The following is a 57,671-nucleotide window of genomic DNA, read 5'->3' as shown; positions in this document are numbered from 1 at the left end:
GAACTATATTGACCAATTGAAGCAGCTAGACATGAGTGACGAATCATTCTTAGAAGCCTATGGAGAGAATGATTTCGGTTCTTTGAAAATATGGAAAAAATCCTTTATTGAACGTTTTTTCAGCTTGGATAATCGTGATGAGCTTGAAGAGGAACCAGCGATACAGCTATTTCCTGAAAGGCAATAGCAAATTGAAGAGGAGGATTCGATATGGATATAAAAGCGCTTTTTGAAAAGCCGAAGAACGATTTTCCTTATGAAAAATCATTTGTGTTTGCAGGTATTCATTTTCATATTCTATCAATGGAAGTGCTGGCGATTGAAGATATTGAACATTATATCCCAAAAGAATTGGATCGCCGTGAGGGGGATATCCCATCACAGATTGAGATACGGTTTATCATTGATCCGGAGCTTGAACAGTCTGTTCGCAGTGCTTGCTTTCAAAAGGGTGAAACCATTACAGCAAAAAGGAAATTTACTTACAAACGATTAAAATTAGATGATCAAGTATTATTTGCCTCACATGAAGGTGACGAGCCGCACAGTGTGGCGGTCAATAAAGGTCGTTATGCTGTGATTGGAAAAAACAATAATGAATCTGCGATACGCTGTCCACTGCGAATCGTTCGAGAAATTGCCCTTAGAACACTAGAAAATCAAGGTGGTTGTTTTACGCACGCAGCAGCTGTCTCTTTTGAAGATGGCCAAAAAGGAGCGCTCATTATCGGCGATAAAGGTGCCGGGAAGTCAACCACTATGTGGCAGTTTTTGCATCATGGAGGAGCAGATTTTATCACAAACGATCGTTCCATTTCAGTGCTTGAAGATCAGGAACTTACTGTGTATGGATGGCCGATGTGCTTGGCGCTTGGAGTAGGAACTGTCCAAGCCACAACAAATATACAGGAACTGAAAAACAAAAAATTCAGCCGGTCTCAAGATAAAAGAATATGGGATGAAACCATATCAACAGAGGAAGAGGCAAAAGAAAAATGGGCGAGCGGCTGTAAGTTTGAAATTACACCAAAAGAAGCTGCTGAAATGACAGGAACAACGATTAGAAGCTCTACGAAAGTAGATATGGTGATTTTCCCCTCACTCAAAATAGGTTCTGGTGAGATTAGGCTTGTGCCGGTAAAAAAAGATGATCAAAGAGCAAAAGACATTATGGCTGCAAATATAAGAGAACCAGAAGATCCCGACTATTTAAAAGGCTGGCTCGGACTTCGGCAGGTGTCAGATACCTTTCTGGAACAAAAGGCATCTGAGCTTATCCATCACTTGTTTAACATGCCATGCTTTTATTTAGAGGGTGATCCGCGTCACCTGCAAGATGCAATTCCAGATCTGTTAAACAAAAAAGTCAGTTCGATTTAAAGAGACGATTGTCTAAACATTCGTTTGAGCCGGTCTTCACGTTTTTTCATTTGCTCGTGATCTGCTGGCAGCAAAATTTGAAAGAGCATTTCGGCAATTGGCCGTGCGAGCCTTTCGTCAGAGTTCATTAGAATGCAAACACCTAATTTTGTCTTTGGAATGAATCCAATATAGGAGGTGAATCCTTTTATTTCTCCGCTATGTTCAGCTAAGGTGCATCCGTTAAAAGGTCTCAAAAACCATGAAAGACCGGCACCTCTGCTGAAATCTTCTTCAACCATAACGGGGCTTTGCATTTCTTTTAACGAATGCTGTTGAAGCAGGCTGTTTGCACCGTATTGAGCTTGAATGAATTGAATCAGATCTTCTGCTGTGGAGATTAGTCCGCTTGAACCGTCCTCCCAAGATGGTGTTTCAGCACTTGGATAGGATACGCCGGACAGACCTGAGGAAGAAGCTGTATACCCTTTGGCTGTGAATGCTGTTTCAATAAATCCAGTTTGCTTCAAATCGAGCGGTTTTAGTATATGGGTGTGCACTAATTCTCTATATGGCTGATCACTCACCTTTTCTAGCACTTTACTTAATATAGAGTAGCCAAGACTGGAATAATTGATGATAGACCAAGGCGGTGTGAATATAGTGAGTATTTCAATACACTGAGCTAGAGTCATATCTCGTAAATGAACGGCTTTGTCGAGTGCTTTGGGCAGGCCTGAGATATGAGAGGCAATCATTCGGAAAGTGAGTGGAATTGGTTCAGACAAGTGACTTTTTATGAAAGAAAGTAGTGGTTCGTAAGTATGAATGGGTGTATCGAGTTGAATAGATCCTTCCTCTCGCAATTTCATCATAACCATTGCAGTAAAAGGCTTAGTCACAGAACCAATTCGAAAGGTTGTGTCTTTTGTAACAGGGGTGCCGCTTTCAATATCAGCGAGGCCCTCATGCCACGACCAAATGTGCTCATCTTCATGAGAAATACAAATGGAACAGCCAGGAATTTGGTGTTGTTCTAATAATTTCCTTATATCGGTGGTTGTATCTTGCAAACGCTGCACGATCGATTCATTGATCAAAATAGACACCTCTTTCATACAGAATATATATATATTACCAAATGTTTCATGTTGTTTTAAGATGAACGATCAATATTTTTATATTTTAAAAGAGAGCGGGCGATAGATAATGAAAACAATTCAAAAAACCATTCTTGATATTTTAAAAGGTGATGGACAAGATATAGAACAAATTCCATATGAGCTTGTGGAACGTAAAGGTGTAGGACATCCAGATACGATGTGTGACGCCATAGCAGAAAGAGCTTCTCAATACTATTCTCAATATTGCATGGAGCATTTCGGCAGAGTGGCACACCACTGGTTTGACAAAGTCATGCTTCTTGGCGGAGATGCTGATGTCACGTATGGGAAAGGGACAATGGTCAAACCGTATCAAGTTGTGTTTGCTGGAAAAGGGGCATACGCCTACGGCGATGAGCCCATTCCTCTTAAACAGATTCTTTTCGATGCGGCAAAGGATGTGTTATCAGAGGTGACAACAGGATTTGATCCTGAAGAACATCTTGTCATTGACTGCCGAATCGTTGATCATCAGGGGGCAGGACGCAAAAATTCACGATATCGTCCGATGGTTGAAACGGACATGATTGAAATCGGTGATCCAAAGCTTGTGTCAAACGACTGTAACTTACTGCATGCACATGCCCCGTTAAGCCGTCTTGAGAAGCTGGTTCTTTATACAGAGCGTTATGTGAATGGTCCAGAATTTAAAAAGATCAATCCAGATACCGGCTGGGATGTAAAAATATTTGGAAGCAGACGTCATGAAGATTTTAAACTCATTGTGAACATGCCATTTCTAGCTAAAGATATTCATAGTCTTGAGGAGTATTTTGCCCGCAAAAAAGAATGCCAAGATCAAATCGCTCGCTATATTCATGAAACGTTAGGCCTCACGCCTGATCTCATGCTGAACGCAACAGATCGCAATGGCCGTCCGTACTTAACGGCGCTAGGTTCCGTAGCAGATACCGGCGATGTAGGAGTTGTTGGAAGAGGAAATAGATTAAATGGACTGATCACCCCAATGCGGTCTATGAGTATTGAAGCGCCGGCTGGGAAAAATCCGCTTGATCATACAGGAAAATTATATGGAGTGCTCGCACAACGGCTGGCAGATCAAATTTTTGAGACGATTCAAAAGCCAACAGAAGTGCATATCTTTACTTCAAAAGAGGCACCGCTCCATAATCCTGATGAAATTTCCGTTCGTATTCAGCAGTGGGATGGAAATGAAGTGGATAGAAAAAGAATTGAAGACCTCGTCATGAATGCGGTTCATTCAATGGGCGATGTGACAACAGATTTAATTTTTAAAGGCGTGACAATGTGGTAAAAAGGATGAAAAAAAGAGTCATTGAAGCCGTACATGCATGTATTCATACAAAAGAACCTATGGCAGTGACCATTCATCCCTATGAAATTGAAAAACAACAACAATTGAACCAACACCATCTTCTGTTGATGCTAAAGCCTGAATTAACAAGCATCAATAAAGGTGTACAGCTTGATCTCATACTAGATGAACTTCTCCACCGATTAGATGATCGTGATGTAGAAATAGGAGCCGTGCGCGTTATATCATCCTTATATTTGAAAGAAAAGAAAATCATTGAAAATCAATATGGGATGCTAAATAAAATTTCTAAAAATGGTCTGAGTGAAGTGTCAGATGCAGCAAAAAAGATGCTGGCTTTGAAATATCCAGAGTTTAAAAAGAAGGAACATTTCATATATGGAGGCCATCAATTTTTACAAAAGTACACAGAACTCACGCCGTATGGTTTAGAGCTGTTAACCCGAAACGTTAAGGTAGACAAGCTGGGTGCGGGCACATACGCCATAGAGGCCGAGGTGGATGGAGAAAAAATGCTTCTGCTCAATTCATTCCACCCTTGTCAAATAGAGTGGTTCACTGAACCTGCAAAGTCTATTATCGTCATTGAATGTTTTTCAAAGCAGCCAATGAGGATGTTGAGAGAAGATTTCATCGGTGCAACGGACCCTAAAGAGGCTAAAGCGGGTTCTTTTAAACACATGCTGCTGTCGGAGCAAAAACGGTTTGGTTTATCTAACGTGTGTACTCGGTTTAATGGCATTCACCTGTCACCGGGTCCTGTAGAAGCGATGGCGGGAATGATTCACTATTTTAGTACACCTGATACAAGACTGACTCCCGCGCATACACTTTTTGGCCAGCTGTTAAAGGAAAATGGCTTTTCGGCGGAAGCATTAGATCTATTATGTAAAGATGTGTCCATTCATTCAAGCGAAACGCCCGTATTTGAATTAACAGAAAACCTAAATTGGGATGAAGCACTTGATCTGCTAGTAAAAGTGAGAGACGACATTCAAAAGCATCAACGTGTTCTGTAACGGAGGGAACAACTTGAAAAATAAAGAAGCTAGCCAGCGAATTTGGATTGTCGGTCCGCCTGGATCTGGAAAAACAACCCTTGCACATCAATTGAAGCAGGAGTTAACGTTACCTCACTATGAACTCGATGCCCTATTCTGGCAAGCGAACTGGAAAAAAACAGATAAGCCGGTGTTTATCGATAACGTTCATGAAATTGTCAAACAAAAGAAATGGGTCGTCGATGGTCAATATTCATCTGTTCACCACATATTGGCTGAATATGCTGATACGATCATTTGGCTTGATGTCAAACGAAGACAGACATTCCCCCGTCTCATGAAAAGGACATTCAAACGGCTCATCACAAGGGAGAAACTTTGGAATGGAAATAAGGAGCGAATGGGGAACGCGCTCCAATTTTTCTCATATGCCTTTCAAGTCTATCCAGAGGTGATTCATCAAAACGAAAAGCTTTTTCACAAATTAAAAGAAGAATCACATGTGAAATGCTTGCGCATAGACAAACGGGACGATGCAGACCAGGTGCTAATGAAAATCAAAAACCTTGAGAAAAAGGGGTGAGGACATGACGACATTAGATGATGCTAATAATGTCCTGAAATATTGGTTTTCGGAACAGCCGATTCGTTTAACACCTTTAAACGGAAGAAGCCCTAATGAAGGATGGCTTGTCGAAACGATCAAAAACCGTTTTGTCTTAAAAAAATGTGCGAGAAATCATGATGCAAAGTGGCTTCAATATTTAGAGGAATTAACAGATGCTCTGCTTGATCATGGCTTCCCGATTCAACCTATGATGGAGGCAGAAGACCGTCGTAAGACCATTTTATTCAAAGAACACTTTTGGCAGCTGCGGCCCTATTTTGAAGGAAGACCATATGAAATGGGCAATCGTTCAGATGAACAAGAAGCCATCCGGGTATTAAAACAGCTCCATTCATTGAAGAACTTACCGAAAGGACCTGTGAATCCAAACTGCGAATTGAAGAACTGGATTACTTCTCCGGACGAAACGCTCGGCAAGACGGCTTACGCCCTAAAAAAGGTTGTTTCTTCTAAAAAGGCTGCTGCTTTACTCAAAGTATATGAACGGGAACTAATGAATATCATTACGCTGCTAAACCTTAGTATATATGAAGCATTACCTCATGCTGTTACACATGGTGACTTTCATTCTGGCAACCTGTTAATTCGTAACAAAAGGCTTGCCATGGTTCTTGACTTTGATACAGCTGGCTATAGACCGCGAGTATATGATGCAGCTATATCTGCTTTTTTGTTAACGAGAATCAAGAGAGGAACGTTTCAACTAGATATTGTGAAAACGATTCAATTTTTAAAGGCATATGCAGATGACTTATCCGAATATGAATGGCGTTCTATATCTGCTTTTATCAGACTTTTATATCTTCCAACAGGGCGGTATTTAACACTGCTGCATACCTATACACCTCACTTACTAAACTGGTATATTGATTGGTCTTTCGAAGCACTAGAATCTGCATCGAACCAGCTGAAGGAAGATTGGTATCTCCAAAAGGAGATGAGAATATGAAGGTCGCTGTTGTCACTGGTGGAAATAGGGGCATAGGTAAAGAAGTATGCAGACAGCTTGCGCAGTGTGGAATGCTTGTTATTTTAACTGCACGGCAGCTTGAAAGTGCCAAAAAAGCTGCGTCTGAAATGACTGAGCATGTTGTGCCAATTCAGCTGGATGTAACAAATGAAGAATCGGTTGAACGTTTCTCGGCATTTATGAAAGATTCGTTCGGGAGAGTGGATGTGCTCATTAATAATGCCGGGGTCTTTCATGACAACATAAAGGATCACACATTTCCATCTTTTCTAGATCTTCCTGTATCGACACTCCAAGAAACGATGAATGTGAATGTGTATGGTGCAGTCAGAATGACCAAGGCCGTTTTTCCTTACATGAAAGAGGCTGAATATGGACGGATTGTCAATGTATCTAGCGGTATGGGAAGGCTCTCTGCGATCTACGCCTCAGACGATGTGAGGCGTGACGGAAAAAGCGGTCCTTACTACCGGATGTCAAAAGCGGCGCTGCATGTTCTCACAAAAGTCACAGCTTTAGAGGGGGCACCCTATTCTATCCTTGCGAATGCAGTGTGTCCCGGCTGGGTACAAACGGACATGGGGACATCAGAGGCTGTTAAAACCATACAGGAAGGTGCATCAGGAATCGTGTGGGCGGCACAGCTGCCCCGAGATGGACCAACAGGAGAATTGTTGAGAGACGGGCAAAGACTTCAGTGGTAAGAGGAGGCAGCTACATGCGAGGTATGAAAGGAAAGACGGTTATTGTGACAGGCGGGGCTCAGGGGATTGGATATGCGGTTGCAGAACGAGCCGCACAAGAAGGTGCACAAGTCGCCATTGCTGATCACCATGTACATTACGGAATTGCAGCAGAAAAACAGCTCAAAGCAAATGGATATGATGTTTTGTTTATAGAGGCTGATATTGCAGATGAAGCATCCATTGTTTCAATGATCAAAAAAACAGCCAATCATTTTGGGAAAATTGACATGCTGGTGAATTGTGCAGCCGTTTTTATCATGCGGGGGCTTGAAGCAACCGTTGAAGAATGGCGGCGCATCATGGATTTGAATATTATGGGACAAGCTCTTTGTGTCAAACACACTGCGCCTTACATGGAGAAAATAGGAAAAGGATCGATTGTAAATATTGCCTCTATTTCAGGCCACATTGCCCAGCCAAAATATTTAACATATAACGCGACAAAAGCAGCTGTTGTCAATATGACGCGGTGCATGGCAATGGATTTGGCGGATGCGGGTATTCGTGTAAACGCAGTGAATCCAGGCACGGTATGGAACAAAAATAACGAGCGGTTCCATTTAGAAGAGCTTGGATTGACAAGAGAGCAAGCAAATCAGCATCCTGATATTGGCGGGATGCACATGTTGAAACGAACCGCTGATCCAGAAGAGATCGCATCTGCTGTCATCTTCCTTCTTTCAGATGAAGCGAGTTTTATTACAGGAGAAAATTTGATGGTTGACGGCGGCTATACTGCCATGTAGAGGAGTAAAAATTGCATGAAATTTGATCTGCACACACATCATCAACGCTGTGGTCATGCGGAAGGGAACATCAGAGAATATATCGATGAGGCTGTCAAATTAGGTCTGGATTTTATTGGAATATCAGATCACTCCCCGTTCTTTGGTGAAGAGGCTGACCACTTTAAACCATGGGTAGCGATGGCTAAAAGTGAATTTCAATCATATATAGAGGAAGTCCTGCAGTTGAAAAAGGAATATGACGGAAAAATTCATGTGCTGTTAGGTGTCGAATCTGACTATTTTCCAGAACACGAGGCCCTATACCGAGACGTGTATCGACATTATCCATTTGATTATATCATTGGCTCGGTTCATGTCAGTAATGGATATGACCTATTTAACCGGAAACGATGGGAACGAATCACAGAGCAGCAAGCCATCATTGAAAAAGAAACGTATTATCAGTTGATTAAAATGTCTGCTGAGAGTCAAATGTTCGACGTTTTAGGCCATATTGACGCCTTAAAAGGTTTTTATCCAGAGATTGCTCATCTCAAAACAGAAGCTGTCGATGATGCACTGCAAGCAATTGCGGAGAGTGGTTCCGTCATTGAAGTGAATACATCTGGCAAAACAAAAGACTGCGGCGGCTGGTATCCATCAATGGATCTATTAGAGCGAGCCAAATTTTATGGTGTGGATGTCACGTTTGGCTCAGATGCACATCAGCCAGCCCGAGTAGCAGATGATTGGCTGAAAGTAAAACAGACGCTGAAGGAATTGGGTTACAAGGAATGGTATATTTTTCAATCTCGTCAAAAGCGAAAATTGGCTCTATAAATTCTAAAAAAAGGGGTTATGAAAATGACAAAAGTTCGCGTAGCAATTGCAGGAGTAGGATCATGCGCTTCAAGTATCGTTCAATTTGTAGAATTGGCAAAGGAAAAGATGGATACGCTCTCCGGTGTTATGCATGATGTCATTGGAGGTTATCACTTGTCTGATGTGGAATTTGTTGCAGCTTTTGAAGTAGATCAAAATAAAGTAGGAAAAGACTTATCAGAGGCTATTTTTACTAAACCAACAGCTGCAGTAAAACATATTGATGTTCCGTTTTTCCAAGTACCTGTTGAAGCAGGTCCTTTATGTGATGGTCTTGAAGGAGATTTGTCCAACTGCATTCAGCCGCATGAACATTCATTAAAAATGAACACACATGATGTGACGCAAAGATTAAAGGACGTTCAGGCAGATGTACTAGTCTGCTTCTTGCCGACAGGTTCGTTTGAAGCAGTTCGAGTATACGCAGAGGCGTGTGCACACGCGCAAACTGCCTTTATTAATGCGACACCTGAACCAGTGGCAAATGATCCTGAATTTGTCAAAATGTTTGAAGAGTCGAATACCCCGCTCCTTGGAGATGATTTAAGAAGTCATTTAGGTGCCACAACACTGCATACAGCGTTAATTGAGCTATTAAAATCCCGAGGGATTGATATTACCAATACGTACCAATTGAATGTCGGAGGCAATACAGACTTTTTAAACCTTGCCAACCCAATGAGATCAACGAGTAAACAAAAATCGAAGAGAAAAGCATTATTTGCCTCTGGTATTGATGCCAGCGAAGTGGCAGCAGGTCCAAATGGCTATGTCAGCTACTTAGGGGATCATAAAGTCTGCTTCCTGCGATTGGAAGGAAATTCCGTTTTAGATTCAGACATTTCGCTTGAAATCCGTTTACAAGTAGAAGATTCTCCGAATTCAGCTGGTGTTATTGCTAACGCAATGCGCGTAGCAAAAGCAGCTAAAGATTTGAATCACAGTGGTGTCATACATGATGTTTGCCCATTCTTATTCAAAAGCCCTCCAATTGGACAAGTAGATTCAGAATCATTGCGTCTATTCAATGAATATGTAGCAAATGCTGAGCTGAAAAAGGTGTGATCAGTGGAAGCAGAACTAAATCTTCGCGAGATAAAATTTGCCGCTTTTGACTTGGATGGAACATTAATTGATGACCGAGGCGAGCTTATTGGTGATGTCCATGGCGCAGTGAACATGCTGCGCCAAAGAGGCATTATTTCAATAATTGTCACAGGCAGAACCTATGATTCTTTTTTCTCTCTGAACTTAGATCCATCTTTACTCGATTTATTTCATCATGATGTTTTGCTAAATGATGGAAATGTGATTTGCCACCATCAAAAGAAAACATTTGACGTGAAACAATATCTAGATGCTGCTATATGCCGGCAGGTCATCTCATTACTTGATGGTCAAGCTGAATTTGTCATGGAATCACACGGGAAGCATGTGGCATCAAGTAAAAGCGCTAAGTTGAAATATTGCATGCTTTACACATTTCCACGAGAAAAAATAGAGGTTGGTCATCAGAAAGAATTCACATTTGACCGTGTGACAAAACTATTTATTTTACCGAAAGAAAAAATAGATATCGCTCATCTATTAAGAGATTGTCATTGTGATGTTGCGGATGCCCAGTTTTTAAATGCACAAGTGATATCCCCAAAAGGAATTTGTAAGGCAGAAATGCTTGAACGCCATTTATTAGATTGTTTTGGAGAAAGTGATTTAAATCGTGTGATTGCTTTTGGAAATGGTCATAATGACAGACTGCTGCTCAAGAAGGCGAGGTGGGGGCTGGCAGTTCAAGATAGCCATCCATCGGCGATTGAGTTATGTGATGTTCATCTGGGGGAGTCTATTTATGACTATCTTGATAAAGTTTCACAACCATTAGAAGCACCAAAAGTGATCAATGAAAAGGGAGGAATTTAGTTGAGAACCCTTCAGCTGCCTTTACCAGATGCGCTAGAAGATACAATGATACCAGATTTTGTGGAAAGAGTTTCTTTTCTATCAGCCCATATTTTGCACGTTGATCTTCTTGAAGAGGAATCTGTTATTGAAGTAACAGTCGATCATACGGGAGATGCAGAGGCAATATCAGCTGCGTTTTTAAAGTTATCGTCAAATGTAGCTCAACTGCGGAGGTTTCGTGAAAAGGAAATGAAATCAAATATTCCTTTATCCAGTAAGCCTGTTCATTCGAAACTAAGCGGGGATGACCAAAAGAGAACCTTCTATGATGAAATTGAAATGGAACTTGCACACTATTTTGATCAATTATTCTTAAATATGGGGGCTTCACTTGGAGCCAAATTAAGAAGATACCCTTCTACGATGAGTAAAGAATTAATGGAAAAGTGTAAATACCATACGAATTTTCCGCAAAATATTTATTCTGTTTTTGAAATACCTCATGATTACCAAATTATTGATGACATTCGAGAAAAGCATCATGGTTTTCTGCCTGAACACTTCCAGCAAGCAGGCCGTTTTTTGCAGCCTTGCATTTGTTATCACTGCTACGAGGAATGGGAAGGGAAGACCTATACAGACAATCAAATGATGACAGCAGCGGGGCAGTGTTTTAGACATGAAATTTCTTGGAAAGTAGATCCTCTAAGGAAACTAGAATTTAGTATGCGTGAAATTGTCTTTATCGGTAATAACGAATACATCAACGAAACAAGAAAAACACTTCTTGAACACACATGGCAATGTTTTCATCAGCTTGGCCTTAGTGGTAAGGTCACCACCGCAAATGACCCCTTTTTCTTTTATGATGATATGGATAAAGCGAATTATCAATTAATGGCGAACAGCAAATATGAGTTAGTAGCTGTGACAGAAAAGAAAGACGTTTCGATCGCTTCATTTAACGACTGTGGAGAGCTGCTTTGTGAAAGGTTCCAAATCAAGGGGGAAGATGATAAGCCGCTTTATTCGGGTTGTGCCGCATTTGGTATCGATCGATGGGTTCAAGTATTTTTACAAACATACGGTCGAAATCGAAAGAATTGGCCGGATCAAATGCTTCATATAAAGGAGGGGCAATATGCTGCAAAGTAATCTGACTCAAGAAGAGCACACAGCCCTCATTTTATCTACTCCTTTTTTAGAAGACAGCCAGATAGAAGAGATGCAGGAGCTTCTGCATCAGCAGCAAGACTGGAATGTCATTCTCGGAATGCTGCATGTTCACCGGACAGCAGGTATTGCATGGAAAAATATTAAACGTTACGCCATTCATTTAAGAAAAGATTTTAAAGCAACTTATTTTTTAAAGTCATTAGAGATTATGTATAAGGGGCAATTAGAAACGGCACGAGACAATATCACGTTAAACGATCAGTTATTCCAAGCACTTGATCAAAAAGGAATTGAGTATGCCATTGTAAAAGGAAGTGTGATTGGCCAGTGGGCATACGGCGATGTAGGGCTTCGCTTATTTGGGGACAACGATCTCTTTATCTCACAAGATCAGCTGCAAGAAACTGGACATGTATTAAAAGAATTAGGCTATATACAAGGTTCTTGGAATTATGAAACGGAGACAGTCACACCTGCGAAACGAAAAGACATTCTTTACCTCATCATGAACTCACATCAAACCTACACCTACATGAAACCTACACCAGAATGCCGCTTTATTGACTGTCATAAAATCGATGTTCAGTTTTCAGTTGACCTTATGACAGGAAACCGGACAGATTCAATTGTCCAAGAAATGCTGTCTAGACGAATTCAAACGTCTGTTGACGAGCATCTTGTATGGTCATTAAAAGAAGAGGATATGCTGATTTTCTTATGTATTCATTTTTACAAAGAGGCGATTTATTTAAATGAAGTCGAGTCAATGAAAGATTTACTGCTTTATAAGCTGCTTGATATATATGGCATGTTTATGAGAGAAGACCTATTGGATGTGGAGTTGTTTGTCCGTCGAACGAAAGCGTATGGCTTTGAAAAGATGGTCTATTTTGCTTTGCATTATGTGAATGAAGTCTTTCCTCATACGATTCCTGATCTTGTCATGGATGCACTTCAGCCTGAATCACTTGCTTATTTATCCGAAGTACTGGATGCAAATGATGTCGTTCATACCTGGAATCAGCCCATTCGTAAACGATTCTTTCACATTAATCGGTCTTTAGAAATACAAAAGCATTCTGTTCACAAGGAGTAGTGTGATGAAAGATCCGGCAGCGCTATTTGATTTTAAGGGAAGAAACGACGTCATATGGTTTGGGAATATGAATCAAGAACAAAGCTGGGATCAAACAAAGGCTTTACCTGTTATGACAGACCATGTTCAAAATGAACTGGTTCTCCAGCAAGAACAACAACTGCTATTGATTGCTTCTAAGGATCATCATGTCATCATGCATCATCAGCCTGAACCTGCTTTTTTAGCCTATTTGGAAAAGCAAGGTGTCAAGCTTCCGCATATGGTTCAAAAAGAAGATGCGTTCAATGTAAAGGGACTCATTGTACCTTATCTTTTAGATGAATCGGTTGAACAAGCATCATCTCTTGAAAAAAGAAAGATTTATGGCTCAAATTCAACACTTGTAAAGCGATTCAATCATAAGGTTTCGACTAGAAAATGGGCAGAAGAACATCAGTTTACCGTCACGTGTGGTGCTATTTGTCAAAATGCTGACGAGTTAAAACAGACGTATGAAGAATTAAGGGCGAATCATTTCTCAAAAATGGTTCTGAAAATACCTTATGGATCATCTGGTAAGGGACTTCGTATTTTAAAAAACGAGAGAGAATTCATGCAGCTAGTGACCTTTATTGAAAGAAGAAAAATCCAAACAGACCTCCTCTTAGAGGGGTGGCATCCAATTAAGCGATCTTTAAATGCCCAATTGCTCATTCAAGAGGAAGGATCACACTTACTTTCAATTACAGAACAGAAAATCAATGAGGACGGCATCTACTTAGGGACCGATTTTGCGCCTATTTATGAACAGGACAAAAAACGTGAATATGAAGTATGCATGCATCGAATCATAGAGCTTCTATATGAAGAAGGGTATCGAGGTGTGGTTGGCGTTGATTCGATTATTGATGAAAATGAACAGCTCATACCGATCATTGAAATAAATGCCCGGTTCACGCAGGTTACTTATTTACTCCCAATCATTTGCCGTTTTTTTTCAACCTACGAATATATTGAAAGCCGCTTTAAAAGATTCTCATGCAGTGCCGAACTGCCGTTTGAAGATGTGTTAACGGAGGTAACAGAAGCACTCGATCCGGGAGAAGATGGTGGGTTTTTTATTTATACTTTCGGTAAAACGAGAGCCGCTGATATGTGGCACTATCGACTGTTTATATTGTTTTACCATATGAAGAAGGACAAGCAGATTCATATGCTGACAAAGTTTGATGATATGGAATTTTCAGCAGAAAGGGGGAGAGAATTTGCCGAAAAATGACTCTACGCTCTTAGAGAAAGCGAATGGTTATGGGACGCCGATGTATGTATACGATGGAGATGCATTAAAAGATCACTATGATCACATTACAGCATGGCTCCATCAATCAGCTGAGGTGTTCTTTTCATTTAAGTCCAATGGAAATGTCTCGATTGCGTCATTGTTACGGTCTTTTGGGGCTGGTATAGAAGTGGCTTCTGCAGGAGAGCTCCTTATGGCTGTAAAAGCAGGTTATTCCCCGGAGTATATCATTTTTTCTGGCCCTGGTAAGCAGAAGCAAGAGATCGATGTCGCTATCCAGCATGAGATCTATTGTATTATCGCCGAATCAAAGGAAGAGCTCATTTATATCGCTGAGTCTGCAAAGCATCAGGATAAACAGGCATCAGTAGGCATTCGGATTAATCCTGAATCCATTGAGTCACGAGCAAAAATCAAAATGGGCGGAGTTCCAAGTCCATTTGGGATAGATGAATCCAAACTGAAGGACGTATTTGACCTATTTCAGAAGTATGATCATTCTCTCGTATTTAAAGGGATTCATATGTATTTGGGAACGCAGGTTCTTGATGAAACATCGCTTTTATCATCGTTTGAATACACGCTCAATACAGCTGTTCGAATCAAAAAAGAATATGGACTAACATGCCAAATGGTTGATTTAGGCGGCGGGTTTGGAATTCCGTATTTTCAGCATGAGACACCTCTTCATGCTGAACGGTTATTTCAACACGTAGCGGAATTGATTCGAGCGTACGAAACTGAGCTGGAATTTCCGAGGTTTATTATTGAGATGGGGAGATTCCTTTTAGCGGAATGTGGTGTTTATTTAACAACTATACAATATGTAAAAGAATCAAAAGGGCAGACGTTTTTAATTGCAGATGGAGGAATGCATCATCATCAAGCGATGACGTTTAGAGGCAGGCTGCTCCGCAATAATTATCCGATGCGGCTCATTAAACCTTCTAGCAAGCCCTCGGCTGTAGTGAAACAATCGATTGTGGGTCCACTATGTACTCCTGAAGACTTAATTGGCCGGCAGGTAGAGCTTCCGCAAGGCGATGTAGGTGATCTTCTTTGTATTGAGAAATCAGGGGCTTATGGACTTTGCTACAGCCCTACCTTATTTTTAGGTCATTCTTCTCCGCTAGAGCTGCTTTTGTTTGAAGGAAACGATTATGTCATTCGAGATAGAGGGACCCCGGATGATCTTTTATTGAAACAAAATAGATTATTGTTTAAACAAAGGAGGGATGAATATGACACTGACGAAGCTTCGTCAAGAAACGATTGATCGTCTTGTTATGCAATTTTCGGAAAGGGCGGGTCAGTTTGATGACGAATTTCAGTTCCCGCATCAAAATCTAGACGAGCTGATCGATTGTGGATTACATGCCGCCAATATGCCGAAACAAGACGGGGGTCTTGGATATGGATTTGAAGAAACGGTGACTCTTTTGTCACACATATCTAAAGGGTGCGCATCAACAGGTCTCATTATGGCGATGCATTACTATTCACTTGGTGCATTTTCTGAAGTGCTTACAAGTGAGCAGCAGGCCGTCGTTTTTGACGATATTCGGAGTTCAGGAGAGCTAATCGCTTCTGTTAGCGATCCGAATGTGATTTTTATTTATCAGCGTAAGCAAATGGACGGGATTCCGACCATTACCGCAGAGAAAACAGATGGCGGATATCTTGTGAGTGGAACTAAATTCACAGTGACTGGTGCACCACGGATTAAATATTTACCGATTTATTGTCAGTATGCGCCGTCGTCATGCACATCTCAATATGGAATGACTGCGCTCTTAATGACATTACCGAGTGAAGGCGCTGCGATTGAGGAATCGTGGAATTATTCGGGCATGAGAGCATCGATGAGTCATCACATTCATTTTGACCAAGTGTTTATACCCGATCATCAGCTCATCGGTCGAGAAGGCTATGCAATAGAAGATACTGAAAATTTAATCTATTGGTTTCGTCTAGCTGTTACAGCTGTTTATTATGGCATTGCAAAAGCAGCATATGAACATGCCCTCGGTATGACATATAAAAGAAATGATCGAATTTCTAAGAAAAAATCAGCCTTTTTACCAGGCCAGCAATTTCGTATAGCAGATATGAAAATTAAATTAGATGTTGCACATTCTCAGCTTATGGCTTGCGCTCAGCAAGCAGATCAAGAAAAGAAACAAAATCATTACTCAAGTGAACTGTATACGAAGACGCTGATTACAAAACATTTTGTGACGCAAGCAGCAGAAGAAATCGTGCAGCTAGCTTCTCAGGTCGAGGGTTTTTCTTCATTACAGCAAGGATCGTTGCTTGAACGTTTAAGCCGAGATGTGAAAGCGGCAAAATTTCATCCCCCTTCTGAAGATTTATTAAAAGAAGTGATTGCGAAAAAAGAGCTGGGCATTATCCCGTTAAAAAATCGCTGGGTATGATGAAAAGAAAAAGGAGGAGACATATGTGGCTACTGCAGCACCTATTTACCGAAACAATTATTTAAACTGTTCTCAATTAACGATTGCAGCCATGCTTCTTAGAAAAGGGATTGAAATTGATAGGGTTTGGAGGCAGGCAGGCCTTGTTTATAGACCTCAAGACCAAGGGTTTGTTTTGATCGGTTCCTTTAAACATTTTCGCGAGGATATTCTCCATCATAATGGCATTCATTTAGAAGAAATTTTTTACACAGAAGAGGAATTAGACCTGTATATCAACCGTGTGTTTAAACAGCATCCAAGCAGAGGGACTGTCTCTGTCTCCTTAGATATATTTGAATTACCGTACTGTCCGTTTTACGAAAGAGAACATGGGTATCACACATTGGAAGTACTTGAGGTAAATGATGATCATGCAGTGGTCAGTGACCATGCTTACTCCTATCATGGCACATTGAGTAAAGACCATTTGATGAAAGCTGCCCGCTCTGTATATGAACATACACCTCGAACCGAGAATCGTTATAAGTGGATCAAACATGTGGAACTTCAGAAAGAACCGGATGTGCTGGTGATATTAAAGGAGCATGCAGCCATATTAGAAGGAGCACCGCCGCATTTTGATTTGCCTGGAGCTGTCACAGGGCTAGGTGCTATTACAGTCATTCAAAGGGATTATATTGATAGTATCAAAGACAATGAAAATGGAAATTTATTAGACAATGTTTATTTTGAAGGATTAAAGGATGTGGCCAACTCTAGAAAACATATGGTGACATTCTTATCTTCTTATGAAAATGAGCTTTTACATCCCCTTATTCAAGCGTTTGAAGATGCTTATCAAAGCTGGACAGTGCTCGCCAATTTTACGGCTAGAGTAGGCCTCAGTAAAAATCCTCGCAGTATGATAGACAGGACGGCGAATCGGTTTCAAAAAACATTAGAAGTGGAGACCCGCCTGCTTACAGAACTAAAAGAGGTGATTCAAAATGAAGACCTATCAAACTCTCTCTCTTCATGATTATGTCAATAACAGAGGCATCACATATCAAAATGAATATGACAAAGGCCAATTAACAATTGGCGGAGCTTCTTTGCCGGCTGAGTTAATCATGAACGTGCAAGATCCTATTATCGAAGGGATTCCTTTTCAGTTCATATATCAAGATCAAGGAGACAATATTGAATTAGAGGGACAGTCTCTTCGTTTTCCGCCACTTGAAGCAGAAGCGCTTCATGTCGTTGGCTGTTCATCCAATGGCAATCTTTACGAAGAGATTTCATTATTACGAGACGGGTACGTTGTCTGTGAGACTCGGCTTTCATTAACGGATGTGATTGAACGTGAACCTGCATTTCATGATCGAGCGGCATATGCATTTGATTATATTCATACGGTATCCGGCATTAATCATCATTTGACATCAAACCTATGGCTTGATTCGCTCACCTTTTCGCAAAAAGTAGTTTTTGATGAAATTCGCTTTCAAGATAATCCATTTATGCATATTTTCGCAATGACGATTCAGCAGTCAGATCATTAATGGAAGGGAGCCATGTCTATGTGCGGCATTGCAGGCTATTGTCATTTTAACCAAGCACCACTTGATCCTCACATCCTACTGAAGATGAAAAACGCACTTGCTGTGCGTGGACCGGATGATAGTGGTGTATATCAAGATGACTCAGTTGGTCTGGTTCATACGCGGCTTTCCATTATTGATATTCAATCTGGGCCGCAGCCAATAACAAATGAAGATGATTCTATATGTGTGATTCTAAATGGAGAGATTTATAATTTTAAAGAATTAAGAGAGAAATTATGGAATAAAGGCCATTTGTTTCGTACAGAGACAGATACAGAAGTGCTTGTTCATGGCTATGAAGAATACGGGATTTCCTTTGTTGAGCAATTAAATGGAATGTTCGCAGCTGCGATATGGGATAAAAAGAAGAAAGCACTTTATTTGTTTAGAGACCGGTCTGGGATTAAACCGCTGTATGTTTCAGAATGCCGCGGAGGGCTTATTTTTGGTTCGGAAATGAAGGCTCTTTTTCAGCATCCAGACATACAAACTGCTATTGAGCCGGACGCTGTTCTTAGTTATTTATCCTTCCGTTATTCGATCGGCGAGCAGACTTTTTTTCAAGGCATTCAAAAATTACCCCCAGGTGTCATCTTGAGAATAGATGAAACAGGCATCACAAAAGAGACCTACTGGCAATATCCCCTCCCAGCTGACGGGATCGATCGGGGAGAACGTTATTATCAAAAGGAATTGTTTGAATTAATTCAAGATAGTGTGCAAAAACAGATGATGTCTGATGTGCCTGTGGGAGCTTTTTTGAGCGGGGGAGTGGATTCGACTTCGATTGTCGCTTTGATGTCCAAATACAAAAACGAGAATATTCATTGTTTTTCGACCAGCTTTGAAGAGGAAGGCTTTTCTGAAGAAAGCTATGCCAAACTCGCGGCAGATCAATACAATGTCAAGCTTCACTCACATCGAATGAGTGAAGAAGAGTACTTTCAATTATTGCCTGAAGTTGTGAAGCGAAGAGATCATCCCCTTTCTATTCCTCATGAAGTCGCTTTTTACCATATGTCACGGGAAGCAAAAAAGCACGTGACGGTAGTTCTATGTGGTGAAGGAGCGGATGAATTGTTTGCAGGTTATGGACGTGTCTTTAGGAGTCCAGCAGATTGGCGGAAAATTTTATGGCTTCAAAAAAACCGAAAACTATCCTCCATCCTTTCGAAGGTATTATTTGAACCATCCTTTCAGCACGAGGTGCATCAAATGATCCACCTTGAAGGTGAGATGGATCATTACAAAAAAAGGTATGCATGGTTTACTGCTGGCGAAAAAGAGCAGCTTTTAAGTCGTCACGCTGATTCAATTGATCCTCCTGACTCGCACATGAACCAGTTTATTGCCCGTTGCTTTCAAAAGATGGAGGGTGCGTCGTATGAAAATAAACTCCTCTATTTATTTCAGCAGATTCATTTACCTAATCTGTTAGACCGGCTTGATATGATGACGATGTCACATGGACTAGAAGCGCGTGTTCCATTTCTTGATCATCGCATCATCCAATTTGTCAATGACATGCCCTTCAAATATAAGCTTCCTTATAAAGGACTGCCTAGCAGGCTGCAAGCATTTTTTCAGTCGAGTCTCAAAACGAGTGAGGTACAAGACATTCCGAAATATATGTTAAAAAAGACAATGGAGCAAACAGTGGATAAGCGTATATTATATAGAAGAAAAATGGGATTTCCGGTTCCAGTGTATCATTGGATGGGCAAAAGGATGAAAGAAATCGAAGAGAAGCTTCTTGATCAACAAAGCTTTGCAACAGAACTGTTTCAAAGAAAGCCACTAGAGCAATTTTTACGAAATCATTCGAATCAGAAAAACAAAAATGGAGCGGATCAAAAAGTCTGGATGCTTTACAACTTGGAATTATGGCATGATCACTACATGAAAGGGACGCAGCTTTCTCTCCAAACGAGTCATTAAAGAGATCCGGTCTATTCTCCTTGTCTGCTGCATATATGATACGGAAGGGAAGTGATGCGATTTTGAGGCTGAGTGAACTGTCGGGAAAAGAGATTGTCGATATTAAAAGAGCGGAGCGGCTTGGCGTGCTTGGACAAACTGACCTTGAAATCAATGAACAGGACGGTCAAATTACAGCACTCATTATACCTTCCGTGAAGTGGTTTGGCTTTCGAAAACAAGGAAATGACATCCGCGTCCCGTGGAATCACATTCAAAAAATAGGATCAGATATGATCATTCTCGATGTGCCTGAAGAACTTCAGCCGCACGGAGAAAAAGAGCACCCATAATAATGGGTGCTCTTTTTCTTTTCTCTCTCTGATTCGTTCACAGGCTGAATCCTCTCCTCATATGCTGAAAGGGAGATTCAGAAAATATTACAGACTTTTTTAAATAAAGAAGGTGAACGGTCAGTATGTTGAGCGGTTTAACGGTTGCGGTGATCGGGGGAGATGCAAGGCAGCTTGAAATTATTCGCAAGTTGTCACAGCAGCATGCCAAAGTGTTTTTGGTCGGATTTGATCAGCTGGATCATGGATTTATTGGTGCTGAAAAGCTGAAAATGTCTGAACTTCCATTCGAACAAGTAGACAGTATGATCCTGCCGGTATCAGGGGCAACGGATGAAGGCGTTGTTGCTACTGTTTTCTCAAATGAGCAGGTCTTGCTGGAAGCAAAATATTTAGAAAGAACCCCTGCCCATTGTACCTTGTACTCAGGTATTTCAAATACGTACTTAGACAATCTGGCAAAGCAGGTGAACCGGAAGCTTGTGAAGCTGTTTGAGCGAGATGATATTGCCATATATAACTCTATTCCAACAGTTGAAGGGATTATCATGATGGCCATTCAGCAAACGGACTATACAATTCACGGGTCTCATGTCGCTGTTCTCGGACTTGGAAGAACAGGACTCACGATTGCCCGCACATTTCGGGCACTAGGGGCAGACGTAAAAGTAGGGGCGGCAGACACAGCACATTTAGCGCGGGTCTTTGAGATGGGGCTTCATCCATTTTCAATGGATCGGTTAAAAGAAGAAGTAACGGACGTTGATATTATCATCAATACCATTCCAAGCCTTGTATTAGATTCATCTGTCATCGTCAGCATGACACCAAAGACACTCATTTTGGATATCGCCTCCCGCCCAGGTGGAACAGACTTTGACTTTGCACAAAAGCACGGAGTAAAGGCACTTCTTGCACCAGGACTCCCGGGGATTGTTGCACCAAAAACAGCAGGACAAATCATTGCAAAAGTGCTTTCCGGGCTTTTATGTGAACTTGCGGAGGAAAAAAGGGGGATGGAATCATGACATCATTAAAAGGGAAAAGAATCGGCTTTGGTTTAACAGGTTCCCACTGTACGTATGAAGCTGTTTTTCCGCAAATCGAAGCGCTTGTAAAAGAAGGGGCAGAGGTGCGTCCAGTGGTGTCGTACACGGTGCAGAGCACGAATACGAGATTTGGAGATGGAGCCGAGTGGATTGAGCGGATTGAGAAGCTGACTGGATTTAAGGCGATTGACTCAATCGTTAAAGCAGAACCGCTCGGACCTAAGCTGCCGCTTGATTGTATGGTCATTGCTCCTTTAACTGGAAACTCAATGGCGAAATTTGCAAATGCCATGACAGACAGTCCTGTTTTAATGGCTGCTAAAGCAACCATTCGAAATCATCGTCCTGTTGTTTTAGGTATCTCAACAAACGATGCGTTAGGCTTAAATGGTACAAATCTGATGAGACTGATGTCGACAAAGAATATTTTCTTTATTCCATTTGGCCAGGATGATCCATTCAAAAAACCGACCTCGATGGTCGCAAACATGGATCTGCTATCTCAAACAGTAGAAGAGGCGCTCCAGCATAGACAAATTCAGCCGATTTTAATTGGACCAAACGAATAATAGTTTCACTAGAAAATCATGAAAGATTCAAAAAAGATGCTTCAAGCCTTGCTTTTCTATGGTAAAATAAAATGTAAAAAGTCATAGGATGGCCATCCGAAAGAAAAGAATCATGGATGGGTCGGAAGGAGTTTTACTGATGGGAAGAGGATTGCATGTAGCTGTAGTTGGAGCGACTGGAGCTGTCGGTCAACAAATGTTAAAAACACTAGCTGACAGAGATTTTGAAATGGATACACTTACTCTACTATCCTCAAAACGTTCTGCTGGAACAAAAGTGACATTCAGAGGTCAAGAGTACACTGTTCAGGAAGCAACACCTGAAAGCTTTGAAGGAGTGAACATTGCATTATTCAGTGCTGGAGGAAATGTTTCCAAGGCGCTAGCTCCTGAAGCAGTCAAACGAGGTGCGATTGTTGTAGACAACACTAGTGCTTTTCGTATGGACGAAAACATCCCTCTTGTCGTACCAGAGGTAAACGAAAAAGATTTGCATGATCATCAAGGGATCATTGCAAACCCTAACTGTTCAACGATTCAAATGGTAGCGGCATTAGAACCGCTTCGTCAGGCGTATGGAATGAAAAAAGTCATTGTCTCTACGTATCAAGCAGTATCAGGTGCGGGACATGAAGCCATTGACGAACTATACAGCCAATCACAAGCCATTTTAAATAAAGAAGATGTAAAACCAGAAGTCATGCCTTATCAAATTGCATTTAATGCGATTCCGCAAATTGATAAATTCCAAGACAATGGGTATACATTCGAAGAAATGAAAATGATCAACGAAACGAAAAAAATCATGCATATGCCAGAGCTGGAAGTAGCGGCAACATGTGTGAGACTTCCAATTGAAACAGGTCATTCAGAATCTGTCTACGTCGAACTAGAATCAAATGATGCAACAGTGGAAGACCTCAAATCAATTCTAAAAGATGCACCGGGAATTACGCTGCAAGATGATCCGTCTCAGCAAATTTATCCAATGCCTGCAGATGCTGTTGGGAAAAATGACGTATTTGTCGGCCGCATTCGGAAAGATTTGGACCGTCCAAACGGGTTCCATATGTGGATTGTATCTGATAACCTGCTTAAAGGCGCTGCATGGAACTCTGTTCAAATTGCAGAAAGCTTAAAAGCATTAAAATTAGTTTAACATTCAATGGATGATGAGGACGAACAGAAGAGAGTTAGGCATCTTTCGCCTGCTCTCTTCTGTTACGTCAGAATGAACTTGGAGTGAAAACAGTGAAAATAATTGTCCAAAAATTTGGCGGTACATCTGTCAAAGATGATCAAGGTAGAAAAAGGGCACTTGCACATATCTTATCTGCAAAAGAGAAAGGCTATAAGTCGGTTGTCGTCGTTTCTGCAATGGGACGAAAAGGCGATCCCTATGCGACAGATACGCTGCTCAGTCTGCTTTACGGCAGCGCGCAGAACATGACAAATCGAGAAAAAGACTTGCTTGTTTCCTGCGGAGAGAATATCTCAGCTGTTGTGTTTTCAAGTATGCTGAATGAAAACGGGCTAAAAGCTGTAGCGATGACTGGAGCTCAGGCGGGCTTTGTGACAGATAAGGAGCATACAAGTGCGAAAATTATTGACATGAAGTGCGAACGTCTGGAGGCAGCACTGTCTGAACATGATGTTGTCGTTGTCGCTGGGTTCCAGGGAGCTGCGAAAAATGGAGACGTGACAACAATCGGACGAGGTGGCAGTGATACGTCCGCAGCTGCTTTAGGTGCTGCATTGCAGGCAGACTTTATTGATATTTTTACAGATGTAGAAGGCGTTATGACAGCAGATCCCCGCATTGTTGAAAATGCAAAACCGCTGAGAGTCGTGACATATACGGAAATTTGCAACCTCGCATATCAAGGGGCAAAAGTCATTCACCCGAGAGCTGTCGAAATTGCAATGCAGGCAAAAGTACCAATGAGGGTGCGTTCAACATACTCTGATGATGAGGGCACACTCGTTACATCACACTACTCAGATAAAATGAGCCATGATGTGTACGACCGCCTCATTACGGGTATTGCACATGTCAATGATGTGACGCAAATCAAAGTCCCTGCAAAAGAAGGTCAGTACAGCGTACAAACAGAGGTTTTCAAAGCAATGGCAAACGCACAAATCAGTGTCGACTTCTTCAACATCACACCGAGTGAAATTGTGTATACAGTGACAGGTGCAATGACTGAAAAGGCAACGTCGATCCTAAAAGATCTTGGCTATACGCCAATTGTGACAACAAATTGTGCGAAAGTATCAGCTGTTGGCGCAGGCATTATGGGTGTACCGGGTGTCACATCTAAAATTGTATCGGCTCTATCTGAGCAAAACATTCCGATTTTACAATCGGCTGACAGTCATACGACCATTTGGGTGTTAGTGAACGAAGAAAACATGAGAGCGGCTGTCAATGCCCTGCATGAAGTGTTTGAACTTTCAAGATAAATGTGATTGAATCATGATGAGGTGAAAAAAATGAATTTCGGAAATATCGCAACAGCTATGATTACACCTTTTGATAAAAAGGGCAACATCGATTTCCAAAAGCTATCAATTCTCATTGATTATTTGTTAAAAAACGGCAGTGACTCTTTAGTCATTGCAGGGACAACAGGCGAATCGCCAACTTTATCGAATGAAGAAAAAGTTGCTCTTTTTCAGCAATCGGTCAAATTAGCAAATGGTCGTTGTAAAATCATTGCAGGAACAGGCAGTAATAATACAAATGCGTCTATCAAACTAACGAAAAAAGCAGAAGAAGCGGGCGTTGATGCAGTGATGCTTGTCGTACCTTATTACAACAAGCCATCACAGGAAGGCATGTATGCACACTTTAAAGCAATTGCCGAGTCTACATCTCTTCCTGTCATGCTTTACAATGTACCAGGAAGAACGGCTGCGTCATTAGCACCAGAAACAACAATTAAGCTTGCACAAATACCAAACATTGTTGCCATCAAAGAAGCAAGCGGCGATCTTGATGCCATGACAAAAATCATTGCAGAGACGCCAGAAGATTTCGACGTCTATTCAGGGGACGACAGCTTAACACTTCCGGCTGTATCTGTTGGTGCAAAAGGAGTTGTCTCTGTTGCGTCTCATATCGTAGGACTAGATATGCAGCAAATGCTGAAAAGCTATGCTTCAGGCCAAACAGCCAATGCAGCATTGATCCATCAAAAACTGCTTCCGATCATGAAACAGCTTTTCTCAGCGCCAAATCCAACACCTGTCAAAACAGCCCTTCAGCTGAAAGGACTAGACGTCGGATCTGTTCGTCTTCCGCTTTTGCCTTTGTCAGAAGAAGAGAGACTGAATTTAAGCAGCGTTTTAAACAGCTGATCAAAACAAAAGATTTCGTAAGCGGTCATTCTCAGATGTCCCTGAGTATGACCGTTTTTTATACATAAACACTTTCTTAAAATGTGACTTCATCTTGTTTTCTAAAATTAGATTCAGTTATAATAGCATTAAGCGATGATGGACGGGCTTGAGACTAGGAGGATAAGAATTTTGAAAAAGAAAAATACAGAGAACGTAAGAATTATTGCACTCGGAGGCGTTGGAGAAATCGGGAAAAACCTATATGTCATTGAGATTGATTCGGACATATACGTGGTAGATGCAGGTTTAATGCATCCAGAAAACGAAATGCTAGGCATTGACGTCGTCATTCCTGATATCTCTTATTTAACAGAACGTGCTGATCGGGTGAAAGCAATTTTTCTTACCCACGGACATGATGAAGCAATCGGAGGCGTATTCCATTGCTTGAGCAAATTGTCTGTACCAGTCTACGGAACGAAGCTGACCCTTGCGTTACTTCGAGAAAAATTAAAGCAGTATGGCTTCAATCAAAAAGCTGATTTGCGTGAGGTACATGCGAAATCAGTCATTACTTTTGAAACAACAAAAGTCTCATTCTTTAGAACGAATCACAGCATCCCTGATTCAGTTGGGATCAGCTTCAAAACCTCTCTTGGTTCAATCGTATGCACAGGTGATTTTAAATTTGATCAAACCCCAGCGCTTAACCAAGCCTGTGACATCGGAGAGATTGCGAAAATTGGAAACAACGGCGTTTTAGCACTACTTTCAGACAGTGCAAATGCTGAAAAACCAGGCTATACACCTTCTGAGGCGCTCGTCCAAGACGAAATCTCAAATGCGATGTACAGTGCTGAAAATCGTGTGATTGTTGCTGTGTCTTCATCTAATATTAACCGCGTGCAGCAGATCATTAATGCAACAAATCAAAATGGCCGTAAGCTTGCCGTTGCAGGGAAGAATATGATGACAACCCTTCAGCTGGCGATCAAGCTTGGTTATGTTACAGCAGACGAAGAATTATTTGTACCCGTTCAAGAAGTGAAGAAAATGGCGAAAAACGATGTGGTCATCCTGACCGCTGGAAGCCACGGAGAGCCGCTTGCTGCTTTAACAAAAATGGCGAAGCAAAATCACAAACAGCTTCATATTGAAAAAGATGACACGGTTGTGATTGCATCTACACCTCTTCCTGGACAAGAACTCACATACTCTAAAACAGTGGATTTCCTTACAAGAAGCGGAGCACAAGTCATTTTTGCGCAAAAACGAGTGCATGTATCTGGACATGGCTGCCAAGAAGAGTTAAAGCTGATGCTGAACTTACTAAAACCGAAGTATTTAATTCCGGTGAATGGCGAATATCGTATGCAAAAAGCACATTCTCGTATTGCTGAAGAAGTAGGCATGAAACGCAGTGACATTTTCTTGATTGATAAAGGAGATGTTGTTGAGTTTAGAGGACAGAATGTCAAAATCGGTGAAAAAGTTCACCAAGGAAACATTTTGATCGATGGACTTGGCGTTGGTGATATCGGAAACATTGTGCTGCGCGATAGACGCCTATTGTCTCAAGATGGCATCTTGATTGTTGTCATCACGCTTGATAAACAAAAGAAACAATTAATTTCTGGACCTGAAATCATCACAAGAGGATTTGTCTATGTCAGAGAATCCGAAGAGCTCATTGTGAAAGCAACAGAAATGGTCAAAGGGATTGTCAAAGAGCAAACGGAAAATTCAATTGTTGAATGGTCAACACTGAAACAATCCATGCGCGATGTACTCAATCAATTCCTATATGAAAAAACAAAACGTAAGCCGATGATCATTCCAATTATTATGGAAGTGTGATGAGAAAAGCCCAAAGAGTATTAGCTCTTTGGGCTTTAGATTGTTGACAAAGTGCTAAAATGAACTTTATTTTAGCACTTTGTCTTCTTTTTAGCGTGATAGAAAACCTTTGCAGTCTAGAAAGGACGAGCACCGAAGCGCAGGACTGACAACGAATGCGAGGGTTTGTCTACACGCTAAGCCCAAGGAGCATAAGCTCTTTGGGCTTTTTTGATGTGGCGTGAGGAATGCGGATGGAATATGGCCTACTTGTTCATAATAGGAGAAGAGTTTGATGAAAGGATGGAGACAAATGGACGAAAAGAATGAACAGCAGCCTGAGCGAAAGCCAGAAGAAAAAGATAGCATTATGAGCAAAATACAGCAGCTTGGTGAAACAGCCGTTCCGCAGCTGCCGCAAGATACAAATATCCATTGCCTCACCATTATTGGACAAATTGAAGGCCATATGCAGCTTCCACCGCAAAATAAAACAACCAAATACGAACATGTCATTCCACAAATCGTAGCAGTTGAACAAAACCCTAAAATAGAGGGCCTTTTGATCATCTTAAATACAGTAGGAGGAGATGTTGAAGCGGGACTTGCGATTGCAGAAATGCTTGCTTCTTTATCGAAACCAACTGTCTCGATTGTGCTTGGCGGCGGCCACTCTATAGGTGTCCCGATTGCTGTATCGTGTGACTATTCGTATATTGCAGAAACAGCCACAATGACGATTCATCCTGTGCGGTTAACAGGTCTTGTGATTGGCGTTCCGCAAACCTTTGAATACTTAGATAAAATGCAGGAAAGAGTCATTAACTTTGTCACAAGCCACTCCAACATTACAGAAGAGAAGTTTAAAGAGCTCATGTTCTCAAAAGGCAATTTGACAAGGGATATCGGAACAAATGTCGTTGGTCATGAAGCAGCGGAATACGGACTCATGAATGAAGTTGGCGGCGTAGGACAAGCGATTAAAAAGTTGAACGAACTGATCGGAGACAGGGCATCTCAAAACGAGGGGCTGATCCAATGATTTTATATACGCCTATGCCATATGAAGCCATTTACGCTGAGGAACAGGGAGAACGTAAACTACAGCAAGTAAATATTCAAGGTGTGCCAGTGATGGTTGAAATGAAAGAAGATGAAGCAGAAATCGTTCAAGTCATGAGTACCAATCCAATGGATTTTCTCAATCAAGAGCTTGCACCAGGCAAGCGATTGAAGTTACATTTAGGCACCAATCAAACCGACTCATATGAATGATTCTATGCTATAATAAAGGGAAAACTTACAACAAGATGCAGCCAAAACCAGGCTGCTTTCTTTCTGATCTTTCGGTAGGTTATATTTTCTTTCGTAGTAAGGTGATGAGTATGGCTAAAAAGAGAAAACGGAAAACGAGAAAAAAACAAAATAAACAGCTAAAACTGAAATATGAATTAAATGGGTTAGTCTGTATTGCCATAGCGATCATTGCCATTTTACAGCTGGGCGTTGTTGGACAAACCTTTGTACATCTATTCCGATTCTTTGCAGGTGAATGGTTCATTCTCTGCCTTATCGGATTATTTCTTTTTGGTGTGACGATTTTCTGGAAAAAACAGATCCCAGATATTTTGACGAGAAGAAAAGCAGGTCTCTACTGCATCATTGCGAGTATCTTGCTTTTGTCACATGTGAAGCTCTTTCAGCATCTTTCATCTGCTGGCGTCATTGGCTCTCAAAGTGTGATTAGAAATACATTTGAGCTCTTCTTGATGGATATGAAAGGTGAAACAGGGTCGCCTGATTTAGGGGGCGGCATGATCGGAGCCGTCTTGTTTGCTGCTTCTTATTTCTTATTTGCGCAAGCAGGCTCGCAAATCATGGCGATTGTTCTGATGCTGATTGGAATTGTCCTGATTACAAACAGATCCCTTCAGGAAATGGTGAAAAAAGTGACGATTCCTGTATCACAATTTATGGTGAAGCAGTGGAAAGCGTTTGTTGAAGATATGAAAGGAATCAGGCAGGCGAAAAAGAGCGCCTCCTCTCAGAAAACAAGTGAAAAGAAAAAACGTTCACGCATTCAAGAAGAAGACGAGGATGATCTGATCTTGATCGAAGAGGAAACGCCGTCTTCTGATAATAGCCAGCCGATTATTTCAAGCTTTGCAGACAGAGATGACATTCTCACTCCGCCGGTTCAAAAAAAGCAGGCGGCAAAAGAGACAGATCCTCTTCAAGAATCTGTGCCAAGTGCACCAGTTCAATCAGAAACAGCCGATGAACCAAAAGAGGCGCCGCCGATGACGTTTACTGAACTAGAAAACAAAGATTACGAATTGCCGTCACTTGATATTTTGGCAGAGCCCCAGCATTCAGGCCAGCAAACAGATAAGAAAAATATATATGAAAATGCAAGAAAGCTTGAAAAAACATTTCAAAGCTTTGGTGTGAAAGCAAAAGTCACACAGGTTCATTTAGGTCCAGCTGTGACCAAATATGAAGTATATCCAGATGTCGGTGTGAAGGTCAGCAAAATCGTCAATCTAAGTGATGATTTAGCCCTTGCACTCGCGGCAAAGGACATACGAATTGAGGCGCCGATTCCTGGTAAATCAGCCATCGGCATTGAAGTTCCGAATGCAGAAATTGCCATGGTTTCATTAAAAGAGGTATTAGAATCGAAGCAAAATGACCGTCCAAATGCCAAGCTCCTCATTGGACTAGGCCGCAATATCTCGGGAGAAGCCGTGCTTGCTGAAATGAACAAAATGCCGCATTTGCTTGTAGCAGGTTCGACTGGAAGCGGAAAAAGTGTGTGTATCAATGGTATTATCACAAGCATTCTCATGAGAGCGAAGCCTCATGAAGTGAAAATGATGATGATTGATCCGAAAATGGTTGAATTAAATGTATATAACGGCATTCCGCACCTTTTGGCGCCTGTCGTAACAGACCCTAAGAAAGCCTCGCAGGCACTTAAAAAAGTAGTCAGCGAAATGGAACGCCGCTATGAATTGTTTTCTCATACGGGGACAAGAAATATTGAAGGGTACAATGATTACATTAAACGAATGAACCAAACAGAAGAAGCGAAACAGCCAGAACTACCTTATATTGTTGTCATTGTAGACGAGCTTGCAGATTTAATGATGGTCGCTTCCTCTGATGTGGAAGATTCTATTACAAGACTTTCTCAAATGGCACGTGCTGCGGGAATTCATTTGATTATCGCTACACAAAGACCTTCTGTCGATGTCATTACAGGTGTCATTAAAGCCAACATCCCGTCCCGCATTGCCTTTAGCGTATCTTCACAAACAGATTCAAGGACGATCCTTGATATGGGAGGCGCAGAAAAGCTGCTGGGCAGAGGGGACATGCTGTTTTTACCAGTTGGTGCAAACAAGCCGGTTCGTGTGCAAGGCGCCTTTTTATCAGATGAAGAAGTGGAACATGTTGTTGATCATGTGATCACACAGCAAAAAGCACAATACCAAGAGGAAATGATTCCAAGCGAAGAAACGCAGGATCAGCTTGCAGCTGTGGAAGATGATCTATATGATGAAGCAGTTGAATTGATCATTGGCATGCAGACGGCTTCTGTTTCTATGCTGCAAAGAAGATTCCGCATCGGTTATACCCGGGCAGCACGTCTCATTGACGCAATGGAAGAGCGTGGCGTAGTAGGCCCATATGAAGGAAGTAAACCGAGAGAGGTTCTCCTCTCAAAAGAACAATATGACGAGCTCTCTTCATAAGTGAAGAGAGCTTTCCTGAAAAAATAGTAAACGATAGTATGATTATGTTAACTGGATGTCAGACTATTTATTTATTTGCAAAAACATGATATAGTTATGTTCAACTTATCTCGGAATAGAGATTTCTCATCTTATCATTTGCATTGATTAGACGGAGGGAAAACATGTCGACCAAAACAGACAATCGCCATTTATATTTGAAAGTGATTGACCGTATTAAAGAAGATATTCAAACAGGTGTATATGCCGAAAAAGAAAAGCTACCTTCTGAGTTTGAGCTCTCAAAGCTTTTAGGTGTGAGCAGAGCGACACTGCGTGAAGCCCTTCGTATATTAGAAGAAGAGAAGTATTTAATTAGAAGGCATGGTGTGGGGACTTTCGTCAATTCAAGACCACTTTTTTCGACAGGGATAGAACAGCTGACAAGTGTCACGAAAATGATTGAGCAGGTCAATATGACGCCTGGCACCATCTTTTTATCCTCGCAAGAAGGGGAGCCAACAGAGAATGATGTCATTCGTTTTCAGTGTGATGAATCTGATGGGATTTTTTCAATGGAACGCGTTCGAACGGCAGATGGACAGCCAGTTGTTTATTGTTTAGATAAAATTCCGGTCAAACATCTTCCCGCTTCTTTTACACATGAAGAAGAGTCTCTTTTTGAGCTGTTTGGAAGAGAACCGCACAGCGGGATTAAATATGCAGTTGCTGACATCGAACCAATTGGCTACCACGATCAGGCCTCACCCATTCTAGAGTGTGACCCTGAAACGGCGCTATTATTGCTAAAACAAATGCACTATGATCAGGATGATCAGCCGGTCTTATACTCCCTCAATTATTTTCGAGCGGATAAATTCAGCTTTCATGTCATACGCAAACGATTTTAATAAGCAGTCGCTTTCATAGGCGGCTGCTTTTTGTATGCTCATACATAAAACTCGTCAAACTTGCCACACTATTACGTAACAGTATATAGAATTGGGTGAATGATGTTGGGCGAGAAAACAGTCAGTAAAAAGAATATCATTGCATTATCATCAGTGCCTCTAATCATGACACTAGGGAACTCGATGTTAATACCAGTATTGCCAGAGATAGAAAAGAAACTCTCGATCACTTCCTTTCAAGTCTCTCTCATTATTACGGTATATTCGGTTGTAGCAATCTTATGTATTCCAATCGCTGGTTACTTATCAGACCGGATTGGGCGAAAAAAGGTACTGCTGCCGTGTCTTTTAATCGCCGGACTTGGAGGGGCTGTGGCAGCAGTCGCCTCAACGATCATGAAAGAACCTTATATGTGGATTCTGTTTGGCAGGGTCCTTCAAGGTGTTGGTTCAGCTGGAGCCGCACCTGTCGTTATGCCGTTTATAGGAGATTTGTTTCATGATGATGAAGAGGTAAGTGCAGGACTTGGCGCCATTGAAACCTCTAACACAGCGGGAAAGGTACTAAGCCCAATTATTGGAGCACTTCTTGCTTCATGGTTTTGGTTTGTGCCGTTTTGGTTCATTCCGTTCTTTTCGATTATCAGCTTTCTCATGGTGCTGTTCATGGTAGAGTCGGCGAAAAAAGAGGAGGACCCGCCTACATTTAAAGAATTTTTAAAATCAACAAAGACCATTTTTAAGCATGAGGGACGTTGGCTTTATGCCATTTTTGCTATTGGCGGTTTTATTATGTTTCTTCTTTTTGGTGTGCTTTTTTACTTATCCGATAACCTAGAGGCGGCTTATCAAATAAAGGGCGTGAAAAAAGGGCTCCTGCTGAGTATTCCGCTCCTTTTTCTATCAATCAGTTCCTACATTGCTGGAAAAACGATTGGAAAAGAAAAAGGAAAAATGAGAATCTTTTTAATCGCAGGGATGGCCTTGTTATCACTTTCTTATATTTTTTTATGGTGGAATCACAGCTTTTACGTATTGTTTATCTGTTTAAGCATTGGCGGTGTCGGAATCGGTATTGTCCTGCCTTCACTTGATGCACTGATTACAGAAGGAATTGAAAAAGAGCAGTGCGGTACCATTACGTCATTTTATAGCAGTATGCGTTTTATCGGTGTTGCTTTAGGACCTCCGATTTTTGCCTATCTCATGGATAAAGGGGACTCCATTGTTTTCATTCTCTCGACCATTTGCAGTCTCATTTCACTATTTTTGGTCCTCTTTTTCATCCAGCCAGATGAAGAGGATGAGAGTGAACAATTGAAAACGGTTTAAATATAGAAAAAAGATGGTATTTTGCCATCTTTTTTCTTTTTTATAAATTGACATGTAAAATTTTGATAGTTAAACTAATGTATAGTAATATCTTTTAAATTATCCCAAATTGGAGGTGTTCAAAAACATTCATTTTCTGTCTTTCTTTAGGCAGAAATTGAGCTCGCGTGCTGATGATGGAGATATGTTTCTTCAACACGAAAGGACAATTGAATAGGTCATCCTGCCATTTGAAGGAGACGCAGTCAGCACTTCAGACACGCTCAAATACAGCAAATTGATTGATGAACTAGAAGGAGCTTGAAGCAGCTATGTTGCAAATAATTAAAGCAAGATGGATTGTATTAGTGGTGTGGATGATAACAGCTGTGATTCTGTTTATTACTGCGCCCGATTTAGAGGAATTAACAAGAGAAAAAGGGCAATTAAAGGTTCCGGAGGGGACACCAACAGCTGAGGCACTCCACCTATTGGATAAGCTGTCAGATAAGAACGGGAAAAAAGATACAGGTGTGCTTGTATTCTCCGAACAACATCTGTTCCCTGCGAAAGAGCAGGAATTAAAAAAAGCTTTAGCTGCACTCATGACACATGCCCCAGAACTCCACATTGACGGAATTACTTCGTATTTTCATGTAGATCCGGACATTCAAAAACAACTTTTATCAAAGGATAAAAGTACACTTCTTGTTCCATTCAAATTCGACCACTACGAAACAAAAGCTGTGAAGATTAAAGAACAAATTGAGGAAGTTTTAAAGCCCTATCATGTCTCATATGAAATAACGGGTCAAAAATTTGTGGATTCAGATGTCATTCAAAGCTCTCAACAAGGTCTGAAGAAAACTGAACTTATTACGATGATTTTTATTTTCTTTATTTTAATAATTGTTTTCAGATCGATATTGGCACCTGTTGTTCCGCTCATTACGATAGGCATTTCTTACGCTGTCAGCCGGTGTATTGTGGCTTTTCTCGTAGAATATACGCAATTTCCTCTATCTAATTTTACTCAGATTTTTATGGTAGCCATTATGTTCGGTATTGGAACAGATTATTGCATCTTGCTGTTAAGCCGTTTTAAAGAGGAGATCGGTCAAGGCCGTGATGTCAAAGAGTCGATTATCGTCACGTATCAATGTGCAGGGAAAACGGTATTTTTCAGCGGCTTAGCCGTGTTAGTCGGCTTCTCAAGTATTGGATTTGCTAAATTCCAATTGTATCAATCAGCCGTAAGTGTTGCCGTTGGAGTGGGTATTCTGCTGATTGCCCTTGTCACTATCGTTCCCTTTTTTATGTCAGTTTTCGGAAAATCTCTATTCTGGCCATCTAAAAGAGAAAACATTCGGCACCCGCAAAGTAAAATGTGGGAATGGGCTGGGCGTTTTTCATTTAAAAGGCCGCTGATCAGCTTAGGTTTAGTCGCACTTATTACGGTGCCTCCTATTTTGATGTACGACGGTACCCTTTCTTATAACAGTTTAAATGAAATTGGGAATAAGTATGAGTCGGTGTCTGCATTTAATACGATATCAGAGCAATTTGGTTTTGGTGAAGCTTTGCCGCTGAATGTGCTTGTCGAAAATGATCATAAGCTAGATAATCAAGAAAAGATTGTTATGATTGAAAAACTGACTCGTAAATTAAATGACATTGACGAAGTCAAAACAGTCCGCAGTGTCACGCGTCCTGTTGGAGACGGTCTGAGTCAGCTTTATGTCACCTCTCAAGCGAAAGAGCTGGGAGGAGAACTTGGAAAAGGTCATGAAGGAATCGGGAAAATTTCAGATGGCTTGACCGAAACAAATCTCGCCCTTCTCAAACAAAAACCAAAAATTGAAGAATCCGCTCAAGGTATTGACCAACTGATTGACGGAACAAAAGCAATCAAAAGCGGTATTGGCGAAGTCAGGGAATCCCTTATCTCTTTAGAAGATGGGGTGAGGCGCAGTAAAGATGGCGTCGGCACCATTCGAAGTGAAATCAAAGAAGCGAAAAAAGAATTAGAGCAAGAATATCGCAGCAGCGAAGCGATGCTTCAAGAGCTTGAGCGAATGGTGAATACACTGGAACGCCATGCGAAATCGAATGAGCAGCTGATGACAACCATTAAGAAAGTAAAAAAATCTTATGAAAATCTATCATTTGAAGCACTAGAAAATCGTCTTCCAGAAGTAAAAGACATGGATGAATATAAAGAAATCAAGAAAGTATTCAAAGAAACAAAAGGAATGCTTGATCAAGCAGGGGATCAAATGAGTGTATATGAAGAGGAAGCCTCTCACTTTAAGCAAAAGATCAAGCAGGCAGATCAAGTGATTCAAACCTTATCAAGAAAGCAGAAAGAAGTAAAACGCCAAGTGCAATCACTCATGGATGGGCTTGATCAAATTTATGACGGTCTTGACCAAACAAATAAGGGCCAAAAACAATTGATTAAAGAAATGCCTAAAATTGAAGATGGTGCAGATCAACTGACAGACGGTCAAAAATCCATCAAAAAAGGATTTAGCCAGCTTTCATCAAAACTCACATTATTAACAGATGGATTAGATGAAAGTATTGAAGGGCTTGAGCAGGTCAAAAGCGGCTTCACCGAGGCTGACGGCTACTTAAAGCAGCTTCAGCAAGCGCCTGATGAAGAAGTAACGGGCTGGTTTATTCCAGAAGAAGTGCTGAAACGTCAAGAATTTAAGCAAATCTTTCATACGTATATGTCTCCAGATCGTAAATTAACGACTTTTGAAGTCATCTTAAATGTGAATCCATACAGCAATGAAGCGATGAAAGGTGTCGCAAAAATTGAGGAAACCCTCGATCAATATTTACCTGTAAGTGGACTCAAAAATGCCAAATACGGTGTATCTGGTATCTCAAGCTTAAATGTGGACTTAAAAGAAACGTCTGACGGTGACTTTATTCGAACTGTTATCTTTATGTTAATTGGTATTTTTATTATTTTAATTATTTTATTACGGTCAATCGTCATGCCGATATACTTAACACTTTCATTGATTTTAACGTATTTTACATCAATCGGGTTAACAGAATGGATCTTTAAAACATTTTTTGGCTACGATGGTGTCAGCTGGGCTGTCCCATTTTTCAGCTTTGTCATTCTTGTGACGCTCGGGATCGATTATTCCATCTTCCTCATGGATCGTTTTAATGAATGGAAGGGAGAGCATGTACAAGCATCCATGATATCAGCGATGAGAAATATGGGTTCTGTTATTATTTCTGCAGTGGCCATTTTAGCGGGTACGTTTGCCGCTATGCTGCCATCGGGAGTATTATCACTTGTTGAAATTGCAACGGTCGTACTCATTGGACTTTTATTATATGCTTTTGTTGTATTACCGCTCTTTATTCCGGTCATGGTTCGGATTTTCGGAAAATGGAATTGGTGGCCGTTTAGAATGAAATAACCACTCGCGTCTCTGCTATGAGCAGAGGCGTTTTTATTTCCTATCCTTTCCTCTGATTGATATAATGTCTATTAAATGGCTGTTTCACGTATATATCAGCTATGTTCTAATACATAATAAATAGGATGAACAAAGGAGGTTTCTCATGACGTACTTACAAGAGAAGACACTGGACACACCTGGTCTTCATACTCATATTGTCAAAACAGAAAAATTTAAAACTGTGACAATTCTTTTTAAAATGCTTGCACCGCTATCCAAAGATGACGTCACCATGCGTTCTCTTTTCCCGCATGTGCTGTTAAGAGGAACAGAAAAAATGCCGAAAACAGGAGCATTGCGTGCCTATTTTGATGAGCTTTATGGAGCAACTGTTTCCGCCGACATGGCGAAAAAAGGTGAGAATCACATCATTACCTTCCGCCTAGAAATGGCGAATGAAAAATATTTAAAGGATCAAACTCCTTTACTAGAAAAAGGGATTGCCTTACTATCTGACCTATTATTCCACCCGTATGTTGAAGATGGGGTGTTTAGTCAATTATATGTGGATCAAGAAAAACGCACTTTAAAACAGCGAATTCAGGCAGTTTATGATGACAAAATGCGTTATTCGAATTTAAGACTCGTGCAGGAAATGTGTAAAGGTGAACCATATGCATTGCACGTCAATGGTGAAATGGAAGACATCGACGCCATCACAGCTCACTCGCTCTTTGAAGCTTATGAGCATGCGCTTTCATCAAACCAGCTTGATCTTTATGTTGTCGGAGATGTTGACGAACAAGACATCAGCCGAATGGTCTCCCAATACTTTAAAACAAGTGAGAGAGAACCAGTCAAACAGCAGGTTGAATCAACAAGACCTCAAAATGAACCAAAAGAAGTCATTGATGAAGAGGACGTGAAACAAGGCAAGCTGAATATCGGCTTTCGTACACATACAACAATTGCAGATAAAGATTATCCGGCGCTGCATTTGTTTAATGGCATATTCGGCGGTTTCTCGCATTCTAAGCTATTCATCAATGTCCGTGAAAAAGCAAGTCTTGCGTACTATGCTGTGTCAAGACTTGAGAGCTTTAAAGGCTTGATGATGGTCATGTCAGGAATTGAAGTCGGCAACTATCAGCAGGCAGTGGACATCATCAAAGAACAATTTGAAGCGATGCAAAAAGGTGATTTTTCAGATGAAGCAATTGATCAAACAAAAGCAGTCGTCAAAAACCAGCTGCTTGAAACGATTGATACGTCTTATGGGACAGCAGAATATTTGTATCAGCATGCCGTTGTGCCAACTGGGGAAACCCTTGATTCCTTTTTAGAAGCATTAGACCGCGTGACAAAAGAGGACATCATCAAAGTGGGTCAGAAAATTGAATGGGATACGACCTATTTTCTTAAAGGAACGGAGGGTGCTTCATGACAGTGAAAACAATTCAATTCGATCAGCTGCAAGAAACGGTCTATCACGAAAAAATGGAAAGCGGACTTGACGTCTATGTGCTGCCAAAGCAAGGGTTTAACAAAACCTATGCGACCTTTACAACAAAATATGGCTCTGTCGATAACGAATTTGTGCCGCTTGGCAAAGAAGACATGATTCGAGTGCCTGACGGTATTGCGCATTTCTTAGAGCATAAGCTGTTTGAAAAAGAAGATGGAGACGTGTTTCATACTTTTAGTAAACAAGGAGCATCCGCAAACGCTTTTACAACGTTTACAAGAACGGCTTATTTATTCTCAAGCACCTCAAATGTCGAACAAAACCTTGAGACACTCATTGATTTTGTTCAAGAGCCTTATTTTACTGAAAAAACAGTCGAAAAAGAAAAGGGTATCATTGGGCAAGAAATTAATATGTATGATGACAATCCAGACTGGCGTTTATTCTTTGGTCTGATTGAAAATTTATATCAAGAGCATCCTGTGAGAATTGATATTGCTGGAACAGTAGAAAGCATTGCCCCTATTACAAAAGATCATTTATATGAATGCTATGAAACGTTCTATCACCCGAGCAATATGCTTCTATTCGTTGTCGGTCCGGTTGATCCGAAGCAAATTTTAGATCAAGTCAGAGCGAACCAGGCGAAAAAGCCATTTACAGACCAGCCAGAGATCAAACGAAAAGACATCAATGAGCCTGAAGGTGTGTACCGGAAAGAATACGAACTCCCAATGAACGTACAAGGCTCTAAATGTATGTTCGGTTTGAAAACAAAGAATCCGCATAAAAAAGGAAACCAGCTGCTAAAGCATGAGCTTGGGATGAATCTCATTTTAGAGACGCTGTTTGGCAAAAGCTCCTTACAATATGAACAGATGTATGAAAAAGGCTTAATTGATGAAACATTCAGCTACGATTATACCGAAGAAGGCGGTTTTGGATTCACTTCAGTTGGCGGGGATACAAATGATCCTGATCAACTCGCAAAAGTATTAAAAGAAACCCTTCTTCAAGCAAAAAGCCTCATCACAGAAGAGAAAATTGAGCTTGCACGCAAGAAAAAAATCGGTAGCTTTTTAAAAGCCATGAATTCTCCAGAATACATTGCGAACCAATTTACTCGATATGCATTTTTAGATATGAGCTTATTTGATGTCGTCACAATGCTAGAACAAATTCAATTAGCTGATATTCAGCAAATTTTAGATGAAGAAATTGATGAAGAACGGATGTCTGTTTTCAAAGTCGTCCCAAAAACAAAATAAATTTAAAAAGACAAACTCAGGTCAACAGAGTTTGTCTTTTTTATGTTTCATTGAAAAAAGCACTTTATTCGGAGGGATATTGATTGACAATTGTTTTGTCTATTAGTTAAACTCTTTAATAGTTAAACACTTAAACTAAAAAGGAGCATCATATGGAACAAAATAAAATTGCACAGCTCATTCAGAGGTATGCAGACGTCTATCTCATGATGGAGAAAAAAGTATCGAGTATGATCACCGAAAAGCTTGATAAAGAGCTGACACTTGATCAGTATTACTCGCTTCGATACATCAATTTACATCCTGGGTGTACATCAACGGATCTTGCGGCTGTAAGTAATGTGAACAAAAGTGCTGTAACATCCATGACCAACCGTCTTTTTACGAAAAACTATATTTTTCGTGAACATGATCAAGCTGACAGAAGAAATGTTCACCTGTACGTCACGCCAGAGGGCAAAGATGTGGTCAGCCGAATGGAAAAGCAGCTCCAGGATCTCGTTCGATCTTACTTTGAAAAGCTGGAAGAAAAGGAAATGGAATCATTTATTCAAACATATGAAAAGATCTATCAAGTGATCATCGAAGAGGAGGCACAAAGTACTAATGAGAGCAATTATAAAGGGTAGATGGCTGATCACGATCCTGTGGGTCGTATTAGCGGCAGTATTACTTATCACCGCTCCTAATATGGCGCAATTAACAAAAGAAAAAGGGCAAATTTCTGTGCCAGACGGCTACCCATCTTCATACGCCGATCAGTTATTAAAGAAAATGTCTGACAGTGGTGATACAGAAAAATCAATCGTCATTGTCTTTCAAGAAAAGAACATTGTGAAAGAAAGAGAAACATCTTTAAAAAAGGCAATGGACATTTTAGAAAAGGATCAAGATCTCCACGTAGAGGATATCACTTCTTATTTTGAAGCGAATAAAGATATTAAAAAACAAATGCTCTCAAAAGATCAAACGACGCTCCTTGTTCCAGTTACATATGACTCAAACAAAATCAAAGCATCCGACTTTAAAGAAAGAGTCAATGAAAAGCTGAAAAGCTTAAACCTGAAATTTGAAATGACAGGGCAGCCGTTAATTGATGATGATGTCATCACTAGTTCGCAGGAAGGCTTGAAGAAAACAGAGTTCATTACGATTGGGTTTATTCTCGTCGTCCTTGTTCTTGTCTTTAGGTCAGCTGTGGCGCCTTTCGTTCCGTTAGTCGCAGTGGCACTTTCTTACTTGGTGAGTCAATCGATCGTGGCTTATTTAGTGAAATATGTAGACTTCCCGCTTTCGACCTTTACTCAGATCTTTATGGTCGCGATCATGTTTGGAATTGGAACGGACTACTGCATACTGCTTCTCAGCCGCTTTAAGGAAGAGATCGCACACGGTAAAGATAAAATTGAAGCGATTCTAATTACGTATAAAACAGCAGGAAAGACCGTCTTATTCAGCGGAATTGCGGTTCTGATCGGTTTTACATGTATTGGTCTCGCACAATTTCAGCTTTATAAATCAGCCGTAGCAGTAGCAGTTGGGGTTGCTGTGCTCATTGTGGCCCTTCTCACAATTGTACCGTTCTTTATGGCGGTTTTAGGAAAAGTGTTATTTTGGCCGATTAAAGGCGATATTGCCCACCCGCAGTCAAAAATGTGGGAAACGGCAGGCCGCTTTTCATTCAAAAAGCCGCTTTTCAGCTTATTAATCGTAGGTATCATTACGCTTCCGCCAATTCTCATGTATAAAGGAACCCTTTCATATAACAACTTGGACGAAATTGGTAATAAATACGAATCGGTCAACGCCTTCAATACCATTTCTGACAAGTTTGGACCGGGTGAAGCACTCCCTGCAACAGTGGTCGTGAAATCATCTGACGTTTTAGACAACAATGAAGGGCTGATTGCCATCGAAAAACTCAGCCGTGCGATTGAACAAACAGATGGCGTCAGTAAAGTCAGAAGTGCTACCCGTCCTGTCGGTAAAGGGCTGAGTGATCTGTATGTGAAATCACAAGCCAAAGAACTGAACACAGGACTTGATAAAAGCAATGAAGGCTTGAAAAACATCCAAGATGCACTAACGACAATGAGTCAATCCATTGAGAAACAAACGCCGCAAATCAAGTCATCTGGAAAAGGCATTAACCAGCTGATTTCTGGCACAGAATCAGTGCAAACAGGGATACAAGATGTTGAAAAATCATTAAAAAAATTACAAAACGGCATCGATCAAAACAAAAAAGGTGTAGCAGCCATTAAAGAGGAAATCAAAGGTGCGAAAAAGGAGCTAACGGCTCAAGTCGCACAAGTGAATCAGCAAGTTTCGCTGTATAAAAGCATTTCCAAAGAATTAAAGGCGGCATTAGCGCAAGTGGATACGTCATCCTCTGCCGCAGCAGATGTAAAAGCGTTAATCAAACAAGCAAATACCCAATTTAGTACACTTGAAAAGCAAATCCCGCAAGTAAAAGAAAATCAATCGTATCAAGCGATCAAAGCTTCGTACAATGAACTCTCTGCGACCTTGCAAGAAGGGGCTAAACAAGCAGACAGCTACGCAAAACAAGCGAAAGAAGCTAGAAAGCAGCTTGAAGCAGCTGATGCCTTTATCGCAAAAGCCTCTGAGCAGCAAAAAGTCTTGACGAATCAAATCGATGAGCTCATTGCTGGTTTAGACGCAGTTGAAACTGGACTGGATCAAACGTCTAAAGGTCAAGGACAATTAGCTGATAATATGCCAAAGCTTGCAAATGGAGCGGGCGACATCATTAATGGCCAAAAGCAAATGAAAGAAAAGATTGGCGGCTTTGGGGATAACCTGACCAAGCTGACAGACGGCCTGAACAAAAGTGTAGATGGGCTGGAGAAAATTTCAAGCGGCTTAATGGGTGCAGGTGACTACTTAGATGAATTGAAAAATGCACCAGATCAAGATATGGCTGGCTGGTTTATTCCAAAAGACGTCCTGAAAAATAAAGCTTTCAAGCAAGTTTTTGATTCATATATGTCAGATGATCACAAGATGACAAAGATTGATGTTATTTTAGAAAATAATCCATATGGCAATGACGCCTTGTCGACGATAAAACAAGTAGAAGCTTCTGTCGAGCGGGCACTTCCTGAAACAAACCTAAAAGATGCGTCATTTGGCGTCTCAGGTGTATCAAGTATGAATGCTGATCTAAAACAACTGTCAGACCAAGATTTCAATAAGACAGTGCTTTACATGATGATTGGTATTTTCCTTATTTTGGTGATCCTGTTCCGTTCGCTTGTCATGCCGCTGTACTTGGTAGGTTCGCTCATATTGACTTACTTTACAGCAATCGGTGTAACAGAATTTATTTTCACCCATTTCTTCGGATATCCAGGCATTAACTGGGCTGTACCATTCTTTGGATTTGTCATATTAATGGCGCTCGGAGTCGATTATTCGATTTTCTTAATGGAGCGGTTCAATGAATACAAAACAAAAGACATCCAGTTTGCCATGACCGAATCAATGAAAAATATGGGGTCTGTCATAATGTCTGCTGCTGTTATTTTGGCAGGAACATTTGCCGCAATGCTGCCATCAGGTGTGCTGTCTCTCCTGCAGATTGCAACACTTGTCCTCACAGGACTTTTACTGTACGCACTCGTTGTGCTACCATTGTTCGTACCTGTGATGGTGAAATTGTTCGGATCAGCCAACTGGTTCCCATTTAAACGAAAAGAATAGGTATCCCATATAGAAAGAAGGAATCAATGTGACGAGTCGTTGGGCGCTGATTACCGGTGCCAGTGGCGGGATTGGGCAGGCAGCAGCCAAAAAGCTTGCCCAAGAAGGCTGCAACCTAATGCTTCATTATCATAAAAATGAACAGGCAGCTGTGCGCCTCGCCGCTCATTTGGATGAGGCATTTCACATTCAGACGCACGTCGTTCAAGCAGATTTAGCTAAAACGGGCGGAGCAGATGAGCTTGTCAGCCGTCTGCCGCTCTTTCCAGATATTCTTGTTTTAAATAGCGGCAAGAGCCATGTCGGATTGGTGACAGACACAGAAAAAGACGTATTAGCCAGTATGGTGCAGCTTCATGTCACAAGTCCATATGAGCTTACTCAATCCCTTTTACCTGCCATGATCCAAAAGAAAGCAGGCCATATCATTGTGGTCAGTTCGATATGGGGAGAAACGGGAGCATCGTGTGAAGTGCTGTACAGCATGGTTAAAGGTGCGCAAAATGCGTTTATTAAAGGATTAGCAAAAGAGCTTGCTCCAAGTGGAATTAGAGCAAATGCTGTGTCGCCAGGTGCTGTCAAAACAGACATGATGAATAGCTTTACGCAGGAAGACATTGCAATGCTGGAAGAAGAAATCCCGCTTGGCAGGCTTGCATCGCCTGAGGAAGTTGCAGATGTCATTTGGTTTCTCGCCTCAAAACAGTCAAGTTATATCACCGGTCAAATTTTATCTGTTAATGGCGGCTGGTACTGTTAAAAAACGTGTATAATTCGTCTCTCCATGACAAAAGCTATGGCTGTAATTCATCTTTTCGAATGGAGGAATCGACATGTCTGTACTTGAGAACTGGGACCATTGGAAAAACTTTTTAGGTGATCGCTTAAATCATGCGCAGGATAAAGGTTTAGAAGGTGATACCATCAATAACCTTGCGTATGAAATTGGCGGATATTTAGCTAACGAAGTTGAAGCAAAGAACGAGCAGGAAAGAGTACTTGCTGACCTTTGGAGCGTTGCATCAGAAGATGAGCAGCGTGCCATTGCAAATATGATGGTCAAGCTAGTTGAAAATAATAGCTCGCACTAAACAAAAAGAGGGGTCGTTTGTGCCTCTCTTTTTATTTTAACCGTTTCACAACATTGTGCTTTCTAAAAATGTGAAAATGCTTTATGATAAAGGAAGGTAAAAATTTGCCACAATGAAGGGGGTAATATCATTTGGCAAAGCTCGAATGGTATTTTGAATATGAGATACAGGTAAACCGTCCCGGACTTTTAGGAGACATTTCTTCTCTAATGGGGATGCTTTCAATTAATATTGTGACAATCAATGGTGTTGATGTATCAAGACGCGGAATGCTTTTGCGCTGTGACCACACAGATCAAATTAAGCGCCTTGAATCAATTTTAAATACAATGGAAACGATAAAAGTAACGAAATTAAGACAGCCAAAGCTTCGTGACCGCTTAGCTGTTCGTCATGGAAGATACATACAGCGTGATGCGGATGACAAAAAGACGTTCCGTTTTGAAAGAGACGAGCTCGGTCTTCTTGTTGATTTTATGGCTGAACTCTTTAAAAAAGAAGGACATAAATTGATTGGGATTCGCGGAATGCCGCGTGTTGGAAAAACAGAATCAATTGTGGCTTCAAGTGTTTGTGCAAGCAAGAGATGGCTGTTTGTATCGTCTACTCTTTTGAAACAGACGATCCGAAGTCAGCTGATCGCAGATGAATACAGCCCAGATAACGTCTTTATTATTGATGGGATTGTGTCGACAAGAAGAGGTTCTGAGAAGCACTTGCAGCTTTTAAGAGAAATTATGAGACTGCCGGCAACGAAGGTGGTTGAGCATCCAGATATCTTTATTCAAAATTCAGAATATACAATGGATGATTTCGACTATATCATTGAATTGCGTAATAGCGCAGACGAAGAGATTACATATGAACACGCTGAAGAACCACAAGTGTTTGATCATTCTGGTTTTTCTGGCTTCGATTTTTAATATGGTAATGGTAGGTGTTTGTTTTGACTGAATTGGGAAAACGGCTCGTTGAGGCCAGAGAGGAAAAAGGGATGTCGCTGGAGGATCTTCAGACGGTGACCAAGATCCAAAAGCGCTATTTGCTAGCAATCGAACAAGGAAACTATGATATTATTCCAGGTAAATTTTACGTCAGAGCGTTTATTAAGCAATATGCCGAAGCCGTTGGACTGAATCCTGAACAATTGTTCGAAGAATTTCGTAAAGATGTTCCAAGTACGTATAACGATGAAGTATCTGATAAATTATCCAATATTAAGCCGCAAAGAGAGCTGCCAAAGCCCGCCTCAAAAGTGCTTGAACTATTGCCGACAATTTTAATTATTGGAGGCATCCTTGTGGTCATCGCCATCATTTATGTGATCGTGCAGGCGGTCAATCATGATAGCGGACAGAAGAATAATCAGGCGGCCCCTCAGCAATCAGAATCTAAATATGAAGTATCTAAGGATTCATCGCTTGCAAAAGATCAAAAGAAAAAAGAAAAAACTTCGTCAGATGATAAAGAAAAATCATCTAAAAAAGACGATTCATCAAAAGACGATGAAACTGTATCTTTAAAGGCGACGAATACAGAAGGCTCGACAACAACGTATGAAGTATCAGGTGCAGACGAAATGAAGTTAACCATTTCTGCCTCGCAAGCTTCATGGCTGCGTGTAAGAGACGAATCTGGAAAAGTGCTGAAGATGGGTGAACTAAAAGATGGCGAATCGTTTAAAACAGACCTGTCTGAGCTTTCTCAGGTCGATATCCGTCTAGGCAATGCGTCTGGAATTGATATCAAGGTAAATGACGAGACACTTAAGTACGAATTAGACCCTAAGAACACCATGACACAAAACATTGTGATTGTGAATAAAGGAAAGGAAAAGTCATCTTAAGCAAGTAGATGACTTTTCTTTTGTTCCTACTATTATATATACATAAAAAAATGCATTATTGGAGGATTGGATTTCATGTTTAACTTACCGAATAAAATAACTCTTTCTAGGATCGCCTTGATCCCTGTTTTTATGATCATTATGCTTGCACCGTTAGATTGGGGTGTTGCACGCTTTGGTGACGTCAGCATCGAAGTGACGCACCTTGTTGGAGCGATCCTGTTTATCGTCGCTTCAACAACTGACTGGATTGATGGATACTACGCACGTAAGCTTAATTTGGTGACGAATTTTGGTAAATTTTTAGATCCGCTTGCAGATAAATTGCTTGTTTCAGCTGCTTTAATTATACTTGTTCAATACGACCTCACACCGGCATGGATGGCGATTGTGATCATTAGCCGTGAATTTGCTGTAACAGGTCTAAGGCTTGTTTTAGCTGGAGGCGGTGAAGTGGTGGCGGCGAATATGCTTGGAAAAGTGAAGACATGGGCGCAAATCATTGCGATTTCAGCACTTTTACTGCATAATCTGCCGTTTGAACTTGTATCATTCCCGTTTGGTGATCTAGCGATGTGGGTAGCGGTGTTCTTCACTGTTGTCTCAGGCTGGGATTACTTTGCAAAAAACTGGGAAGCTTTAAAGAATTCTAACTAAAAAGGACGTGTACGCTTTGAAGTCAGAGAGAAAAGCAGAAATTATTGCAGTCGGTTCCGAACTATTGCTAGGGCAAATTACGAATACGAATGCACAATTCATCAGCAAACAACTAGCTGAAATTGGTGTGAATGTTTATTACCACACAGCAGTTGGTGACAATCCAGAGCGTTTAAAACAGGCCATTCAGGTGGCGCAGGAAAGATCTAATTTTATTATCTTCTCAGGTGGTCTTGGACCAACCAAAGATGACTTAACAAAAGAAACCATTGCGAGCACGCTCGGGAAAGAGCTTGTACTAAATGAAGAAGCATTTGAATCGATTCAAGACTACTTTCGAAAGACCGGCCGTGATATGTCACCAAACAATCGTAAGCAGGCACTCGTTCTAGAAGGATCTGATGTGCTCGTGAACCGTTTTGGGATGGCCCCAGGTATGTTTGTTCAAGAAGACGATACGTTTTATATGCTTCTTCCTGGACCGCCAAGTGAATTGCACCCGATGTTTGAAAACGAGGCAAAACCGCTGATTTCTGAGAAACTCGGCTTAAAGGAAAAAATCGTGTCTGTTGTCCTGCGTTTCTTCGGAATCGGTGAATCGCAGCTTGAAACAGACCTAGAAGATTTAATTGATGCTCAAACGAATCCGACGATTGCACCACTCGCATCTGACGGTGAAGTGACGCTAAGGCTAACTGCTAAGCATGAGGATGAAAAAGAAACAGAGCGTCTGTTAAAAGAAACAGAAGCGCAAATTTTAGCGCGGGTAGGTGAGTATTTCTACGGATATGGGGATACATCACTTGTCCGCGAAGCGTCCAAAGCCTTGCACGAACACGGGAAAACAGTAGCAGCAGCAGAAAGCCTGACTGGTGGAATGTTCTCCGAATGGCTGACAGATCTCGAAGGAGCATCATCCATTTTGACCGGAAGTGTGGTTTGTTATACAAACCAAGTCAAACAGCAGGTACTTGGCTGCCGGGAGGAAACATTGTCTTCTCATGGGGCTGTCAGCAAAGAGTGTGCTTTAGAGCTTGCTGAAGGGGTTAGAAAGCTGACCGGAAGTGATATTGGCATTAGCTTTACGGGTGTAGCAGGCCCTGATACCCATGAGGGTCAGCCTGTTGGAAAAGTGTTCATTGGACTATCTACGAAAGACCAGACGGATGTATTTGAATGGATGTTTACAGGAAGCCGGTCGGGCATTCGAAAGCGCGCTGTGAAATATGGTTTGCATCACTTACTCAACTTATTAAAAGAGAGTTAATTTTGTTTTTTGTTAGGTTTACTCCTTTATAAAAGAGCGTTTTTTCTAATAGAAAACACTCTTTTCTTAAAAAATCTGCCAAGAAAAAATCGAATATGTGTTCGTTTTTTTCTTGGCAAATGACGTAAAACAAGGTATAGTATAGATAGTGGAATTGATAAAGGAGGAAACAATAGAATGAGTGATCGTCAAGCAGCCTTAGATATGGCTCTTAAACAAATAGAAAAACAGTTTGGTAAAGGCTCTATTATGAAACTAGGAGAGCAAACAGATACACGTATTTCAACAGTACCTAGTGGTTCGTTAGCACTTGATACTGCGCTTGGAATAGGCGGATATCCCCGCGGCCGTATTATCGAAGTATATGGTCCAGAGAGTTCTGGTAAAACGACAGTAGCCCTTCATGCCATTGCTGAGGTTCAGCAGCAGGGAGGACAAGCTGCATTTATTGATGCAGAGCATGCACTCGATCCAGTTTACGCTCAAAAACTAGGTGTCAACATTGATGAACTGTTACTTTCTCAGCCGGATACAGGAGAGCAAGCACTTGAAATTGCAGAAGCTCTTGTCCGCAGTGGGGCAGTTGATATTGTTGTTATTGACTCTGTAGCTGCGCTTGTACCAAAAGCAGAGATTGAAGGAGACATGGGTGATTCACACGTTGGTCTTCAAGCACGTTTGATGTCCCAAGCGCTTCGTAAACTATCAGGTGCCATCAACAAATCAAAAACAATTGCCATCTTTATCAACCAAATTCGTGAAAAAGTTGGGGTCATGTTCGGTAACCCTGAAACAACGCCTGGTGGACGTGCGCTGAAGTTCTATTCGTCTGTTCGTTTAGAAGTGCGCCGTGCTGAACAGCTGAAACAAGGCAATGATATTATGGGGAATAAAACGAGAATTAAAGTGGTAAAAAACAAAGTAGCACCGCCATTCCGTATTGCGGAAGTAGACATTATGTACGGTGAAGGGATCTCAAAAGAGGGAGAAATCATCGACCTTGGAAGCGAGCTAGATATCGTACAAAAGAGCGGTGCTTGGTATTCTTACCAAGAGGAACGTCTTGGACAAGGCCGTGAAAATGCGAAACAGTTCCTAAAAGAAAATAAAGATATCATGCTGATGATTCAGGAGCAAATTCGCGAACATTACGGCTTGGATAATAACGGAGTAGCGCAGCAGGAATCTGAAGAGGCGTTAGAACAATTAGAATTAGAATAAAAATAAAATCAGTATGAAATGATAAAGAAGGCTGGGTGAAAAAACTCAGCCTTTTTTATTTTGCAAAAAAAACTTTCGACAACTTTTTCAGTACTTCAGCCGTCTAAAGTGTACAAAATGGCATTTATTTTGGGAGGAAAAAGTAATGACAAGCCCGACCCGCAGAAGAATTGCAAAACGCCGACAGAGAAAACCAAGTCAGAGGGGAAAAATTGTGCTTGTTTTTTTAGCAGTGACGATTTGTTTAACGATGTGGAATGTGCTTCATCGAAATAGTGAAGAGAAGAACCCGTTTCAAAAAACTGCTATAGCTTTAGAAAACAGTCAGAAAAAAGAAGTCAAAAGGAAAACCGCCAAAAAATCAGAAGAACATATCAAAACAGTGGACCGCAATCACAAAATCAGCAGCTATTTAAAGGAGATTGGTTTCAGCGGAACCGCCATGATTGTTAGAAATGGAGAAATCGTAACAAATAAAGGTTTTGGTTATGCAGACCGTAAACGAAAAATTCGAAATAATCCATTAACATCTTTTTATGTCGGTTCGTCACAAAAAGCGCTGATTGCAACCGCTATTTTACAGCTTGAGGAAAAGGGGAAACTTCAGACAAGTGATCCGGTAAGCACGTATTTACCTCATTTCCCTAACGGACAAACAATTACTTTGAAAAATCTGCTGACACATACATCAGGAATAAACGGACATATTGAAGGAAACGGCGCAATTACTCCGGACGAATTAATAAAAGACATAGAACGTCAGGGAATTAATCGTCAGCCGGGCGTATGGGGCTACAAGGATTCCAACTATTCTGTTCTTGCTTATATTGTTGCTGAAGTAAGTGGTGAGTCCTATGAACAATATATAACGAATCATATTTTTAAACCGGCGGGAATGACGCATGCAGGCTTTTACAAAACATATGAAAAAGAACCTTATCCTGCTGTCGGCTATAAGCTGAAAGGCAGCAAAGCAGTTACACCTTATATGCCCGATCTATCTCAGCTGTATGGTGCTGGAGATATTTATATGAGTGCTATAGATATGTACAAATTTGACCAAGCCCTGATAGACGGTAAGCTGTATTCGCAGAAGAGCTATAAAAAGATGTTTACGCCAGGAAGCAGCTCCACATACGGTATGGGATTTTATGTTGCTCCCGGTAGCTATTCAAGCCATGGTGTCATGCCGGGCTTCAACATTTTGAACAGCTTTAGCAAATCTGGTCAAACCATCGTTGTTTTGTTCTCAAATATACAAAATAACACTAAACTGGGCCAAGTGAACAATAAAGTATATCAGCTGCTGAATTAAGAATAATTCTGATCTGCTTTTGCAAACGCTAAGATGGCTAGCTTGACAAGTATTTCCGACACAATTACAATGGGAATGTATCACTTGTTTTTCTTAACATGATTGATAACTAATTTAAACTTGACAAGGGCAGTGAGGATCTCATTCCCTGTGAAGGCCCTGTATGTTGAGACACAAAACAATGTACATGCCGACACTTTATTTGTAAAACCAAGTTCATAGCAAGAGGAGGTGAAAATATGTCGCCTACGATGTTTACGATCATCTCCATTTTGCTGAGCCTAATCTGTTTAGTTGTTGGCTACTTTGTTCGTAAAACCATTGCAGAAGCAAAAATATCCGGCGCAAGAAACATGGCCGAACAAATTGTTGAGGATGCAAAGCGTGATGCGGAAGCATTGAAGAAAGAAGCGCTCTTGGAAGCGAAAGATGAAATTCATTCGTTTCGTGTAGAGGCGGAGCAAGAAGTTCGTGAAAGACGTAATGAGCTTCAAAGACAAGAAAACCGTTTACTTCAAAAAGAGGAAAATCTTGATCGCAAAGACGAATCTTTAGATAAACGGGAGTCCCTGTTGGAGAAGAGAGATCATTCTCTGAATGAACGACAACAACATATTGAAGAGATGGAAAGCAAAGTGGATGATATGATTCGTTTGCAGAAAGCCGAGTTGGAACGTATTTCAAGTCTAACTCGAGATGAAGCGAAACAAATCATTCTGGATCAAGTTGAAAATGAGCTTTCCCACGACATTGCAGTCATGACGAAAGAATCTGAAAACCGAGCGAAAGAAGAGGCTGACAAAAAGGCGAAAAACATTCTTTCACTTGCGTTACAGCGTTGTGCAGCTGATCATGTGGCTGAAACAACGGTATCTGTAGTCAATCTTCCAAATGATGAGATGAAAGGTCGTATTATCGGACGTGAAGGACGAAATATCCGTACGTTAGAAACGTTAACAGGTATTGACTTGATCATAGATGATACACCTGAAGCTGTCATACTATCGGGCTTTGATCCGATTAGACGTGAAACAGCGAGGATAGCTCTGGACAAGCTAGTCCAGGATGGCCGCATTCATCCTGCACGAATTGAAGAAATGGTGGAAAAATCACGCCGTGAAGTCGATGATTATATCCGCGAGATGGGTGAACAAACGACATTCGAAGTCGGAGTTCACGGTCTGCATCCGGATCTGATCAAAATTCTCGGCCGCTTAAAATTCCGTACAAGTTATGGACAAAATGTCCTGAAGCATTCAATTGAGGTTGCACATCTTGCAGGTCTCATGGCTTCAGAGCTTGGAGAAGATGCAAAGCTTGCAAAACGAGCAGGTCTTCTGCATGACATTGGAAAAGCCATTGATCATGAAGTAGAAGGAAGCCACGTAGAAATTGGCGTTGAGCTTGCGACGAAATATAAAGAGCATCCTGTTGTCATCAACAGTATTGCCTCTCACCACGGTGACCAAGAACCGACGTCTATTATCGCTGTTCTTGTTGCGGCAGCTGATGCATTATCTGCAGCACGCCCTGGTGCAAGAAGTGAGACGCTTGAAAATTACATTCGGAGACTTGAGAAATTAGAAGATATCTCTGAATCTTATGAAGGTGTTGAAAAATCGTTTGCGATACAGGCTGGACGTGAAGTACGTATTATGGTGAAGCCAGATTCAATTAATGATCTTGAAGCTCACCGTCTAGCAAGGGATATTCGTAAGCGAATTGAGGACGAGCTCGATTACCCTGGTCACATTAAAGTGACAGTCATTCGAGAAACTCGCGCAGTAGAGTATGCAAAATAGAGCGGTGCGCTTAGCGCCGCTTTATTTTTTTGTGTAAATATGCAACACTGATAAGAAGATCATTCTAAAAGAGAAAGGGTTCAAAGCGCATGAAAATATTATTTGTTGGAGATATCGTCGGTTCACCTGGCAGAGAGACATTGAAAGAATACTTGCCAAAGCTGAAGAGAAAATATCAGCCGCACTTTACCATTGTCAACGGAGAAAATGCTGCTCACGGGAAAGGTCTAACTGAAAAAATCTATCATGAGCTGCTGCAAGCAGGAGCTGATGTGCTTACAATGGGCAACCATACATGGGATAAAAGAGACATTTTCGATTTCATCGATGACGCAGCCAATATGGTCCGTCCCGCTAACTTCCCAGAAGGCACACCTGGAAAAGGTCTCACGTTTATTAAAAAACAAGGAAAAGAACTGGCTGTCATCAACCTGCAAGGACGTACGTTTTTACCGCCGATTGACTGCCCGTTTCAAAAAGTAGATGAATTAATTGCGGAAGCATCCAAACGGACACCATTTATTTTCATTGATTTTCATGGTGAAGCTACAAGTGAAAAGCAAGCGATGGGCTGGTATACAGACGGCCGTGCATCATGTGTCGTTGGAACGCATACACATGTTCAAACAGCAGATAACCGCGTATTGCCAAAAGGAACTGCGTATATTTCAGATGTCGGGATGACAGGACCTTACGATGGCATTTTAGGTGTTGATCGAGAAACGATCATTAAACGATTCAAAACAAGTCTCCCAGTTCGTTTTGAAATTGCAGAAGGCCGCACGACGTTAAGTGCAGTGATCGTAGAAATTGACGAACAGTCGAAAAAAGCTGTCAAAATTGATCGAATTTTGATAAATGATGACCATATTTTCTTTGAATAAATGTTCACATATTTATTTCAGAAAAATATTAATCAGAAAGAAGGAATATGCGCCCTCTATCGTGAATATAGTAAAAATGGTAGGTAGCCTGCTATTTTTGAAAAACATTTTGGGGATGGATTTTCAAAAAAATAGCATCATCTAACAAAGATTGTTCTAATGAACACTCACTTATCCATTGTAAATTTAAGGGGGAGCAGAAATGGAAATTTTAAAAGTTTCAGCAAAGTCAAATCCGAATTCAGTAGCAGGAGCATTAGCCGGCGTTTTACGTGAACGCGGTGCAGCAGAAATACAAGCAATCGGCGCTGGAGCACTGAATCAGGCGGTTAAGGCTGTCGCCATTGCAAGGGGATTTGTTGCGCCAAGCGGAGTGGATTTGATATGCATTCCAGCCTTTACTGACATTCTGATCGATGGAGAAGAAAGAACAGCCATCAAATTGATTGTTGAGCCACGATAATTCTAATTTTATTATTTTCAACCTGCTTACATCATGTAAGCAGGTTGTTTTTGTTTACCGCTATACATTTCTTATATAACATATTCAGTTCGTGAAATAGATAAAAATGACATATTAGAGCTTGCATTTTTTCACCATGATGATAAATTAAGACTAAGTTGAATTTACTTCATCAAAAATAAATATTTAAGTAGGTGAAATAATGTTTGAAGCTTTTTTGAAAAGAGGAAAGCTTGTTTTTATTTTATTTTTTATCGTTCTCATTGCTGGCGGCTATTTATTCGCGCAGCTTCCTAAACGAGAACTGCCAGAATTCGAGGCGAATCTCGTCACGATTTCTACCGTTTTTCCTGGTGCGGATGCAAAACAGGTGGAAAGAGATGTTACCAATAAGCTGGAATCAGCCCTATCTGATATTAATGGTGTAGAGAAAACGAGCTCGGTTTCTGCCATTGGTTTCTCAAATATTGTGATTGAAATTGAGGACAAAGCCGACTTTCAAAAGGTGGCAAGTCAAATTAAGAATGACACCACAAGTGCTGCATCGTCTTTTCCTGACGGGGTGATGGAGCCGAAAGTAAAGGATGAATTTGGCAGCGTGCCGGTTGGTTCTTATATGATTGTGTCGAGTCAATCATCGGACTTAGCAAAGAGTCAGAAATCGCTGCGTGCATTGAAGGAAAAAGTAGAGGACATCAAAGGGGTAGACAGTGTCGTGATGAAAGGCTTCAATGACAAACAAGCGGTATTAAACTTAGATTCAAATAAGCTGGAGGATGAAGGGTTTAATGTAGCTGATGTCACAAATGCCATCAATGAGGAATTTGACACATCTCCACTAGGCGACATTCGGGCAGGTAAAGAGAAGGTCAAGCTGTCCATCGGTACATATGACCACTTAGATCAGGTTAAAAAGATTGAGCTTTTCTCAAAAACGAAACGAGAGCCGGTCACAATTAGTCAGCTTGGCAGCTTAAAAGAAGTAGAAAAAGAGAAAAGTGATATTGTGTCGTATAAAGGAAAGCCCGCCTATTCATTTACAGTGAATATAAAACCAGGGCTTGATATTCCTAAAATGTATGACAAAGTCAGTGATGTCATTGAGAAAGAAAAGCAGCTGCCAATTGGGGTGGAGTGGATAGACTACTATTCACAAAAAAGTGAAGTGGATGCCATTTTCAATGATTTAATGAAAGAAGCCATTGTTGCAGTCATCGCTGTCATTATCGTCACCACACTTGGTCTTACAATTGGCGGGGCGTTTATCGTTTCACTCGCCATTCCGCTATCCATTACAATTGGAACGATTCCGCTGCCATTTTTACAAGTGGACCTCAATCAAATTTCAATTATCGGGTTTATCATTGCTTTAGGGATACTTGTCGATGATGCGATTGTCGTCAATGATAATATTTTAAGACAGATGAAAAAATACGAAAGTCCGCTTAAAGGAACAATTGCAGGGGTGAAAGAAGTCGCAGGGTCCATTTTGACATCAACACTAGCTGTTGTGTTTGCCTTCCTGCCGCTTGTTTTCTTATCAGGTGCAAACGGTTCATTTATTCGGGCATTACCATCTGTTCTAGTAACGACTGTGCTTGCGTCTATGGTGATTTCGCTGACACTTGTGCCCGTCTATCAATATACTGTGAACCGGAAAAGAAAAAATAAGAAGAGTCAGAAAGAGCCGGGATTCCTAGGGAAACCATTAAAAAGACTGGCTGATTTCTATGCGGACCGTGTGCTGACAAACATTGTGAAGCGGCCGCTCGTTATTGGACTAAGTGGTTTGCTCGTTGCAACGCTTGCCTTTTTACTTATTTTCGTCACACCATTTGAATTTTTCCCTGCGGCGAATAAGAAAGAAGTGGTTGTCACTGTCACGCTTCCAAGTGAAACAACATTAGACAAAACAAATGAAACACTAAAGAAAATAGAACAAGAGATTAAGCAGCAAAAAGGCATTGAAGAAACGGCGATTTTTGCAGGGGGTGGTGTGCCGAACCTGTTTAATGAAAGTATTTCAAATGCAAGTGACCACACCGGTCAAGTTGTTGTGAGAGTAGACAATGATCAGATGACAAGTAAGGAATTGATAGATCGTATGACCGAGCCTTTGCGAGAGAAATTCAAAGAGGCTGATCTCTTTATGAAAACCATTGTACAAGGGCCGCCAACTGGAGCGCCAGTGACAGTAACGGTTGCCGGTGACTCTTTTTCAAAACTCATTGATGTCAAAGAAACGCTGACAAATGAAATGAAAGACAAAGGAGCAAGTTTGATTACGGACGATGTCAATAAGCCGGTGAAAACGATCTCCTTTGAATTAAACCGTGAGCGAATGGCAGAGGATGGGCTCAGTGCTCAGTTTGTCAGCAGACAGCTTGGTCTTGTGACAGAAGGGATTCCATTAGGTACCTTTAAACAAGGAACAGATGACATCGACCTCGTAGTGAAACAAGACATGAGCACACATCAAAACGGACTGAAGCTAAAAGACATCAAGGTGCCTGTGAGTACAAATGAAGGCGGTATGCCTCAACTTGAACCGCTTAGCCGATATGTACAAGAAACAGAAACAGAGCAGTACGAAAGCATTCCACATGAAAATGGCGTTCCGACCATTACGCTGAAGGCGTATCCCGGTGCATCAGATTCGTTTAAAGATGATATGAAAGAAGTCGTCAATCAAGTGGGAAAAAGCGCTGCAGCGAAGGATTTGACCATTTCACAAGGTGGAGAAAATGAAAATCAGACCCAGTTCTTTATTGAAATTAGTCTCTTATTTGCAGTTGTCTTGCTGCTCATTTATGTGACCATTGCTTTCCAGTTCAATTCATTGATGCTTCCGCTGTTAGTTCTAGGAACGGTATACTTAGCTGTATCAGGAGCCATTATCGGACTATTTGTCACACAAACACCATTCAGCTTTATGGCAACAATGGGAATTGTCTCATTGGCTGGTATTGTCGTCCGAAATGCGGTCGTCCTATTCGAATTTATTGAGCAGCGGCGCAAGCAAGGGTTTGATCAACAGACAGCTGTAATTGAAGCAGGGAGAGCAAGGATTAGACCGATTCTCTTAACAGCATTTACTGCACTTGTTGCACTAATGCCTGTTGCATTAAGTGATGATCCACTCTTTAAACCGCTGGCCATCTGCATTGTATCGGGTGTCTTTTTCTCAACAATTCTGACATTATTCATTGTGCCAGCATTATATGTTGCCGTTTCAAAGAAACGCTGACGATGAAAGCAAATCTCTGATCAAAAGGAGATTTGCTTTTTTTAAGAAAAATATTCAAAAAAATATGTGGGGTGTTCATATGTCTTTTTCTAGTAGACAGTGGTATTTACGACTAAAATAAGTCGTGTTAAAATCTGATTGGGAGAAGTTTTTTAACAAAGGGGTTGTACGTCATGTGTGGAACGATGAAAGCAATTGTTAAAAAAGAAAGCGCTTACGGAGCGGTGCTGATGGAGATGCCGATTCCAGAAATCAAAGATCATGAAGTTTTGATCCAAGTGAAAGCCACTTCGATATGCGGAACAGACGTGCATATTTATAATTGGGATGATTGGGCTAAGGGTAGAGTCAAAGCGCCCTACATTTTTGGACATGAATTTACAGGGGAAGTTGTCAAAGTGGGGAAGCAAGTCTCACGAGCAAAAGCAGGGGATTTTGTATCGGCTGAGACGCATGTTGTATGTAATCAATGTTATATGTGCTTAACAGGGCAGCAGCATTTGTGCAGTGAAACGAAAATTTTAGGGGTAGACATTGATGGCTGTTTTGCTGAATATGTCAAAGTACCTGAACAAAATGTGTGGCACAATCCAGCTCAAATGCCAGTAGAGCTTGCCTCTATACAAGAGCCGCTTGGAAATGCTGTCCATACAGTACTGCACACACCTGTTTCAGGTAAGTCAGTGGCGATTTTTGGCTGCGGACCAAT

General features: G+C 41.1%; 50 protein-coding genes (2 of these 50 running past the window's edge). 49 read left to right on the top strand and 1 reads right to left on the bottom strand.

The genetic code is table 11. From position 1 onward, the window contains the following. On the top strand, positions 1–187 hold the final stretch of the coding sequence (locus ACLGGR_RS01165) for a nucleotidyltransferase domain-containing protein (RefSeq protein WP_410972355.1). The gene continues 959 nt to the left of window position 1, outside the view; only the last 187 of its 1,146 coding nucleotides appear in the window; its start codon lies beyond the left edge, outside the window; it ends in the stop codon at positions 185–187. Between the two features lie 23 nt (positions 188–210). Continuing rightward, complete coding sequence (locus tag ACLGGR_RS01160; RefSeq protein WP_410972354.1) at positions 211–1,380, top strand: phosphoenolpyruvate carboxykinase (ATP); 1,170 nt, start codon at positions 211–213, stop codon at positions 1,378–1,380. Here ACLGGR_RS01160 and ACLGGR_RS01155 read toward each other — a convergent pair. Then, positions 1,377–2,459 (bottom strand): serine hydrolase domain-containing protein, encoded by a 1,083-nt coding sequence (locus ACLGGR_RS01155; RefSeq protein WP_410972353.1) that lies wholly within the window; start codon positions 2,457–2,459, stop codon positions 1,377–1,379. The two genes, ACLGGR_RS01160 and ACLGGR_RS01155, sit on opposite strands and share 4 nt — an antisense overlap. A 109-nt stretch (positions 2,460–2,568) precedes the next feature. On the opposite strand from ACLGGR_RS01155, the gene ACLGGR_RS01150 reads away from it, so the two are divergent. The 47 genes from ACLGGR_RS01150 to tdh form a co-directional block, all read left to right on the top strand. Continuing rightward, positions 2,569–3,798, top strand: coding sequence for a methionine adenosyltransferase (locus tag ACLGGR_RS01150; protein WP_410972352.1), 1,230 nt, complete (start codon positions 2,569–2,571; stop codon positions 3,796–3,798). A 5-nt stretch (positions 3,799–3,803) separates the two neighbouring features. Then, positions 3,804–4,838, top strand: coding sequence for a hypothetical protein (locus tag ACLGGR_RS01145; RefSeq protein WP_410972351.1), 1,035 nt, complete (start codon positions 3,804–3,806; stop codon positions 4,836–4,838). A 13-nt stretch (positions 4,839–4,851) separates the two neighbouring features. Further along, positions 4,852–5,403, top strand: a complete 552-nt coding sequence (locus ACLGGR_RS01140) for an AAA family ATPase (protein WP_251215433.1) — start codon at positions 4,852–4,854, stop codon at positions 5,401–5,403. A 4-nt stretch (positions 5,404–5,407) separates the two neighbouring features. Continuing rightward, positions 5,408–6,397: a phosphotransferase enzyme family protein gene (locus ACLGGR_RS01135; protein ID WP_410972350.1), complete on the top strand. Its 990-nt coding sequence runs from the start codon at positions 5,408–5,410 to the stop codon at positions 6,395–6,397. Then, complete coding sequence (locus ACLGGR_RS01130) at positions 6,394–7,122, top strand: SDR family NAD(P)-dependent oxidoreductase (protein ID WP_410972349.1); 729 nt, start codon at positions 6,394–6,396, stop codon at positions 7,120–7,122. The genes ACLGGR_RS01135 and ACLGGR_RS01130 overlap by 4 nt, the downstream gene beginning before the upstream one ends. Before the next feature lie 14 nt (positions 7,123–7,136). After that, the gene (locus tag ACLGGR_RS01125; RefSeq protein ID WP_410972348.1) at positions 7,137–7,910 is read left to right on the top strand and encodes an SDR family NAD(P)-dependent oxidoreductase; all 774 of its coding nucleotides are present in this window, start codon (positions 7,137–7,139) and stop codon (positions 7,908–7,910) included. Positions 7,911–7,925: 15 nt separating this feature from the next. After that, positions 7,926–8,732, top strand: coding sequence for a histidinol-phosphatase (locus ACLGGR_RS01120; protein ID WP_323646808.1), 807 nt, complete (start codon positions 7,926–7,928; stop codon positions 8,730–8,732). A 24-nt stretch (positions 8,733–8,756) separates the two neighbouring features. Beyond that, entirely contained in the window at positions 8,757–9,839 is a 1,083-nt protein-coding gene (locus ACLGGR_RS01115) for an inositol-3-phosphate synthase (protein ID WP_251215428.1), read from the top strand. Positions 9,840–9,842: 3 nt separating this feature from the next. Continuing rightward, a complete protein-coding gene (locus ACLGGR_RS01110; RefSeq protein ID WP_410972347.1) occupies positions 9,843–10,694 on the top strand; it encodes an HAD hydrolase family protein in 852 nt (283 codons plus the stop codon). Then, on the top strand, positions 10,695–11,831 hold the full coding sequence (locus tag ACLGGR_RS01105) for an aminoacyl--tRNA ligase-related protein (protein ID WP_410972346.1): 1,137 nt from the start codon (positions 10,695–10,697) through the stop codon (positions 11,829–11,831). Further along, on the top strand, positions 11,818–12,948 hold the full coding sequence (locus tag ACLGGR_RS01100; RefSeq protein WP_251215425.1) for a nucleotidyltransferase family protein: 1,131 nt from the start codon (positions 11,818–11,820) through the stop codon (positions 12,946–12,948). Before ACLGGR_RS01105 ends, ACLGGR_RS01100 begins: the two co-directional genes overlap by 14 nt. 4 nt (positions 12,949–12,952) lie before the next feature. Next, entirely contained in the window at positions 12,953–14,209 is a 1,257-nt protein-coding gene (locus tag ACLGGR_RS01095) for an ATP-grasp domain-containing protein (RefSeq protein WP_410972345.1), read from the top strand. Beyond that, on the top strand, positions 14,196–15,506 hold the full coding sequence (locus ACLGGR_RS01090; RefSeq protein ID WP_410972344.1) for a type III PLP-dependent enzyme domain-containing protein: 1,311 nt from the start codon (positions 14,196–14,198) through the stop codon (positions 15,504–15,506). The genes ACLGGR_RS01095 and ACLGGR_RS01090 overlap by 14 nt, the downstream gene beginning before the upstream one ends. Further along, on the top strand, positions 15,472–16,665 hold the full coding sequence (locus ACLGGR_RS01085; RefSeq protein WP_410972343.1) for an acyl-CoA dehydrogenase family protein: 1,194 nt from the start codon (positions 15,472–15,474) through the stop codon (positions 16,663–16,665). The genes ACLGGR_RS01090 and ACLGGR_RS01085 overlap by 35 nt, the downstream gene beginning before the upstream one ends. A gap of 25 nt (positions 16,666–16,690) precedes the next feature. Next, on the top strand, positions 16,691–17,686 hold the full coding sequence (locus tag ACLGGR_RS01080; protein WP_410972342.1) for a hypothetical protein: 996 nt from the start codon (positions 16,691–16,693) through the stop codon (positions 17,684–17,686). Next, positions 17,655–18,209 carry a hypothetical protein gene (locus tag ACLGGR_RS01075; protein ID WP_410972341.1) on the top strand — a complete coding sequence of 185 codons (555 nt, stop codon included), beginning with the start codon at positions 17,655–17,657 and terminating at the stop codon, positions 18,207–18,209. Before ACLGGR_RS01080 ends, ACLGGR_RS01075 begins: the two co-directional genes overlap by 32 nt. 12 nt (positions 18,210–18,221) lie before the next feature. Next, positions 18,222–20,189, top strand: coding sequence for an asparagine synthase (glutamine-hydrolyzing) (gene asnB, locus ACLGGR_RS01070; RefSeq protein ID WP_410972340.1), 1,968 nt, complete (start codon positions 18,222–18,224; stop codon positions 20,187–20,189). Between the two features lie 62 nt (positions 20,190–20,251). Beyond that, positions 20,252–20,521, top strand: coding sequence for a YlmC/YmxH family sporulation protein (locus tag ACLGGR_RS01065; protein WP_073205208.1), 270 nt, complete (start codon positions 20,252–20,254; stop codon positions 20,519–20,521). Between the two features lie 125 nt (positions 20,522–20,646). Next, complete coding sequence (gene dpaA, locus ACLGGR_RS01060; RefSeq protein ID WP_410972339.1) at positions 20,647–21,549, top strand: dipicolinic acid synthetase subunit A; 903 nt, start codon at positions 20,647–20,649, stop codon at positions 21,547–21,549. Continuing rightward, positions 21,546–22,139 (top strand): dipicolinate synthase subunit B, encoded by a 594-nt coding sequence (dpaB, locus tag ACLGGR_RS01055; protein ID WP_048239799.1) that lies wholly within the window; start codon positions 21,546–21,548, stop codon positions 22,137–22,139. Before dpaA ends, dpaB begins: the two co-directional genes overlap by 4 nt. Positions 22,140–22,278: 139 nt before the next feature. Further along, complete coding sequence (gene asd / locus ACLGGR_RS01050; protein ID WP_024424127.1) at positions 22,279–23,298, top strand: aspartate-semialdehyde dehydrogenase; 1,020 nt, start codon at positions 22,279–22,281, stop codon at positions 23,296–23,298. Between the two features lie 92 nt (positions 23,299–23,390). Further along, positions 23,391–24,605: an aspartate kinase gene (gene dapG, locus ACLGGR_RS01045; RefSeq protein ID WP_142944843.1), complete on the top strand. Its 1,215-nt coding sequence runs from the start codon at positions 23,391–23,393 to the stop codon at positions 24,603–24,605. Positions 24,606–24,635: 30 nt separating this feature from the next. After that, a complete protein-coding gene (gene dapA, locus ACLGGR_RS01040) occupies positions 24,636–25,502 on the top strand; it encodes a 4-hydroxy-tetrahydrodipicolinate synthase (protein ID WP_410972338.1) in 867 nt (288 codons plus the stop codon). Between the two features lie 171 nt (positions 25,503–25,673). Further along, on the top strand, positions 25,674–27,341 hold the full coding sequence (rnjB, locus tag ACLGGR_RS01035; RefSeq protein ID WP_142944844.1) for a ribonuclease J2: 1,668 nt from the start codon (positions 25,674–25,676) through the stop codon (positions 27,339–27,341). Positions 27,342–27,633: 292 nt separating this feature from the next. Next, the gene (locus ACLGGR_RS01030) at positions 27,634–28,362 is read left to right on the top strand and encodes a ClpP family protease (RefSeq protein WP_024424124.1); all 729 of its coding nucleotides are present in this window, start codon (positions 27,634–27,636) and stop codon (positions 28,360–28,362) included. Beyond that, positions 28,359–28,595 carry a YlzJ-like family protein gene (locus ACLGGR_RS01025; RefSeq protein WP_008344712.1) on the top strand — a complete coding sequence of 79 codons (237 nt, stop codon included), beginning with the start codon at positions 28,359–28,361 and terminating at the stop codon, positions 28,593–28,595. Before ACLGGR_RS01030 ends, ACLGGR_RS01025 begins: the two co-directional genes overlap by 4 nt. A 110-nt stretch (positions 28,596–28,705) precedes the next feature. Further along, positions 28,706–31,078 carry an FtsK/SpoIIIE family DNA translocase gene (locus ACLGGR_RS01020; RefSeq protein WP_410972337.1) on the top strand — a complete coding sequence of 791 codons (2,373 nt, stop codon included), beginning with the start codon at positions 28,706–28,708 and terminating at the stop codon, positions 31,076–31,078. A gap of 164 nt (positions 31,079–31,242) precedes the next feature. Then, entirely contained in the window at positions 31,243–31,968 is a 726-nt protein-coding gene (locus tag ACLGGR_RS01015) for a GntR family transcriptional regulator (protein ID WP_142944846.1), read from the top strand. Positions 31,969–32,070: 102 nt separating this feature from the next. After that, positions 32,071–33,300 carry a bacillibactin exporter BcbE gene (bcbE, locus tag ACLGGR_RS01010; protein ID WP_410972609.1) on the top strand — a complete coding sequence of 410 codons (1,230 nt, stop codon included), beginning with the start codon at positions 32,071–32,073 and terminating at the stop codon, positions 33,298–33,300. Between the two features lie 311 nt (positions 33,301–33,611). Next, positions 33,612–36,728 carry an MMPL family transporter gene (locus ACLGGR_RS01005; protein ID WP_410972336.1) on the top strand — a complete coding sequence of 1,039 codons (3,117 nt, stop codon included), beginning with the start codon at positions 33,612–33,614 and terminating at the stop codon, positions 36,726–36,728. Positions 36,729–36,873: 145 nt separating this feature from the next. After that, positions 36,874–38,154 (top strand): EF-P 5-aminopentanol modification-associated protein YfmF, encoded by a 1,281-nt coding sequence (gene yfmF, locus ACLGGR_RS01000; protein ID WP_410972335.1) that lies wholly within the window; start codon positions 36,874–36,876, stop codon positions 38,152–38,154. After that, positions 38,151–39,443: an EF-P 5-aminopentanol modification-associated protein YfmH gene (gene yfmH, locus ACLGGR_RS00995; protein WP_251215416.1), complete on the top strand. Its 1,293-nt coding sequence runs from the start codon at positions 38,151–38,153 to the stop codon at positions 39,441–39,443. Before yfmF ends, yfmH begins: the two co-directional genes overlap by 4 nt. A gap of 152 nt (positions 39,444–39,595) precedes the next feature. Continuing rightward, positions 39,596–40,072 carry a MarR family winged helix-turn-helix transcriptional regulator gene (locus tag ACLGGR_RS00990; protein WP_251215415.1) on the top strand — a complete coding sequence of 159 codons (477 nt, stop codon included), beginning with the start codon at positions 39,596–39,598 and terminating at the stop codon, positions 40,070–40,072. Beyond that, the gene (locus ACLGGR_RS00985; protein WP_410972334.1) at positions 40,050–43,169 is read left to right on the top strand and encodes an MMPL family transporter; all 3,120 of its coding nucleotides are present in this window, start codon (positions 40,050–40,052) and stop codon (positions 43,167–43,169) included. Before ACLGGR_RS00990 ends, ACLGGR_RS00985 begins: the two co-directional genes overlap by 23 nt. A gap of 28 nt (positions 43,170–43,197) precedes the next feature. Then, a complete protein-coding gene (ymfI, locus tag ACLGGR_RS00980) occupies positions 43,198–43,929 on the top strand; it encodes an elongation factor P 5-aminopentanone reductase (protein ID WP_410972333.1) in 732 nt (243 codons plus the stop codon). A 73-nt stretch (positions 43,930–44,002) separates the two neighbouring features. Next, positions 44,003–44,260 carry a DUF3243 domain-containing protein gene (locus ACLGGR_RS00975; protein ID WP_048239821.1) on the top strand — a complete coding sequence of 86 codons (258 nt, stop codon included), beginning with the start codon at positions 44,003–44,005 and terminating at the stop codon, positions 44,258–44,260. A gap of 131 nt (positions 44,261–44,391) precedes the next feature. Continuing rightward, entirely contained in the window at positions 44,392–45,183 is a 792-nt protein-coding gene (locus ACLGGR_RS00970; RefSeq protein WP_003211480.1) for a DUF3388 domain-containing protein, read from the top strand. Between the two features lie 23 nt (positions 45,184–45,206). Continuing rightward, positions 45,207–46,106 carry a helix-turn-helix domain-containing protein gene (locus ACLGGR_RS00965; protein ID WP_410972332.1) on the top strand — a complete coding sequence of 300 codons (900 nt, stop codon included), beginning with the start codon at positions 45,207–45,209 and terminating at the stop codon, positions 46,104–46,106. A 75-nt stretch (positions 46,107–46,181) separates the two neighbouring features. Continuing rightward, positions 46,182–46,763: a CDP-diacylglycerol--glycerol-3-phosphate 3-phosphatidyltransferase gene (gene pgsA, locus ACLGGR_RS00960; protein WP_046311022.1), complete on the top strand. Its 582-nt coding sequence runs from the start codon at positions 46,182–46,184 to the stop codon at positions 46,761–46,763. A gap of 16 nt (positions 46,764–46,779) precedes the next feature. Next, positions 46,780–48,030: a competence/damage-inducible protein A gene (locus ACLGGR_RS00955; RefSeq protein WP_410972331.1), complete on the top strand. Its 1,251-nt coding sequence runs from the start codon at positions 46,780–46,782 to the stop codon at positions 48,028–48,030. A gap of 177 nt (positions 48,031–48,207) precedes the next feature. After that, positions 48,208–49,251 carry a recombinase RecA gene (recA, locus tag ACLGGR_RS00950; RefSeq protein WP_060699024.1) on the top strand — a complete coding sequence of 348 codons (1,044 nt, stop codon included), beginning with the start codon at positions 48,208–48,210 and terminating at the stop codon, positions 49,249–49,251. Positions 49,252–49,396: 145 nt separating this feature from the next. Then, positions 49,397–50,566, top strand: a complete 1,170-nt coding sequence (locus ACLGGR_RS00945) for a serine hydrolase domain-containing protein (RefSeq protein WP_410972330.1) — start codon at positions 49,397–49,399, stop codon at positions 50,564–50,566. A gap of 239 nt (positions 50,567–50,805) precedes the next feature. Next, positions 50,806–52,368: a ribonuclease Y gene (rny, locus tag ACLGGR_RS00940; protein ID WP_003211958.1), complete on the top strand. Its 1,563-nt coding sequence runs from the start codon at positions 50,806–50,808 to the stop codon at positions 52,366–52,368. Positions 52,369–52,457: 89 nt separating this feature from the next. After that, positions 52,458–53,252, top strand: coding sequence for a TIGR00282 family metallophosphoesterase (locus ACLGGR_RS00935; protein ID WP_048239828.1), 795 nt, complete (start codon positions 52,458–52,460; stop codon positions 53,250–53,252). 202 nt (positions 53,253–53,454) lie between these two features. Then, the gene (gene spoVS, locus ACLGGR_RS00930; RefSeq protein ID WP_003211281.1) at positions 53,455–53,715 is read left to right on the top strand and encodes a stage V sporulation protein SpoVS; all 261 of its coding nucleotides are present in this window, start codon (positions 53,455–53,457) and stop codon (positions 53,713–53,715) included. 202 nt (positions 53,716–53,917) lie between these two features. Beyond that, positions 53,918–56,962: an efflux RND transporter permease subunit gene (locus ACLGGR_RS00925; RefSeq protein WP_410972329.1), complete on the top strand. Its 3,045-nt coding sequence runs from the start codon at positions 53,918–53,920 to the stop codon at positions 56,960–56,962. A 173-nt stretch (positions 56,963–57,135) separates the two neighbouring features. Next, positions 57,136–57,671, top strand: partial view of an L-threonine 3-dehydrogenase gene (gene tdh, locus ACLGGR_RS00920; protein WP_410972328.1) — the 5' portion only. It continues 529 nt past the right edge of the window; 536 of the gene's 1,065 nt are visible here — the first part of the coding sequence; the start codon lies at positions 57,136–57,138; its stop codon lies off the right edge, out of view.

It is taken from the genome of Bacillus sp. BD48, assembly GCF_046566805.1.
Lineage (GTDB): Bacteria > Bacillota > Bacilli > Bacillales > Bacillaceae > Bacillus > Bacillus safensis.
This window is presented reverse-complemented; position numbering and strand designations above follow the sequence as displayed.

What these genes read in the sequence shown, in the direction of transcription:
- ACLGGR_RS00985 (WP_410972334.1), top strand. Translation starts at nt 40,050, where the DNA reads ATGAGAGCAATTATAAAGGGTAGATGGCTGATCACGATCCTGTGGGTC.
- ACLGGR_RS01125 (WP_410972348.1), top strand. Translation starts at nt 7,137, where the DNA reads ATGCGAGGTATGAAAGGAAAGACGGTTATTGTGACAGGCGGGGCTCAG.
- ACLGGR_RS01150 (WP_410972352.1), top strand. Translation starts at nt 2,569, where the DNA reads ATGAAAACAATTCAAAAAACCATTCTTGATATTTTAAAAGGTGATGGA.
- ACLGGR_RS00990 (WP_251215415.1), top strand. Translation starts at nt 39,596, where the DNA reads ATGGAACAAAATAAAATTGCACAGCTCATTCAGAGGTATGCAGACGTC.
- recA (WP_060699024.1), top strand. Translation starts at nt 48,208, where the DNA reads ATGAGTGATCGTCAAGCAGCCTTAGATATGGCTCTTAAACAAATAGAA.
- pgsA (WP_046311022.1), top strand. Translation starts at nt 46,182, where the DNA reads ATGTTTAACTTACCGAATAAAATAACTCTTTCTAGGATCGCCTTGATC.
- ACLGGR_RS01115 (WP_251215428.1), top strand. Translation starts at nt 8,757, where the DNA reads ATGACAAAAGTTCGCGTAGCAATTGCAGGAGTAGGATCATGCGCTTCA.
- ACLGGR_RS00975 (WP_048239821.1), top strand. Translation starts at nt 44,003, where the DNA reads ATGTCTGTACTTGAGAACTGGGACCATTGGAAAAACTTTTTAGGTGAT.
- asd (WP_024424127.1), top strand. Translation starts at nt 22,279, where the DNA reads ATGGGAAGAGGATTGCATGTAGCTGTAGTTGGAGCGACTGGAGCTGTC.
- dapA (WP_410972338.1), top strand. Translation starts at nt 24,636, where the DNA reads ATGAATTTCGGAAATATCGCAACAGCTATGATTACACCTTTTGATAAA.
- ACLGGR_RS01025 (WP_008344712.1), top strand. Translation starts at nt 28,359, where the DNA reads ATGATTTTATATACGCCTATGCCATATGAAGCCATTTACGCTGAGGAA.
- spoVS (WP_003211281.1), top strand. Translation starts at nt 53,455, where the DNA reads ATGGAAATTTTAAAAGTTTCAGCAAAGTCAAATCCGAATTCAGTAGCA.
- ACLGGR_RS00945 (WP_410972330.1), top strand. Translation starts at nt 49,397, where the DNA reads ATGACAAGCCCGACCCGCAGAAGAATTGCAAAACGCCGACAGAGAAAA.
- ACLGGR_RS01160 (WP_410972354.1), top strand. Translation starts at nt 211, where the DNA reads ATGGATATAAAAGCGCTTTTTGAAAAGCCGAAGAACGATTTTCCTTAT.
- rny (WP_003211958.1), top strand. Translation starts at nt 50,806, where the DNA reads ATGTCGCCTACGATGTTTACGATCATCTCCATTTTGCTGAGCCTAATC.
- ACLGGR_RS01120 (WP_323646808.1), top strand. Translation starts at nt 7,926, where the DNA reads ATGAAATTTGATCTGCACACACATCATCAACGCTGTGGTCATGCGGAA.
- asnB (WP_410972340.1), top strand. Translation starts at nt 18,222, where the DNA reads ATGTCTATGTGCGGCATTGCAGGCTATTGTCATTTTAACCAAGCACCA.
- ACLGGR_RS01145 (WP_410972351.1), top strand. Translation starts at nt 3,804, where the DNA reads ATGAAAAAAAGAGTCATTGAAGCCGTACATGCATGTATTCATACAAAA.
- dpaA (WP_410972339.1), top strand. Translation starts at nt 20,647, where the DNA reads ATGTTGAGCGGTTTAACGGTTGCGGTGATCGGGGGAGATGCAAGGCAG.
- ACLGGR_RS01100 (WP_251215425.1), top strand. Translation starts at nt 11,818, where the DNA reads ATGCTGCAAAGTAATCTGACTCAAGAAGAGCACACAGCCCTCATTTTA.
- ACLGGR_RS01130 (WP_410972349.1), top strand. Translation starts at nt 6,394, where the DNA reads ATGAAGGTCGCTGTTGTCACTGGTGGAAATAGGGGCATAGGTAAAGAA.
- yfmF (WP_410972335.1), top strand. Translation starts at nt 36,874, where the DNA reads ATGACGTACTTACAAGAGAAGACACTGGACACACCTGGTCTTCATACT.
- ACLGGR_RS01020 (WP_410972337.1), top strand. Translation starts at nt 28,706, where the DNA reads ATGGCTAAAAAGAGAAAACGGAAAACGAGAAAAAAACAAAATAAACAG.
- ACLGGR_RS01095 (WP_410972345.1), top strand. Translation starts at nt 12,953, where the DNA reads ATGAAAGATCCGGCAGCGCTATTTGATTTTAAGGGAAGAAACGACGTC.
- dpaB (WP_048239799.1), top strand. Translation starts at nt 21,546, where the DNA reads ATGACATCATTAAAAGGGAAAAGAATCGGCTTTGGTTTAACAGGTTCC.
- ACLGGR_RS01085 (WP_410972343.1), top strand. Translation starts at nt 15,472, where the DNA reads ATGACACTGACGAAGCTTCGTCAAGAAACGATTGATCGTCTTGTTATG.
- ACLGGR_RS00925 (WP_410972329.1), top strand. Translation starts at nt 53,918, where the DNA reads ATGTTTGAAGCTTTTTTGAAAAGAGGAAAGCTTGTTTTTATTTTATTT.
- ACLGGR_RS00935 (WP_048239828.1), top strand. Translation starts at nt 52,458, where the DNA reads ATGAAAATATTATTTGTTGGAGATATCGTCGGTTCACCTGGCAGAGAG.
- ACLGGR_RS01075 (WP_410972341.1), top strand. Translation starts at nt 17,655, where the DNA reads ATGAAGACCTATCAAACTCTCTCTCTTCATGATTATGTCAATAACAGA.
- ACLGGR_RS01030 (WP_024424124.1), top strand. Translation starts at nt 27,634, where the DNA reads ATGGACGAAAAGAATGAACAGCAGCCTGAGCGAAAGCCAGAAGAAAAA.
- bcbE (WP_410972609.1), top strand. Translation starts at nt 32,071, where the DNA reads ATGTTGGGCGAGAAAACAGTCAGTAAAAAGAATATCATTGCATTATCA.
- ACLGGR_RS01015 (WP_142944846.1), top strand. Translation starts at nt 31,243, where the DNA reads ATGTCGACCAAAACAGACAATCGCCATTTATATTTGAAAGTGATTGAC.
- ACLGGR_RS01135 (WP_410972350.1), top strand. Translation starts at nt 5,408, where the DNA reads ATGACGACATTAGATGATGCTAATAATGTCCTGAAATATTGGTTTTCG.
- ACLGGR_RS01005 (WP_410972336.1), top strand. Translation starts at nt 33,612, where the DNA reads ATGTTGCAAATAATTAAAGCAAGATGGATTGTATTAGTGGTGTGGATG.
- yfmH (WP_251215416.1), top strand. Translation starts at nt 38,151, where the DNA reads ATGACAGTGAAAACAATTCAATTCGATCAGCTGCAAGAAACGGTCTAT.